This window comes from Sulfitobacter pacificus (genome assembly GCF_030159975.1).
In the GTDB taxonomy this organism is placed as follows: Bacteria; Pseudomonadota; Alphaproteobacteria; order Rhodobacterales; family Rhodobacteraceae; genus Sulfitobacter; species Sulfitobacter pacificus.
Genome location: NZ_BSNL01000003.1, coordinates 1 through 56,684 on the forward strand (window position 1 = coordinate 1; position 56,684 = coordinate 56,684).

Genomic DNA, 56,684 nt, shown 5'->3' on the forward strand with positions numbered 1-56,684 from the left:
TGTCGTTGTGCCCTAATTAAAGAGAATAGAGGCTAATTTTTCCCTGACTTTTCAATGGCTGCTTGTACCTCTATTTGTGGCATTGTACCTTTAATTAGGATACTGTACCCTAATTTAGGATACAAGATTATCTGTGGATAACTTTCGGCGATTTGTGATGAAGACGCGCTGTGAAATCTGAAGCCGTTGCGAAACATCGTGCTGCTATTCTGCGGCCGCTTCTTGAGCTTGAAAAAAAGGGCGACCCAATTGGTCGTGCCATTGGCGACGCGGCATGGGAGTTGGGTCTTTCCAAAAGCTATACTTGGAAGCTTTACCGTCGTCTCAAAGAGAACGATGCTCGATCCGTTGCGCTGCAACCGGGTCGGCGCGGGCCTAAACCTGGAAAAGGGCGTCTTGCTCCGGATGTGGAGCGCATCATCAGCACCACCCTTAGCCGCTACTATCTGGTTCGAGAACGTTTGGACCTGTCACGGTTTGATGCCGCTCCTTTGATAGCATTTATTGCAACAAAGGAGATGAACTATGGGAACGAAACGAACGGATGAATTCCGGCAAGATGCGGTGCGGATTGCGCTCACCAGCGGGCTGACGCGGAAACAGGTTGCTGATGATCTGGGTGTTGGGCTGTCGACGCTGAACAAGTGGATCACGGCGCATCGAGATACTGATGTTGTGTCGAAAGAGGATCTAAGCCTCGCCCAGGAGAATGACCGACTTCGGCGCGAGAACCGCATTCTCAAGGAGGAGCGGGACATCCTAAAAAAAGCCACCCAGTTCTTCGCGGGCCTAAAGCAATGAGGTTTAGGTTCATCGAAGAACATCGAGATAACTTCCCGACCAATCGCCTGTGCCATGTTGTCGGTGTCAGCACGCGCGGTTTGCGGGCGTGGCGCACCCGTCCAGCCAGCCGCCGACAGCGGTCTGACTTGGTCACTCTGGCGCATATCAAAGAACAATCGCGTCTCAGTTTGGGCAGCTATGGTCGACCACGGATGACGGAAGAGCTGAAAGAGATTGGCCTGGATATTGGTCATCGCCGTGTTGGCAGATTGATGCGCCAGAACGGCATATCAGTGGTGAGAACCCGCAAACACAAGGTCACGACCGATAGCGACCACAAGTTCAACATTGCGCCGAACCTGCTGGATCGTGACTTCGCAGCGGATCAACCAAACCAGAAATGGGCAGGCGACATCAGCTACGTCTGGACCCGTGAGGGCTGGTTGTATCTGGCTGTGATCCTGGACCTGCATTCAAGGCGCGTCATTGGCTGGGCGGTCAGCAATCGGATGAAGCGTGACCTGGCGATCCGGGCACTGAAGATGGCGATTGCGTTCCGGTCATCGCCGAAAGGTTGCATCCACCACACAGACCGCGGCAGCCAATATTGTTCTCACGATTACCAGAAGATTCTGCGCCAGCACGGCTTCAAGGTATCTATGAGCGGCAAGGGCAATTGTTATGACAATGCCGCCGTCGAGACGTTCTTCAAGACGATCAAGGCCGAGCTGATCTGGCGGCATTCATGGGACACACGACGGCAAGCTGAGATGGCGATCTTCGAATACATAAACGGGTTCTATAATCCACGACGACGCCACTCAGCACTGGGCTGGAAAAGCCCTGTCGCCTTCGAACGAAAGGTGGCTTAAACGAGCACTAGGAGCGGCACAAAAGCGTGACAGGTCCAGTTCAAGTTTTTTGCGCATTTGGCGTGAGATACGCTCAGAGTGTGATGCAAAGGGCTTCCAGCCTCCGACCCGTCGAACAGTTAAGCGGCGGCTAGATGCGATGGACCAGCGTAAGGTCATCTCAAAGCGACATGGCGCGGACGTAGCTGGACAATTGTTCGCAGCGCGTCCTGGCAAACTCGACGTTCCCGACCCACTCGACGTCGTGCAAATCGATCATACCAAGGCCGATGTATTTTTGGTCGATCACATCGATCGACAGCCTCTTGCGCGGCCGAACCTGACGATGGCGATCGATGTCACCACGCGTGTGGTGTTGGGCGTATACGTGAGTTTCGATGCACCGTCCGTTCTGTCGGTTGCGCTTTGTCTCGACCATTGCGTGCGCCGAAAGACAGTGCATGTGCCCGGCACCCTTGAAGAGCTTACCTGGCCTACGGCTGGTATTCCGAAGGCTGTTCATGTGGACAATGCCCAGGAGTTCCGCAGCAGAGCGTTCAAGTCCGCGTGCGAGGATTGGGGCATTGATGTTTCCTATCGTCCCAAGGGCGGCAAGCATTACGGAGGTCACATTGAGCGCTTGATCGGTACAACTATGGGTTCGGTTCACGTATTGCCTGGAACCACGCACTCGTCACCCAAAGACAAGGGTGACTATAACAGCGAACAAAACGCGACTTTGACGCTTGCTGAGTTTGAAGACTGGCTTCATCTTGAAATCTGTCGGTATCACAACACCCCGCATCGGGCTCTTGGCCGGACACCTCTTGCTGCCTGGAGCGATTTGGGTGGCGATACAGCAGGGCGGCAAGTTGTCGATGTGGACGCGTTTCGATCGAGCTTCATGCCTTTTGAATGGCGCAAGCTTGGCCGCACAGGGATCACGCTTTTTGAAGTGCGCTACTGGAATGATGCGTTTGCGTCCTTGATCGGGCGGGGCAAAGAGAAGGCGCAAGTCAGATTTGATCCGCGGAACCTATCGAAGATTTGGGTGCAGGTAGACGATGGTCGCATGATCGAAGCGCGCTACCGAAATCTCAGTCATCCCGAAATCTCTCTTTGGGAAAGTCGCCGCGCCCGCAAAGAATGGAAAGAAAAGCACGGTGGGCGGATCCACGAAAAGGCGCTGTTTGATATGGTAGACGCGCAAAGGCGTCTGGCCGAGGCAGCGCGCCAGAAAACCAAGGCAGCCAGGCTGGGTAAAGAGCGGGATGCGCGCCTGTCAAAGGCCCCAAAGCAGCGCGACCCTTCTCGTGAAATGTTCGCGATTGATACCGGCAACCCTGATCTTCCAACCTATCCCATAGATGAATTTCATGACCCAAAACGAAAGAATTGACCGCATTCGCAGCGACCATTGGATCGCTTTTGATCGTGCAACGATTGTCCTCAATCGATTGACATCATTGATGGAAACACCGCGACAAAGTCGCATGCCAGGTTTGATGGTCTATGGGAGCTCTGGCATCGGGAAGACGATGATCGCCAAACGTATGGCGAGCAAGTATCCCACTCAATACAAGAGTGATCTCGGGATCACCAAGACACCTGTATTGCTGCTTCAGGCACCACCCGCGCCGGATGAGAGAAGGTTCTACCAACACTTACTATCTACGATTGGCGCGCCCATGTGGGGGCGTCGCACAGTCTCGGAACTGGAGGTTCGGGCGCTGAACCATCTCAGAGACATGGACCTGAAAATGCTCATGATTGACGAGGTGCACAATCTGCTTGCCGGCAGTTACAGGGAGCAACGTCGGTTCCTCAACATGCTACGGTTCCTCGCAAATGAGCTTAGCGTATCGCTCGTGGTCTTTGGCGTTAACGAAGCGCTTGATGCCGTCCGTGGCGATGACCAGCTTGCGCGCCGGTTGGATGAACATTTTTTGCCGCTTTGGGAAGACGATGTAGAGTTCTCACGTCTGATCCAAACACTGATCGCGGCCATGGCGCTGGAAAAACCTTCGGGCCTGACCGTTGCTTCGCTCCGAACCATCCTGAAGGTGACCGGCGGGGTCACGTCCCGCGTCTTTATCATGATTAAGTCTCTGGCCATCGATGCGATTCATTCTGGGGAAGAGAGGATTACGGATGAGGCTGTCGCGACATGGCGGCCGACCTGGAACAAACATGCGTGGACGGTTCCGCTTGAGACGGCCGTTGAGGCCGAGTGACCATCAAGCTTCTGCCCCGCCGACCACCACCCCTATGCGATGAACTGCTTTCGAGCTGGCTTACCCGGCTGGCACAAGCCAATCACTGTTCAACCGAAGAACTGTGCGGCTATCTTGGCTTGCAAAGGGGCAGGGTGCCCGACCGCTCGAGCGACCTTGTGTCACTGTACCCTAATTAATCAGAATTGGGTCTGAAATTATCCCGTATTATCAATGGCCGCATGTACCCTTAATTTTCATATTGTACCGTTAATTACCATACTGTACCCTTAATTGCAGTACGGTCGGAGCTGTGGATAAATGTCGGACTATTGGGCGGGGGAGTGTGTGGTAAACGAGCGTCTTGCGAAACACCGAGCAGCGGTTCTTCGGCCGATCTTGGAGCTTGAGAAGAGAGGTGAGCCGATCAGCACTGCTATCGGAGATGCAGCTTGGGAACTGGGCTTGGCGAAAAGCCACACATGGTCGCTCTACCGGCGTCTGAGAGAGAACGATGCACGCGCCACGGCGTTGGAGTTGGACCGTCGCGGGCCGAAACGTGGTTCGAAACGGATTGCCCAAGACGTCGAAATCATCATCGATGAGAGTCTGCGAAAATACTATCTGGTCCGCGAGCGTTCGAGCTTTCTTCGCATCTGGCGTGAGATCCGTGCCGAGTGCGAGGCGAAGGGGTTTCAGCGGCCGACCCGGAGAACGGTGAAAGCCCGTCTAGACGCTATGGATCAGCGAGAGGTCTTCCGGAAACGGCGTGGGGCAGAGGAGGCTGACAAGGTCTTTGCTGCGCGTCCTGGCCGCCTTGAAGTTTCAGTCCCGCTGGAAGTCGTTCAGATCGATCATACAACTTCGGACATCACGTTGGTCGACCACGTCAATAGACGGCCGCTTGCGCGCCCCTATCTGACGGTTGCCATTGATGTCGCGACCCGGATCGTTCTCGGGGCCTATGTCACTTTCGACGAGCCATCTGTCTTGTCGATCGCCCTATGTCTTGATCACTGCGTGCGCCGGAAATCGGTGCACCTCCCAGAAACACTAGAAGAGGTGGTTTGGCCAACGGCCGGCATCCCGAAGGCGATCCACGTCGACAATGCGCAGGAGTTCCACAGCGATGCCTTCAGCATGGCCTGCGAAGATTGGGGCATTGCTGTCGAGTATCGTCCGCTTGGCGGCAAACACTATGGCGGCCATGTCGAACGGCTGATCGGAACGACCATGGGGGCCGTTCATGTGCTGCCGGGGACTACGCAGTCTTCAATCGTCGAGAAGGGCGACTATGACAGTGAGAAGCATGCAGCCTTGACCCTGGTCGAGTTTGAGGACTGGCTTCACCTGGAAATATGCCGCTACCACAACACAGTTCACGAAGCCCTCGGGCGAACGCCGCTTGCAGCATGGGCGGACATGGGCGGCGATACTGCGGGACGGCAGGTTGTCGATGTCGATGCCTTTCGGACAAGCTTCCTGCCATTTGAGTGGCGTCAGCTCGGGCGCACCGGGATCACGCTCTTCGGGGTCCATTACTGGAGTGATGTCTTTGCGTCGTTGGTCGGGCGCAGGCATGGCAAGGTACAGGTGAAATACGATCCGCGAGACTTGTCGCAGGTCTGGGTCATCACCGGTGATGGCCGCGTGATCCCGGCACGCTACCGGGATCTCAGCCACCCGCGGATATCGCTTTGGGAAAGTCGGCGGGCCAGGAAAGAATGGCAGGATAAACATGGTGGCCGGATCAACGAGCGGGTCCTATTCCAATTGATTGACGCGCAACGGCGGCTAGCCGAAGCGGCGCGTCAAAAGACAAAGACTGCCCGGTTGGAAAACGAAAGAGACGCGCGACTTCCCCGCCAAAAAGCGCGCCGCGATCCGTCGCGCGAGATGTTCGCGATCGACACGGGGAATCCTGATCTGCCAACCTATGAGATTGATGAGTTTAATGACCCCAGACGAAAGAATTGACCGTATCCGTGGCGACCATTGGATCGCGTTTGACCGTGCCACCATCGTACTCAACCGATTGACATCCCTGATGGAAATGCCACAGCAAAGCCGGATGCCAGGGCTGATGGTCTATGGCAGCTCTGGCATCGGAAAGACGATGATCGCCAAGCGCATGGCGAGCAAATATCCAACGCAGTACAACGCCCAGCTGGGTGCCACGAAGACACCCATACTACTGGTTCAGGCTCCGCCCGCGCCGGACGAAAGACGGTTCTATCAGCACATCCTGGCGACGATCGGGGCGCCGATGTGGGGCCGGCATACCGTGTCCGAGCTCGAGGTCCGCGCGCTTAGTCATCTTCGGGACATGGACCTTAGGATGTTGATGATCGACGAGGTGCACAATCTGCTTGCTGGCAGCTATCGGGAGCAACGCCGGTTCCTGAACATGCTCCGGTTCCTTGCCAACGATCTCCGTGCCTCGCTCGTCGTCTTCGGAGTGAACGAAGCTCTGGAGGCCGTTCGTGGAGACGACCAACTGGCCCGACGTCTGGACGAACACTACCTGCCGCTTTGGGAAGATGACGTAGAGTTCTCCCGGCTAATCCAAACGTTAATCGCCGCGATGGCGCTCGAACAGCGTTCAGGCCTGACGGTCGCGTCGCTTCGGACGATCCTGAAGGTTACCGGGGGAGTGACTTCGCGTGTGTTCATCATGATCAAGTCTCTGGCTATCGATGCGATCGAAACCGGAGAAGAGCGGGTCACGGACGAAGCAGTTCAGGCCTGGCAACCGGTTTGGACGAAGCACGCCTGGAACATTCCTCGCCAGCCCGCCGCTGCATTCGGATGACGGTCAGACCACTACCGTTTCGACCTCCACCCATTCATGATGAGCTTTTGTCTAGCTGGATCAGTCGATTGGCGAACGCCAACCATTGTTCAGTTGAAGAGTTTTGTGGCTATCTGGGTTTGGGGCAGGGCAGGGTGCCGGAATGTACGAGCGACCTAGGGGCCGTGAACTGGTCGCGGACTTGTGCGGCACTTCAGCGACCCCAGATTGAGATCGCTGCCATGACTTTTCCTAGTACGATGTATCATTCCGCGCGATACATGTCGCTGCATGACTTCCAGTATTGCTTGGGGTGTGTTGAGAAAACGCCAAATCTGGTTCTTCGCCATTGGCGCTTTGTCTGGTCGCTGACATGCGAAGCCTGCGGTCGGACCCTCGCAGCCAAAAAACCAACCAAATACGTATCAGGCAGACTTCGTGCTCAAGCTGTACGCGGCTCGGCAACTCTAAAAGCAGCTGTGGCGAGCAACGATTACAGACGATTGCGTCGGATAGATTTGACCCTGCATCTCATGACAGTGCTGGGGACCGGGCATTTGGGTTCACTCACCTCCAGGAACGGGCACGAAAGGCTACTTGCTCTTGCCGCAGTCAATGTCGGCACGACCCGTCCCTTGTTAGGTGCCGCCGTCGTCCTGCGAGGAAACGACCGGGCGGCTCGGGAGTTGCGCCGCGTCTTTCCTCAGCATCGTCGGGTGATCGAGAGGATCCGTGGATTGTCGCAGGACCTCGATCGACGGCTTCCTAGACTGAGTGAAACAGGGCATCCGACCAGGCAGGAAACGCATGGATCGTGTCGCCCAAATGCATCGGAGAGCGCTTTGCAGGCAGCTCGTAAGGCCATCTCCGAGCTCGGACACGACGCAAATCGTCAAGCGCTTCTGATGCGCGCCGATGAAATCTGGAAACGCTCAAAAGGGGTCAAATCCTGAAGCGAGCAGCCTGTGGATATATTGCAATTAAGGGTACAGAATTGCTCCAAAATGCCCTGAAACCGCAGAATCTGATTAATTAGGGTACAGTGACAGTAAGATCTGAGTCTTTCGACACCATTTCTTTCTTCGCGCCAGCTTTCCGGATAACCTTCAAGCTCTCCATTGAACTGGAGCTCACTGTCATCGGGACAAAGGTAGCCGGCGACGTTGTCTTCATCCTCCGTTTCAAGTGGCGTATCGTCAATGTTTCTGGGTATGAACCGGATGTCGCCGTCATAGTCAATTTTGGTTGCGACATGGAATTCTTGCCCACAATTTCTGCAAAATCGTGTCGGGTACAACCTGTTTCCAGGTGCGTCTGGATCTTCAAGCTGGCCTTCGAGAAGCACGCGACGAGGTTTGTTCGTCAATGTTGTGAAGACATCTCCTGCGCCTGAGATAAATCGGTGCAGTTTGAAGGCCAAAAATGCTCCATCTCCTTCCCCACCGCGTTCATGCTCGGGTAAGCTCACACGCGTAAGAAATGCTTCGAGAGCTGCCTTGCAAACTTCAGTTGCCACACCGCTAGCTTCCGCCAATTTGCCAACCGCCTCTTCAAAAGGCATTGGCTTCTTGCGACGAAGCTCCAAACCATCATCGAGGCCTAGTTCCAATTCCGCCCAAATAGAGAGTGGGTACTGTTGCAGAGCGTCATCATCAAGAATCTCTGGGAGCGGGTTTGAAACGCACATCGCTAATTTTGGTAGAATATCCTCAAGACGAACACTGTCATCGGTTGCGCGCTGTGGGGATTCATCAATGACAGCGTCTGGACCAATGTCTGTGCCGAAAAGGCGCGAAGCAACCTTGGATACAGCGAGTGCTCGCCCTTCATCTGTTCCTTCAGATGCCATGGTCGCGGATGTGCCGATACAAATAGGAGCTTTGCCTGGCGAACATCGATCGCGTAATCGACGCACCAGAACAGCAACGTCAGCACCTTGGCGTCCTCGGTAGGTATGGAGTTCGTCCAAAATTATGAACTCTAAGCCCGATGCATTCTCGATGACCTTGGTGTCAAGGTCATCCTGGCGAGTCAGTAAAAGTTCGGCCATCATATAGTTAGTTAGCAAGATATCTGGCGGATTGGCGGCGATCTGTTGGCGCTCTTCCTGACTTTCTTGACCTGTGTACCGCCGCACGACTGGCTTCAGGTCATTCGGCAACCCTGACTGGCTCACAAATTTGTCGATCTCTTTCATCTGGCTATTTGCGAGAGCGTTCATCGGATAAACGATAATTGCCATGGTGCGACGCGGTTTTCCGGCACGGCGCGCTTTGATGATTGCATCGACAACCGGAACAAAAAAGCAAAGGGACTTACCTGAACCCGTACCAGTCGTCACCACGTAGCTTTTGCCCGACTTTGCCTTCGCAATGGCTTCGGCTTGATGGCGGTGGAAGCGAAGCCCTGTCGGCCCAAAACGAAACACTTGCCCCGTACCGCTATCAAGGTCCCCAGACGTAACCAGTTCGTCGACACTTGGCCCTGCCAAAAAACGCGGGTTGAGCGACAGAAGTGCGTCCGGCCAAAACTTTCCAGCATCGTACTGAGCGTCAATCTCCGCCTTAAGATCTGGCGCGCGAATTGCACTAAACGATCGAGAAAAACGCTCGTAAGCATCAATTAGGTAATGATCAAAATCAAAGGCCTTCATGCGGATCGGTCGCTTTCAAGTGAGCTGGAGAATTCTTCTGCACTGCATTTTGATCCTGCAGTATCGCCTAAATACCCAAATTTAATACAAAGTTATACAGTTTCATTTGTGGGTAATGGCCGCCACAACTTCAAGCTGAAAATGCATTTTCAAACGACACCGCATCGCGCATTTAGGAACTGCGACATCAACAATGCAAAGGGTTTCTTGTTCACCAGACATCGCGTTGACCATTGAATTCTTTCCAACCCCTGCGCCGTCAGTTGCCGGACAGGACGCTTGCGCTTTCAATTGCTGATGCCGTTCCCACGGCAATACCAGCGTTCGCCAAGTATTGCTTGAAATGAATCGGATGAGCATCACGCTTTGTCAGCACGCTCCATACGACAAACCCGGATGTCACAAACGCTGATGTCAGGATCCCGTCGTTAACATCTTCGAGCAAGTCATCTCCTTGAAGCTCCTGCATGCGCTCCGAGACATCGCGGGCCAAAACGGCATTACTCAGACCGGAACTCCCAATACCATCCAGAATTGAGGCGGTTTCTTCCGTGACCAATATCTCAATGTCAGGGTAGCGCTGCAGATGTTCGTAAACCAACGTTGGCGCGCTCACCGCTTTAAGCTGTACTTCCCGCACGACCTCACCATCCAAAAAGAACTGCACGTCCGCGCCGGGGAAGTTGGTAGCCTTCATGATTTCAGCGGATTCAGCGTCGCCACTGGCTTTGTGCATCTCCACGAATAGCATTTCGTGATAGATGCCTTTGGTGTTTGAAACCACACCGTTCAATTGCGCAGGCGACAGGCTTTGAACGTAGTCTGACAGCTCTTGGACGGACGCATCTTCAAGGTTGTTGGTTGATCGCCGCAACGCGTCCAAGACAAGATCGCTCTCGAGACTCAGCGCTGACAGCTTGTCTTCCAGCAGGCGTTGGAATGTGACGGCGAGCAAAACCGAGGCCAGATGCGAGATTTGACGCCGTGGGGTAGGTTTGCGTCGGAGGGGGCGTGTCAGGCGTGCCAACCAAAGACCAAACCGCTCTGAACGTGATTTTCGTCTTGGTCGAGACAGGACATTGGCATGTTTTCGAAGGGCACGGCAGTGCTGTTGAAGCTGCTTTTGGTACTTTGGCTTCAGTGTGTTGCCAAAATGGACAGGTCCATCTGATGCCTCAGTAGGCGCATCTTGTTGAATCAGATATTGGTCGATTTCGGCAAGGAATGTTTTGAGGCCGTCATGTGCGTAGATGCGAAGCTCATCCGCTGTGAGATCCGGCTGATCTTCCTTTAAAATTGAATCCAAGGGTCGGATCAGCGTGTCCGCACTGAACAGAACCTTGTCTTCAAAAGGGTGCAGTTCTTCCAGTTTTCGCGGTCGCCCATGCAGCTTTCGGCGCAGGTACATCGTTGCTGTTGCACCGGCTGCGATCCCGGTCAGGGGCAGCACAATGGCACCCGCGGCCATGCCGCCACCGACAAGGCCGCCAATCCAAGCAAGTGTTGCACTTGTTGATGCCGCACCACTCAGTGTGCCGATTGCCGTGCCGGTGCCGGCCGTGCCCAACGTCGATACCAATCCAAAGAGGCCTGCGGTGGTCGCGACACCCGTCACCTTGGCTGTCGCAATGGACGACGCCAAACGCGCACGCTGCACGTTCTTACTCGGGGTTTGCGTGATGGCGGACATAATACCGAGGAGGGATGTCTCAATTTGCCTAAGCTGGGTGCTGTAATCCATAGTTTCCTGATGCCAAACTTGTGCCAACTTTGTAAGGGATGTTGTGAAGTAACTGATGAGCGAATTGACGGTCTCTTGGGCCGCCTAACAGAGTTATTTTCGGAGTCTAAAGCAATTTGCCCCCATCCAAATCCAACATTGCTACCACCTATTTCCTTGATGATGTCGCAGGCGCGCACATCCCTGCCAGTCGGCTGCGTGGTATACTCGAAAATGTGCAGGCAGACCGACCTCTGACCTCGCTGCAAGAGGCCTTTCTGCGCCAGCAAGGCTACAACGCACTCGCGCAATTGATGTGTGGCGCATTGGATTGGGCGACCTTTGTTGAGCGTTCTGCAAAAGAACGACAGCTTCGGTGTGACGCGGCTGCTTCCACCAAAGCGAGAGATGCAATAGAACGTGCCCGTCAGGCGGAGGTTACTGATCGGAAGAACGCGATCCTCTTTGCTGAGGAGGCACGAAAGCAGGACAGGCGGCGCAAACTGCGGGAGCTCCCAGACCGTTTTGATCTGCCTTTTGTTGAGCGCGAAGATCTTGGGCGGATCAATCACATCCTGCGGTCTGTCGTCGCTGGACGACCCGTTGAAAAAGATGACCTTGTTTGGCTTGGCGGTGATGGTACGGACTATTGGACTGATGCGTTGCGCCGCGCGCATCATGCGAACATGGCGACAATCCTTAGCGCGGCATGGCACCAAACAGGTGATCCTTGGAAGGCTGTCAACGCGTGCGGCCATTGGCGTAAAGGCGGGTTGTCCCAGAAGGGCCTGATGCTCGTGGAAGCAGCGCTCGAGCGCAAAGAGGCAAGCGGAAAGACCCGATCAGCCCTTTTGACAACAGCGGGTGGTGCCCTGCGAGATATTGGGCGTCGCGAAGATGCTGTGGCGTTTGGAACTGAGGCCCACGCTTTGACAGAAACGGATTTCCGCCCATGCACGCTGCTTGGGGCCGTCCACATCGAAATGGGAGATTACGGGACGGGTGCAGTCTGGTATGAGAAAGCGGAGGCGCGCGGCGCTAGCCAAAATGTAATCGATCGAGAGCTGCAATCGATCCTTCAAGCAGCCTCGCAACATGAGCGCAATCAGATCAGGAACGCTCTCAAAGCCTATAACACTGCCCGGTATGGGCGACTGTAGATGATGCAAGGTCCAGCTGTCGCAGTATGAGAGCTGTCTTTCGAGCCCAGCTTGCGCTGTCATGATACTTCCTAGTTATCGTTACCGATAGACTGCTGGGCTGTCGTCTGATGAGTTTCGATTAAGTAATAACCCTTACGCTCCGTCAGTAATTGACCTGTTCGAAGCCGTAGTTTCCTTCATAGTCGCGCCAATCAACGAAGACTGATCGATGGTAAATACTCGGGCAATTGTACCCCCATCTTTCAAGGCCAATATGTGCCTCGGGTAGATCTGCTGGAGCAGACCGAGCCCATGAAAAATCACCTTGGGTTCCATAGGTGCCAAGGTAAATGGTTGCGGATCGGTTGCAATCTCCGTCACGGCCAGACTCGTTTTGGCGTGCGTATCTGACATCGTAGACGCGGATTGAGCGTACAAAGTTGAATTCGGGCCCACTGATGTCGATGTCAGCGCGGTCTTGGACCAACTGGAGCGCAAATCCTTCCGGAAGCAGGTGAGACTTTGGTCCGGCAAGATTCAAAATGGCATTTTCAGAAGACAGAGGTTCGGTTGCAGGCGACAAAAGCGGTCGCGGTCGATCCTGACTAGTGAACAAAATATTGTAAAAACGACCTCGATTATCCGACGGGGTAACCGGATCATAGGATGCGCCCATCGGGCACCGCCAAATCTGCAATGGCGGTTCAACGGGCCAAGGCGTGATCCGGCGGATGAATTCGGCGCGTGCACGGGCACATGGAACTGATGCTGGCCAGCCGCCAGAGAGGCACAGTAAAATTGCGCAGTCGATCTGATACGTTTGAGCCTGAACACGATTGGCAAGGCCCACGGACGAACCAACAAGTGCAAGTACGGCGACAATTGAGTATTTTCGAAATGTGCGAAGCATGTGAAGCATGTGAAGCATCCTATCGAATAGGGTGTAAGCAGCATGACTCCGTTAGTATATTATTGCAACTCTAAATATATTTTTGATAAAATACGCATAATGCGTCTTATGTTAACTGTCCGTCGTCAGAGTTTTTGGTACCAATAGCGTCTTAAACTAAGAGAGAGTTTGGCTCATCTGGTTGGTTTCATTATGCGGCACGTTGTCTGTGATGCAAGCGCCGGGCTTCAAGTGTTTTGCGTTTGATCCTTTCTCTTTTGTTTAGAATGGCTTGTGCGCGACCAAAGTAAGCGTCGGCCGGTGTGACGTTGCTCAAGCTCTCGTGGTATCGCTGATGATTGTAGTAATCGACAAAGGCTTCGATCTGCGCTTCAAGATCACCAGGCAAGAAGTAATTTTCTAACAGAATGCGGTTCTTCAGAGTCTGATGCCAACGTTCGATCTTGCCTTGGGTCTGCGGGTGATATGGCGCACCGCGAGTGTGTTTCATGCCTTTGTCGTTCAGCCATTCGGCCAATTCCCCAGAGACGTAGCTGGAGCCGTTGTCGCTCAACAAGCGCGGCTTGTGAAGGACGTGAACTTGATCGCAACGTGACACCTGCAGAGCCAAATCCAGTGTGTCGGTTACATCTTCAGTTCGCATGTTAGTGCATAGTTTCCACGCAATGATATAGCGGCTGTAATCGTCCAGGATTGTACTGAGATAGAACCAACCCCAGCCCAAAACCTTTAGGTAGGTAAAATCAGTCTGCCAAAGCTGATTGATGGCCGTGGTCTTGTCCTTGAACTCGCTGGCGGCTTTAATCACGATGAAAGCCGGGCTGGTGACCAGGTCGTGCGCCTTCAGCACACGATACACTGAAGCCTCTGAAATAAAGTACTTTTTAGTATCGGTGAAGGTCACCGCAAGTTCCCGCGGCGACAGTTCTGTTTCTTTCAAGGCCAATTTGACGACTTTGCGTCGCACCTCGTCAGGGATGCGGTTCCAGACATGCTTGGGCTTTGGGGATTGATCCTTCAGCCCTGCTTCACCACGCTGCAGATAACGATCATACCAACGGTAGAACGTTGTGCGGGGAATGCCCAACTTGGCCAGCGTTTGTCGGGCGGACAGGTGGCTCTCTTCGACCAAACGAATAATCTCAAGCTTCTCGGTTGCAGGGTACCTCATTCTTGGTCGCCCCCATCCCCTGTCATGCTTTTTTTGAGCAGGCGGTTCTCAAGGGTGAGATCGGCCACGCATTCTTTCAAAGCCAAGGACTCTGAACGCAGCTCCTTCACCTCTGGTGACGTCGCCTGGCGCGCTGTGTCGCCAGACAGCCGTTGCTTTCCAGCTTCCATGAAGTCCTTCGACCATTTGTAGTAAATGCCTTGGGAGATGCCTTCACGACGGCAAAGCTCAGCAATGCTGTCTTCGCCCCGCAAACCGTCCAAGACGATGCGGATCTTCTCTTCTGATGAATAATGTTTGCGCGTGGCCCGCTTGATATCTTTGACAATCTTCTCGCCAGGACTTTTGCGTGTTCCAGGTGTCTGTCTCATCTTCCACTCCTCAGTGGTTACGATGAGCCAAGAACACTCTCTTATCAAATGTCGCTAAATGGACCCATAAGCGCTGACGTCAGACACTTTTGCGATGCCCTCATGAACCAACACCCGGCTTATTGCCGTGCACATTTGCCCAGACAGAACCAACGCCGAACGGCTAATTTCAGCGATTGCCTTGTCTAGATCAGCATCGTCGAAAAGAATCGCCGGAGCCTTGCCGCCTAGCTCAAGCGATAGATGTTTCATTGTGTTTGAGGCACTGGCCATCACCAGCTTACCCGTATTGGTTGCCCCGGTGAATGACACCACATCAATATCAGGATGCTGCGACAAGACCTGCCCCACTTCGATCCCGTTTTCGTTGACAGAATTCACCACACCGACGGGCAGGTCAGCGAGGCTTTCAAAGCATGCGACGATCTCAGCATTAATCAGCGGTGTTTGCGGCGCCGGTTTGATGACAATGGTACAGCCCGCCGCCAGCGCCGGCGCAACCGAACGCACAAGAAGAGTTACGGGGGCATTCCACGGCACGATCACAGCGGCAACGCCGGATGGCTCTTGCGTCAGCAGTGATATCTTGCCCGCACCTGTCTCAGTTGTTCTGCCGAAAATGTTGCGGGCAAGGCCTGCGTAATAGCGCGCCTCGTCGATACCAAACGCAATCTCCATCTGCGCTTGTGCCAAAACCTTGCCATTCTCCAGCGTTAAAAGTTGCGCGAGCGCGTCGCTATTGGCTTGCATCTGGTCTGCCCAGTCGTTCAAAATTTTAGCACGCAATCTGGGATTTTCGCTCCAGCCGGATGTTTCAAAGGCTTCCCGTGCGGCTCCAATTGCCTGTTCGGCGATAGCCCGACTTCCAAGCGCAGCAGCGCCTATCACTTCGCCTGTGGCCGGGTCAGTGACCTCAGTGCTTTCCCCATTCTCCCCGGCAATCCACTTGCCAGCGATATAGTGATTGGCAAATTTGCTCATAGTCATTCCTTAGTCTGGCCGCATTGTCAGATAACCAGTAACCTATTTTTGCCTTGCAATTCCAAGATAATGAACTTCAGTTAGACTACGGAAAATCCTATCGCGTCTCGCCTAATACGTGATACCCAAACACAGTGGTATGACAATTCTCGTAGGGGTAAAAAAATGGACCTTCGCCAGCTAAGATATTTTCTGAAAGTTTCCGAGCTCTCCAACTTTCGAGCAGCGGCGGAAGCACTGAACATCTCGCAACCCGCTCTAGGCGCGCAAGTGAAAAATCTGGAGGCGGAACTAGACGTTCTTCTTTTTACACGTCATTCCAGAGGTGTTGAAATTACAAATGCTGGGAAACTGCTTACAGAGCATGCCCGTGTTCTTCTGGAACGAACGGAGCTGGCCATTCGAGATGTCCGCCGATTTTCGGGAGCCCCCGGTGGCATCGTTAAAATCGGCGTGACTCCCTCCATCGGTCGGGTACTCGCACCTGAGCTATTGGAAGTCTGTGCGGACCGCCACCCAGATATCGAAGTCAACTTGACGCAAGCTTTCAGTCATGAACTTGATCGTTCGTTGCTCGGATCTCGTTTGGACATGGTGTTTTCAACCAGCGTAATTAACGACGAGAAATTTGAGTCCCTTCCGCTCCTCCTACAAAAAACTTTTGTGGTTGGGACCGCCGATGCACTCAAGGGATTACAATCGCCAGTATCCATCGGTGAATTGGAGAACCTACCGCTGGCCATGGACGCGCGCGATGAGGAACGCACTCACTATCTTCAAGACATGGCGGCGCGAAAAGGGGTCAAGCTGCGAAACGTTCGTGCACCAATTCACTCCATGAGCATCAGACGAGAAATTGTTCTATCAGGAAATTGCAGTACCATCGTTCCTTATGCTCTTTTCGCACAAGAGATTTCGCAAGGGCTTTTTAAAGCACTGGAAATTGACGAAGTGGATCTCAACAGGGTTTTGAATCTTAACACTCGCACCGTCGAAACCATGATGCCAGCTGAACATGTCATTAGACAACTTATCGTCGAGTTGATCGACAAGCACATCTCGCAAGATGACTATGAGTGGACGTTTCCTGAGTCGCCCTCAGATTAGCCTTCTCACTGCTGTTTGAATCTGTCTTTAAAATTAGCTCAGCGTCAATTCACGAAAGGTAATTTGATTCCCAGCGGGATCTGAAATGCTAAAGGTCCTTTGCTCAAAATTACATGAATCTGGAATGACGTGGCCAGCTTCACCTAATTCTTTTAGCGCAGCTTCAAGGTTAGTCACATGGAACTCAAATCCTGTTCGTTGCTGCGTCAGTTCATGGTCAACAGCATACAAGTGAAGGCCTGGCGTGTTTGGCGATGGCCCCGAAAATATGGCCTCTTCTGAAGTGACTGAAATCAACTCGAACCCAAGTTCATCGCGATAGAACGCTATAACAGTAGCCATACATCCACGAGGTGAATACAGTTTGAGTGTTAAATCAGGCAACTTGCTCTCCGATCACGATCTGCGGTCTCACCTCGCGGTTTGGCAATCCGACATATGCACCACCACTCAAGGATGCAGAGGAGAGAGACTGCTAGGCGCATTGGCTTCGAGCTTTGGCTAGATCGAGCGCAACATCGACGATCATATCTTCCTGACCACCAACCATATGCCGTTTACCCAACTCGATTAAGATAGCCCGTGTATCGAGACCGTGCTCATCCGCTGCTTTTTCGGCATGACGGAGGAAACTGGAATAGACACCCGCATAGCCAAGACTCAACGTCTCTCTATCAACGCGCACGGGACGATCTTGCAGTGGCCGAACGAGATCTTCGGCCGCATCCATAAGTTTGAACAAGTCTGTCCCGTGATTCCAACCATAGGTGTCTGCGACTGCGATAAAGACCTCAAGCGGGGCATTGCCAGCACCAGCACCCATCCCTGCCAGAGACGCGTCGACGCGAATTGCACCATTCTGAACCGCAGCTACAGAATTCGCGACACCCAGACTGAGATTGTGGTGGGCATGAATGCCGCGCTGCGTTTCAGGCTGCAATACCTGGTCATAGGCCTGCAGGCGCGCGGTCACATCATCCATAACCATCGCGCCACCAGAATCGGTCACGTAGACACAATGTGCGCCATAGCTCTCCATCAGCTTGGCTTGTTCGGCCAATCCTTCAGGTGTGTTCATGTGGCTCATCATCAGGAAGCCGGACACATCCATGCCCAGTTGACGTGCGTACGCGATATGTTGTTTCGAAACGTCGGCCTCAGTGCAATGGGTTGCAACGCGGACCGAGCGCACGCCAATTTCGTAGGCATGCTTCAGGTCATCGATTGTCCCGATCCCAGGTAGCAAAAGAGTTGTCAGTTTGGCGTGGCTGACAACATCCGCGACCGCCTCAATCCACTTCCAGTCGGTCGTCGCGCCAAAGCCATAGTTGAAGCTGGACCCCGCCAGCCCGTCACCATGCGCAACCTCGATCGCGTCAACCTTGGCGTCATCCAGTGCCTTGGCAATCGCGCGCACTTGATCAAGGCTGTAGCGATGGCGAACCGCATGCATGCCGTCGCGTAGCGTGACATCCTGAATATAGAGTTTGTCTTTCGTCTGAAGTGTACTCATGTCGTCGCCTCCAGTTTGTGTGATTCCACAATGCGCTCCGCCGTCTTCAGCGCGGCGGATGTCATGATGTCCAGATTTCCGGCATAAGCGGGCAGATAGTGGGCCGCGCCTTCAACTTCGAGGAACGTTGTGACTTTCAAACCGGTGTAGTTTTGATCCAAATCGGGGATAAACAGTGGGTCGTTGTCGCCGATGGCCTCGAACTGCACCTCTTGTTTCAGTCTATAGCCGGGCACATAGCTTTGCACCTCGGCGACCATGTCCTTGATCGAAGCGCGGATAGCATCCTTGTCTGCCGCGTCGCATAGGCAATAGACGGTATCGCGCATGATCATCGGTGGTTCTGCAGGGTTCAGGACAATGATCGCCTTGCCCTTCTCGGCCCCGCCGACAACCTCAATCGCGCGCGACGTGGTTTCGGTGAATTCGTCGATATTCGCACGCGTGCCTGGGCCCGCAGATTTTGAAGCGATCGATGCCACGATCTCGGCATAGCGCACCGGGCTGACGCGATTGACCGCCGCCACAATCGGGATTGTCGCCTGCCCACCACAGGTTACCATGTTGACATTGCCCGCCTCCAGATTCGCCTCCAAATTCACCGGCGGGATCGTGTACGGCCCGATGGCCGCAGGGGTTAGGTCGATAACCGTCTTTCCCAACGCGCGCAGTTTTTCGTCATGCACCTTGTGTGCGCCCGCCGACGTTGCATCGAATACGATTTTGATCTCATCGAAATTCGGCAAGGCAATCAGACCATCGATGCCATCTGCCGTGATCGGCACGCCCATCCTTGTGGCTCGTTTAAGCCCATCTGATTCAGGGTCAATCCCGACAAATGCGCCCATTTCGAGCACCTTCGATTTTCTCGCAATCTTAATCATTAGATCCGAGCCAATATTTCCCGACCCAATAATCGCGACCTTAGTTTTGCCTGTCATGCGTTTTCTCCATCGAATGTGAAATTGACCGTTCCGAGACCTTCGACTGATGCTGTGACAGCCGCGCCCGGTTTCAGCGCGACCATTGGGCCAAGTGCGCCGGTCAGAATGAGATCGCCCGCCCGGAGCGGCTCACCGCGCGCGGCAAGGGTCCGCGCCAACCAGGCGGCCGCGTTCAACGGATGGCCAAGACAGGCAGCCCCGGTGCCGCTTGAGGCGAGTTCGCCATTTACCGTGAGTTGCATTTTGCAGTTCAAAAGATCCAGCCCATCCAGCGGGTGCTCGTCTTTACCCAGAACGAAGAAAGCAGAAGATCCATTGTCTGCCACCGTATCAGCAAAGGTGATCTTCCAGTCTTGGATCCGACTGTCGACAATTTCGATTGCAACAAAAGCGCCTCGTGTAGCGTCGGCCACGTCTTCTGGCGTGGCCGCGATCATATCTAGGTCCTTCGCAAGAAGCAGCGCCACTTCAGCCTCAGCCTTGGGCTGAATCACACGGTCACGCGCCAAAACACCCCCATCTGAAAGCTGCATGTCTTCAAACAGGACACCAAAATCAGGGCGGTCGACGCCGAGCTGTTTTTGAACGGCTGTCGAGGTCAGGCCAACCTTACGGCCGACGATTTTCCGTCCGCTATCCTGCCAAAAACGCGTGTTGATCTCCTGAATTGCATAGGCAGCATCAATATCAGTCGGCTGCAATGTCTCACGCAAAGGGAGAATAGGGTCGCTCGTGTAGGCCTTCCGCAGGCGCCGCGCAGCATTATCAAGCAAGTCAGACATCGGGAGGCTCCGTAAATAATTAAGTATGTGCCCTACCCAAACTGGTTTTGGGCGTAGTTTTGACGAATTGGCGTGGGCGGCGCATGATTGCATTGCGCCAGAGTTCGCCAGTTTAAGGTCCTTTGACCCCAACATTGGTATCAATAAAATGCCGAGGCACAAAAATACGTGAGTGACGACCTTTTCTGCCGCCGGAATTCCATATAGATAGCAAGAGTTCAGCAGTTTCGTGTTTGCCCGTCTCTTGATGGCCATTGAACCACAATCGGAAACCACTGAACCTGAGCTTAGACTCATAAATGCTGAGTTAACAATTATATACCAAGCCACTTGTTCTGAACCTCATTCGCGGCCCGGATTTCTGCCGCATTTCCAGTCCACACAACTTGCCCTTTACTCACCACTGCCACATTGTCTGCTAGCGAGGTTGCAAAACCAAAGTTCTGTTCTACGATAATCATCGACAAACCTGCAGTCTTTAGCTCTTGAAGCTTGTCATGAATGAGCTTCACAATAATCGGAGCCAGCCCTTCCGTTGGTTCGTCAAGGATCAGCAGGCGCGGGTTCATCAACAAGCTGCGCCCGATAGCCAGCATTTGCTGTTCCCCGCCAGAAAGCTGAGAACCACTATTGCTCATTCGCTCATCTAGGCGCGGGAAAAGTTCAAGAACTCTATCCATGTTCCATTCCGATCCGGAACGACCAAAATTCTTTGCCGAAATTTCGAGGTTTTCACGCACTGTCAGTGACGGGAAAATATCCCTTGTTTCGGGCACGTAAGCAATTCCGCCATTTGCTACATTAAAGGTCTTGGCCCCGATCGGTTTGCCATCAAATTCAATCTCTCCAGCTTTAAGAGGCAAAAGCCCCATGATTGTTTTTAGTGTCGTAGATTTGCCCGCTCCATTCCGACCGAGAACCGCCAAGACTTTCCCTTTTTGCGAGACAAGAGACAAGCCATGGAGAATTTGAGTCTCTCCATACCCTGACTCAACAGCTTTCAATTCAAGCATCTTCCCAACTTCCTAGATATATTTCTTTGAGCAAACTTGAGCCACGTGCCTCTTCCGGCAATCCATCAAAAACAATTTCACCAAAATTTAGCACAGTAATCGTGTCAGCGACATCGAAGGCGAGGTCCATATCATGTTCAATTATGACTATTGACAGATCACGTGGAAGATTGTTCAGCAGGTCATGAAACCCCTTAGACATTTCCGGTCCGACACCGCTTGTTGGTTCATCCATAAGCAAAACAAGCGGTCGAGTGGCAAGGGCAACACCGATTTCGAGCTGGCGGCGAACACCGTAGCTAACTTCGGAAACCTTCGCGTGGAGATAAGGCATCAAGTTTACTTGTTCTGCCACTTCAGAAGTAATTTCGCGGACCTCGGGCTTTGACAGGCTGTCTCCCCTCAGCATCGTCGCATTTCCAGTATGTACCGCAGCAGCAAGACCAAGATTTTCCTCAACTGTCAGCCCATCGAAAAGAGTATTTTTTTGATAACTGCGCGATAGTCCACGCCGGGCGCGCGCTGCAACAGGGAGTGCGGTGATATCTTCGCCTGCTAGATGAACCGAACCTTTGTCCGGTATCAGTTCACCAACAAGTTGATTGAATAGTGTGGTTTTGCCTGCCCCATTGGGCCCAAGAATTACACGACGCTCGCCACGCTCCAGTTTCAACGACACGTTGCGCGTCACGTGAATCGCACCAAAACTCTTGTCTAGATTGCGCGTCTCAAGCATCGCTTTTGGCCTCCTCAAGCTCTTGTTTACGCGTAGCATCGGCAAGTCGGCGTTCAACCCATGCGCCCCAATGCGTCTCTGCCCAGCCGAAAATGCCGTTGGCCCGACTCATTACAACAGCGATCAGGATACCGCCAACGAAGAGGTGCCAATAACTTGTAACCGAACTGACTTCATGCTTGATCACCACGAAAATGACGGCGCCAACAAGTGGCCCGACAAGAGTGCCTAGCCCCCCTAGAATCACAACGACTAAAGCCTCTCCGGAGACAGTCCAACCGAGAAGGTCCGGGGAAATATACATAATATGCTGTGCTGCCAGAACTCCAGCCAGTCCAGCAATCACACCAGATAGGCCAAAAACATCCGCCTTAACACGCCAAACCGTAAGCCCGAGCGCACGCATGCGCTGTTCATTGTGCATGACGCCGACCAGGGATCGACCGAGTCCGGAACGTAAGATCAAAACCGACGCTCCATAGACAGAAACTAAAATGGACATACAAAACAGCGCAAAGTTGCGGTTACTGTTCATATCAACCCCAATGAAACTCAAGTCCAATCGGGGAATACCGCCCAATCCGTCATCACCGCCAAAGATTGGAGCTTCGAACACATAGGCATATGCCATTTGTCCAAAGGCGAGTGTCGCCATGATGAAATAGATACCATGGCTGCGAGACGAAATTGCTCCAATCACCCAAGCGACTGCACCTGTCAACGCAATCGAACCCGCCATCGCAGCCGGGGGCGCGATGCCTACTCTTATTGAAAACATGGCATAGGCATAGGCCCCAATACCCATAATTGCTCCATGGCAAAGAGAGACCATGCCACCAAATCCTGCAACTATGTCGAGCGATAGCACCAGTATCGCGAGGATCAGAATTTCCGTTAACATCTCTAACCCAAAATATTTTGCGGTTAGAGCCTGAAAGAGAGAACCAATCGCCAGAATAACAAGTATGCCGTAGCGAAGTATGTTGTGGCGAAACACGCGTTTATCCTTTCACCGGAAATAGACCATTCGGCTTAATCACCAATACCATTGCAAGGAGAGCGTAGATCAAGACTGAAGAAAGTTGCGGTGCTAATACCGCACCGAATGTCTGTACAAAACCATAAAGCAACGACCCCGCGATCGCCCCCCTCAATGATCCCAACCCGCCAATAACAATTACTATTAGCGTAGGTATTAGGATTTGCAGACCCATCCCGGGCATGACGCTCAGGAGAGGTGCCGCAATGGCTCCGGCCAAGCCCGCGAAAGCACAACCAACGCAGAAGACAAGAAAAAAGAGGCGTTCTACATTTATCCCGAGACATGCTGCCATAGCATCATTGTCTACACTTGCACGAATCTTAGCACCTACTTGAGTGCCAGAAAGTACCAACGCCAGCATAACAAACGACAATAAGCCGATGGCAATTATGAACAGACGATAGACTGGATAAGTTACTCCAAAAATTCCAATCTGACCTGATAGGACAGCGGGTGTGGCCATGGCGAGAGCAAGATCACCCCAAATGATGCGAGTTAGATCTAGCAGTACGAAGATCAAACCGAACGTAACCAGAACTTGTGCGGTTGGGCCGGACTTTCTCATTCGCTGGACGAATAAGAAATAGAGAACTACGCCTATGATCGCGACTCCTACCGGCGCAGCGAAGATAGCAACCCAGAACCCAAATTTGTTGGCGACCGATGCGGCAATATACGCTCCAAAGGTGTACAATGCACCGTGTGCGAGGTTTACAAAATGCATCAACCCAAAAATTACAGTCAGGCCAAGCGATAATAGAAAGAGGAGCATAGATAGTTGCAAAGCATTTAGCGTTTGCAAAACCCAAAAGCCGGAATCAACTGTCATGGAAAATCCTAGTCAACACTTTGGTGAAAGCCGCCTACCCATGCTTGGCAGGCGGCCCAAGACGTCGTGAGCCTAAATTTACGTTATTGCGTAGGCATGACACAGCCGTTTGCAGGCTCCGGTTCGGCCGGAAGCGATGCCAATACTTCTTGAGTGCTGCCATTCTCTCCGACCACCGTTCTATATACATAAATCGGCTGAACAACGTTGTTGGTTGCCGAGTCGATCGACAATTCGCCACGCGGGCTATCGAAACTAATGCTCTTAAGTGCACGGGCAATGCTCTCGCGGTCGTTCGCACCTGCCCGGATCACCTCAGCGAGTGCATGGGCAGCATCATAACCGTGGACAGCGAACTCTGAAGGCAGGCGACCATTGGCCTCCACGAACGCTTCAACGAAAGCAGCGTTTTCGTGATTGTTGATGGTCGGTACATAGTGCAGTGCTGTGATGACGCCGTCAGCCGCCTGGCCCTGGGCATTTACGTAGAGCTGAGACGTTAGAAAGCCAGAACCGTAGAGAGGTAGGTCCTGGTCGACACCGAAGCTGTCGAATTGCTTAACAAATGAAATAGCCTCGCCACCCGCGTAAAAGACGTAAAGAGCGTCGGCTCCTGAAGCCTTGGCCTGAGCAATGTAGGGGCCAAAATCCTGGGTTTGCTGGAAAGGCGTGAATTCTCCGCCGACGACTGTGCCCCCCGCGCTAGCATACGCTTCGGAAAACGCCTCAATCATCTGCCGACCAGCGGCATAGTCCGGGGCAAGGGTATAGACCGTGCCGATACCTTCGTTGGCCATCCAAGTTCCCATCGGACGATTAATCTGACTGTTGGAGAACGACAACCGCGTTATGTAGGGGCTGCAATCCGCTCCTGTAGCGGCATCATTCCCTGCATTGGCGACAATCAAAGGTACCCCGGCACCGTCAACAATATCCCGAACGGCGCCAAGAACCCCTGAGGAAACTACCCCGACTATGACATCTACTTCTTCTTGTAGAATTAGGCGTCGCGCCTTGCCAAGTCCGGTTGCAGGATTGACCTCGGTGTCTTCTCTATGCAGATTAATACTGCTTTCCAGATCGCTTGCAAATGTTGAGAGCCCTAGGCTAAAGCCCGCTTCAATCTCGTTCCCGACTGATGCATAAACTCCCGAAAATGGGAGCAAAACTCCAACTTCAATCTCATCGGCCGCTGCTTGTTGGCCGCAAAGGGCACAGGTTAGCCCAGTAAGGGCCGCAAAAAAGGTAGTTTTCATTTCAGTTCTCCTCCTATTGATGGTTGTTTTTTTCGGCAATTGTCATCCCAAATCGCCTCCACTCACCGGAACGGTAACTCCGGTGATGTACGAAGCTTCGTCAGACGCCAGAAACAAAATTGGACTTGCTTGCTCATCCAGTGTTCCGTAGCGTGTCATAAATGAGGAGCGGATTGTTTGATCGACGATGGTCTTGTACCAAGCTTCGGGTTGTTCCTCTTCTGCATTGAGATTGCGCGGCACAATGCGAGGGGGCGCTTCCGTACCGCCCGGAGCTGTGCCGACAACGCGAATACCTCGTTCTGCGACCTCCCAAGCTAAACTTGCAGTAAGTGCATTCACGCCACCCTTGGACGCCGCATATGGCACCCTATTTAGGCCTCGCGTCGCAACGGAAGAGACGTTGACTATGACACCTTGATTTACTGGTAACATTCGCTCAATGGCGGCGCGGCAACAATAAAGTGTCGGGAAAAGCGACCTTCGGACTTCCGCGTCTATTTGTTTAGGCTCATAGTGCTCGTAGGGTTTGGCCCAAATAGTGCCACCAACGTTATTAATTAGGATATCGATACGACCCCAAATGTCTACGGACTTTTGTATGGCTTTTTCACATCCCGCCCATGTTTCGAGATTGACTGAAATCGCTTCAGCCTGCCCCCCTGCATTGCGAATTTCCGCAACCACATCTTTGCGTGCAGACGAGCGGTCAACGATCAAAACGCGTGCACCTTCGTTGGCGGCGCGTAAAGCAACGCACCGACCAATACCTTGCGCGGCTCCAGTCACGACCATGACCTTATCTTCAAAGCGGCGGCTCATGCTGCCTCCGCTTCTGTCGGGTTGAATTTTTCGTAGTAGAAATTTTCAGGCTCCACTCCGAGCACCTCGAAGTGTTTGCGGACTGCGTCCACCATCGGTGGAGGCCCACAAAGATAAACGTCGCATTCGCCACCATTCAGATCATCTACAGTCACATGATCGGTCACAAATCCTTTTCGTTCGTGTGTATCTTCGTCAGCTGCGAGTACTGTAATTACAGTTACGCTACCAATCTTCGCAACCAAATCGTTGATGCGGTCCAACTCGACTAGGTCGGCTCGTCGAGTCACTGCATAGTAAAGCACGATAGGGTGTTCTGTACCTTGCAGTGCTACCAGTTCAAGCATCGACAAAAAGGGGGCCAACCCAGTACCCCCAGCGAGCCATAGCTGCGGCCTTTCAATCGGGCGCAAATAAAAAGTACCCATTGGACCATTGAGTTCAACGAGATCCCCAGTCTTGCCTCCGTCCCTCAAATAGCCACTCATCACACCCCCAGGCAAATTACGGATCAGAAACGATGCCTCTTCAACACCAGGCACAGAAGAAAAGGAGTATGAACGACGTTTCCCCGTACCTGGAACCGAGATATTCACATACTGCCCAGGTAGAAAACGGATTGGTTTCGCGAGCTTCACATGCAAGCGAAACGAAGTTTCAGACAGTGTATCAACAGCTGAGACAAGGCCCTCCACCTCCTCTGGCGCAGTTTTACAAGCGGCAGAGGGGGCCGGCACCTTAAGAACGCAATCACTTTTGGGGATCATCTGGCAAGTGAGAACGTAACCTTGACTGACCTCTTCATCACTCATGGACTCATCCATGTAGAATTCTATTTCGTACTTACCTTTTTCGGCAAAACACTTGCAGGTTCCGCAGACTCCATCACGACAGTCCATCGGCAAATTTATCTTCTGACGGAAGGCCGCGTCGGTTACCATTTCGTCGTCAGCACATTGAATAATGCGCGTGACGCCATCTTCGAAATTCAAAGCAATTTCATAGGTTGTCAAAGCGCTGCCCTCCTATAGCCACGCGAATACATTCACGGGGGCCAAGGCCACCCATCCTCAAGTTTGACAGATCAAATATGATATACGTCTATGACTTGGTGTATGCGGTCGTTCTTAAGAACGATCTTTTTGTCGGTTATTAATGGCTTTTTCCCGCCAATCCGGATCGTGTAAAATGAAGTGCCCCAATGCTGATCCGTTATCCCATAGCGATAAGTCAAAGTATGCCAATTGAAACGCACACTAATCTCATTACGATCTGCATCTACAACTTCAATATTTGCCAAATTGTGGTTCGTACGCGGCTCGGGCAAAGACGTCGCAGCGGAACGGTCAGTCTTAATCCGAAATACCCGATCTTCGATGCCTTGCTTGTTTGGATAATACATCAACGACATTTCGTTTTGTGGATCTTCTGTGAGCGCGTCGTAGTCGTCCCATGTAGGCATCCAAAACGGGCAGTCATCGTGGTAAAATGCTAACCAAGTATCCCAATCGCGGTCATCCAGTGCCCGTGCCTCCGCATAGAGAAAGGCCTGAATTTCGCTGAGATTCATACCTATAGTTGCTGCTTCACGTTCTCGTGTTGCGATACTCATCCGATTTGCCCCTTACTCTGCTGCCGACCGAGTTTTGAACGCATTTTCACGCTCCTTGGTAATTGCATCCGCCATACGCTCAGACCAATTGGTATGCTGGACTACGAACAAGCCTTCGTCCTCCGTACGTGCTCCGCACAGTATTGGGTTAATGCCCAGTTTTTTGGCATCTTCATCTGGGCCCTCAATCCACTGGGTAGCGCCACGCGTTAAGTCATTCCAAGGGGCGTGCGCTGCACCAGCGTACGCACGTTGGGTAGCGCGAAACTCTTCCGTGTCATCTGGAGTTGCCATACCTGAAGCATTAAAAAAGTCTTCGTATTGTCGGATACGATGAGAACGAGCCTCCTGACTCTCACCTTTGGGCGCGATACAATAAATAGTGACCTCAGTTTTATCGACGCTGACAGGGCGGATTACTCGAATTTGCGAACTCATCTGATCCATCAAGAATACGTTCGGATATACACAGAGGTTACGCATTACCCCCACCATCCATTCCGCTTTCGTCTCTCCATATTCTTCAACCCACTCTGTGAGACGAGGATAGTTTGGACGGTTGGTAGGGTCGGCCAGTTCAGTCCACAGCAGAATGTGACCATTTTCATAGGCATGGAAACCCCCGCGCTGTTTTGACCACTTCGATGCATCGTTCGCTTTGATATTGTCTTGCTTGCCGTCGTCAGTGCGGTGCGCTGTTGTAGCAACATAGTTCCAATGCACAGCCGAAACGTGATAACCATCAGCGCCGTTCTCGGCCTGAAGCTTCCAGTTCCCGTCATATGTGTATGTTGAAGACCCCCGCAAAACCTCCAACCCTTCATCTGCCTGATCAAGGATCATGTCGATCATCTTACACGCTTCACCAAGATACTCTCTAAGTGGCCCCACCTCAGCGTTGAGCGAGCCGAATAGGAAGCCACGATAATTTTCAAATCGAGCGACCTTGGTTAAATCGTGGCTGCCTGCCTTGTTGAACTGCTCCGGATAACCAGCATCTTTCGGATCTTTAACTTTGAGAAGCTTACCAGTGTTTGAGAAGGTCCATCCATGGAATGGGCATGTGAAAGTACTTTGGTTTCGCCGTTTGAAACGGCAGAGCTGGGCACCTCTATGAGAACAGGCGTTGACGAGCGCATGTAATTCACCCGACTTGTCCCGCGTAATAACGACAGGAGTACGACCCATAGTGAGCGTAAAATAATCTCCAGGTTCAGAGATTTGGCTCTCGTGCGCCATGTATATCCAGTTGCCCTCGAACACATGCTTCATCTCAAGCTCAAAAAGCGCGTCGTCTGAGAAAACATCTCTGCGACATCGAAAAACGCCATTTTTGGGGTCGTCTTCAACCGCACCAGAAATCTGATGTGCGAGATCATCAAGATTAGAATTAGCAAACATTGGCACTCCTCCACTTTTCCGCGGCATTTTCCTGCCTACTGCGGTCTTCCACTTACGAGATGTTAAACACACCCGCACACCCGCCCTATTTGTCAACGCGACGCCAGGACCTGACAAAACCTCCCAGCAAGATGCAACGAGCCAGCCTACATGCTCCCGATCCGAAACACTGACCATGGAAACGCCTGTAACTACCTACGCAATTCGCCGTTCGGTCCTTCAAACCTGCACATTCTAGATCACGAGCATGCCCGTGGCTTTCATCTTTCTATATTATCGTTTTTTTACCGTGTCCACGTTTTTTTTAATTTTATTGGTTTATTCTTGCTGCTTGGCATCAACCTCAAAACATGTCATTTGTGGGCGAAAATCCTATGATGGACGCACAAATTGACCATGACAACAAAGACAGAGCCAAAAACTGCCTTCGTTTTGATCGAAGAGAAACTTAGAAACCGGATTATCTCGGGCGACCTGCCCGGCGGAACGAGGCTGCAGGTCGATGCGCTACGAAGAGAGTTTGACGTAAGCACCTCAACGGTTCGCGAAGCACTTTCGCGGCTTCTGGCATGTTCGTTGGTCGTCTCTCAGCCAAACATCGGTTTCCGTGTTGCGCCGCTAAGTCGCAGTGACTTCATTTCCGTCGCCCGAGTTCGCAAACTGCTTGAAATAGAAGCACTAAGTGAATCACTAGAAAACCGAAATGATGAATGGGAGGCAACCTTAGCAGGTGCTTATCATTTACTGGAAAGAGCCGATAGGGCTTTCGTTCTCGAAGGAAATCTCGACCAAGAACATGAATGGCGCCAACGTAATCAAGCTTTTCACGAAGCAATGGTGGCGGCATGCAAGAACCGCTACCTGCTCGATTTTCGTCGAAGCATAAACTACAATGCAGAGCGATACAGAGCACTGATCCCAGACATTAGCCGAAATGCACTTCACGTGCCTGATCAACATCGAGCCCTGTTTGAAAGTGCTGTAAGTGGTAGGCGAGAAGATTGCATTTCTTTGATGTGCGATCATATTTCAACAACCGTTGACCTATTGATTGATCACTTGCCCCAATCCTGAGTAATGCGCTGCCCAGTGATCAAGTAGGCGGTCCTCGATGGTTCGGTTGGTTCAACATCAGGCGCCTGTTTGGCCCCATTGGAGAGCCCCCGACAGCAGAGGCCGATGAGGGCCTCTATACACAGCGCGACGTGCTCGATGCGATCGCGTGAAATGAAGCTAAAGGTCACCGGTGAACCCGGAGCAATTCGCTTGGGGCTTATCAGAATGGTGTCACGGTCAACCTCTCGCACTCCAGCAAACCAACCGATATTACCCACACCGAAGTCTTCAACTTCAGGTTTCGAGTAGAACGCCTGATCGCCGACTGATTCAGTCGCGGTCAGATGCCACCAAAAAGATGAAGGCCTTGCATCGAATCTACGCCGAGTAGCTACCACACAGCCTGTGTACGGAAATCCCTTGATCGATATGGCAATAACAACAAGCGATACAGGCCCACTACACTGACAGGAGGTGGAAGACTCAGGCCTATGCCAACGAAAGATTGGGTTGCAGAGCAGAATCTGGAAAGATCTCGCCATCTGCACTGAAGGTTCCGGGGCAGACCAGATTGGAGTGAGCGCCACTCAATCTGGAGGAGGACGCAGGGTTCGGGCAAAAGGACCAACTTAGCTAGGATCAATGCGACAATTTGGAATCATGACATGTAGTGTTTCGTTGCAACCAAGGGCTTTGCCACTCACTGCAATTTTGACAATGGTCAATCTGGCTCGCCCCGGCAGACTTCCGAGTATTCGAAAACCTATCCCTCTATCAAAGGGCATCGGCCCGCAGAAACTCAAACTAACAAGTTGATTTTTAAGCAATAATTTGCGTCACCGCCAAGCTTACACGTTGTTTGCCCCCAAAGTCACAAAAGCAGGATTTAGTGTGATAAACTCCTCACAATCGGTTTTTCTTAAATAAACGTTTTTTATCTTGCAAACCGTTTTATGAGAGGCCAATGTACCTAGATGAAACGCTTAGCAAACAGCATGGGGAATCAAGCCCTTCCAGCCCAATCGGCGAAATGGTCCAAAGAGGCGGAGACGGGCCAGCATATCCATTCCAAAATTCGGGGGTCAATTATGGAAATCGCTACGATCGAGCCGTTCTTCTCAAGGCTTGGCATCGTTCAAGCAGGCCGCCCTATATTCCGCCGATTGATCAAGATCAGCATGAGATTGGTCCGTAGGCAGGAGCCGAGTTAGCAAGACTTTCAATTCAGGGCTGGACAGATTCCAAACCTGGTAAACATCTACAAAACTGCAGGGGAGGACCTGAAATGACAGACAACGAACCAATTTTTGACGTGGCGCAATTGAGCCATGTTGAACTCTTTACGCCGAAAATGGATGAAAGCCTTTGGTTTTTCAAAGAGCTTTTGGGACTCCAAGAATCATCGAGGGACGGAAAATCCGTATATCTCAGGGGTTATGAGGAGTCCTACCACCATTCACTGAAGCTTACAGAACGGGACCAACCAGGAATGGCCCAAATGGGTTGGCGAGCTTCTTCGAAGTTAGCCCTCGATCGTCGCGTCTCCCAGATTGAAAAATTGGGTGCCGGTATCGGATGGGTCGACACCGAAGCTGGCTACGGACCGGCATATGAGTATCGAACACCCGACGGGCACATTCAAAGAATTTTTTGGGAAGTAGAGCGCGCGACGATTCCTGATAGCTTGAAAACACCGTTGATCAACCGGCCACAAAAACGACCGCTTTCTGGCGTTCCGGTTCGTCGTTTGGATCACGTCAATCTAATGTGTTCAGACGTGGGCCCCATGCGGCGATTCTACCAAGAAGCCATGGGTACACGGCTCCGCGAAACTATTATAGCAGGTGGCGGTGAGGTCGAGGTAGCAGCATGGATGAGCCACAACAACTTAGTCCATGACGTAGCTATGATGCGAGATGAGAGTGGGGTCAAAGGCCGGTTGCACCATGTCGCATTCTGGTACGGATATCCACAACATCTTTCGGACGCTGCCGACGTATTTCGCGAACACAACATCCAGATCGAAGCAGGCCCCGGCAAGCACGGCATCACGCAGGCCGCCTTTTTGTACTGCTTTGAGCCGGGCGGCAACCGAGTCGAACTCTTTGGAGATGCAGGGTACTTGATTTTCGAACCCGACTGGAAACCTGTCGTGTGGGAAGAAAAAGACCTCGAAGCTGGAATAATTTGGCACGGATCGCAACTGCCACAAGAGTTCTTCATGGTTGGGACACCGCCTGTACCGGCAAACGAATAGATCACAACTGTCAGATTTTTAAACTGGCCCGACAAATACCAGTCAAGCCACCAATCGGACCGAGGCCATCTGCTTCGGTCCGTCTCAGATTTCTGGAGAATTCGAATGTCCGATGGATCGCAAATTTCAGATGATGGAAAAATCATCACTATCGATGGAATCGATACTTATTATCAAGACGTAGGTGAAGGAGAGCCAGTACTGTTTATCCATGGATCCGGACCTGGAGTATCTGCTTGGGCAAACTGGCGCTTAAACTTGGGACCCATCAGCCAAAAATCACGTTGCATAGCGCCGGATATGGTTGGTTTTGGTAAGACCGTGGCCCCTGAAAACTATGAATACTCAATGACAAATTGGGTCAAACATCTTTATGGCTTGACCCAAGAATTGGGCCTCGGCCAAACGACCATTGTAGGCAACTCATTTGGCGGGGGGCTCGCCATTGCGTTCGCTATCGCGCACCCTGAGTTGGTTTCACGAATTGTATTAATGGGTGCCGTTGGTGTTGAATTTGAACTGACTTATGGACTCAATGAGGTTTGGGGTTACGAGCCATCCGTTGAGAATATGAAAGAGTTGCTTGATATTTTTTCTCATGACAAAACTCTTGTCAACGACGATCTTGCATCATTACGCTATTCCGCCTCGGTGGCACCGGGAATCCATGAAAGCTACTCAGCGATGTTTCCTGCTCCACGGCAAAAATGGATTCACGCAATGGCATCAGAAACATCAGATATCTCGAAAATAAAGGTTCCAGTGTTAATCGTTCACGGGAAGAATGATCGAGTTATTCCAATTGGAAACTCTCACAAGTTTTTTGAGCTTCTTCCGAATGCGGAATTACACCTATTTTCAAATTGCGGCCATTGGACTCAGATCGAAAAAAGAGATAGATTCAACGCGCTGGTTCTTGACTTTATTGCAGGTGGTTCCAACACCTCCTAATTTATATCATTCTATGAGACTGTAACGCTGTGGTCTTTCGGGATCCGAGGCACCAGAGGCAAATGTAGCCACTGGCGCAATTCGAGATATGGCGTCACTCTTAGAAGACATCGTTGGTGAAAATTCGAACAATCAACTGCGAGGAGGTCAAACGTGGATCCATCAAGCTCGCTGCCTGTTGGAGATAGCCTTAGCATCGTTCCCTACGAAGGAAGGACGGAAATTTTCTTCTTTGTTGAGTTCAATGTTTCTTATCACTTGGCTGAAAGTGGCATGGAAACCGTCACGATTACACTCTGTAGATGGGTACGGAGAATTGGAACTAGTGAATTTCGGAAAAAAAGAAGCAACGCCGATCGCGAGGTTGCGAGATGCAAACGACCGAACCACCGGTTGGGTTTACCATTGGAATACGTCGGAACTGGCGATCCTTTGGATTTACAAAGACCGTATGGCGAAACGCATTGACCCGCCGCTCAGTCCGGAAACGCTGGCCAAGGCAAAAGCCGTGACCGCTGACTCCGCCATAGACCTGCTTGAGGCACTATCGGCCGGTGGCCAAAAAAAGCTGGAGTGACGCTAAAAACCGGAACACTACCGCCCTATCGATCCTATATTATGAGTGACATTAGTATATTTTCAGTGCATGATGCGCTGGATTCTCTAGACCAATGGATATCCATTCATGCTCCAACAACTTGCTCGCCTTGCAATCGTTGCCCTCGTTGGAAGTATGGGTAGCGTCATAGCACCGCAAAAATCATCCGCCCAAGCCTACCAGATCGACTGTGCCATTCTGCTCTGTCTTTCAGGTGGATGGCCAGACTCGGTGCCCTGCGCGCGTGCCCGCGGCGAGTTCATACGACGAATCACGCCTTGGCCAGTAGAACCGCCGCTACAGATATGGCGCTGCCCGATGGGTGCGGCTTATCAACCCAGCGGTAATACGAACTCGACCGCGCGCATCTACGACGTTCTACTCGATGATGCCGGGTCCCTACCCCAGAGTTTCCTGGCAAGTCCGAAAGAGCCCATGCCCGCCGTTCTCCGTACGACAGACCCCAGGGACGGACAGCCGCCCAATGGCCTCGCCCTGCGCCTGATCCAGGACCGCGCCGATATCGACATCAGCGGCCCAGAATTCAACTTCGTGCGTTCAATCCGGGTCTTTGATGTGCGCTACGCGCGTCAGCACGAGTCTGGCCGTGACGGTGATTGCAATCGGAACGCGACGGTCGTTCTTGGAACCTATGGGACGCAAGGTGATTTCTCTTGGGTGCGCTCTGGATTAAACGCCCTGCCCGAGGCACATGTCGGCCTCGAACGCTGGGGGCAAAACTGCCCCAGCATCTACCTCCGCTCTGTCTTCGTCGATTGGCGTGACTATGAGGGTAACTACGGGTTCGAACAGGTGGACTATTGATTGGCGGCGGCGATACTTGACCCAAATCTGAAAGCGAAAACGCATTTGGTGGAAGAAACCTACCGAACCGTTCCAATAGTCGCACCCTTTCAGCGACCAATAGTATATCATTGATATCTTTCAGGAGTACGAATTTGCTCTCTTTTTGGCGAATCACCTCCTAAGATCGAAGACAGATACCTTCATGACCATCGAATGACCCTTTGGGCTTCAAAATTCAAAGTTGCGCTCAAATCCGATGATCGGCATCCGTCTCGCGTTCGGCCACCGCTAAGAGTTTAGCAGTTTCGACTTCCATAGCCCGCGCGAGAACAACCAGTTCAATGACATCGATCCTGCGCTCACCACTTTCAACGCGGGCCACAAAGGACTGATGGCATTTCAGCCGCGTGGCCAATTGTTCCTGTGTGAGACCAGCATTTTTGCGCGCCGCGATAAGTGCATCGCGGAGCGCCTCATGCCCTGAACTTCTGATTGTCTTTGCCACGTGTCACAAACCCCTTGTGACCGGGCTAATCTACTTTATAGATTATCTAAAAAGTGGATAAATGATGTTTTCCATAGACTTGTTCGAACACTACGTTGCCTCGCGAACTAGCCTGTTGTCCGGTCTAGAGCGCCGCACCGAACAAGTGTGCCATCTATCATTCATCAACTGTCTGCAGGAACCGGCCATATTCCTGGCTCACCTCACGCGCCTCCTCAAAAGCACGCGCCCGCTCTTCTTCCAGACATCTGAAGTAGCTTTGTATGTCCCGGATGTAGAGCTCGAAGTCGCTTCGGATGAGATCAGCGTACTCCCTGACGGCTTGCGGATCACTCGGAACGAAGGGCTTCGTAGGCGGATAGCAGGATGCCGCCGCGGCAATCTCCGGCAAAACCATCAGCAAAAATATAGCAGGTGCGCTTCTGGCTCCTTGCAACCAGAGGGTGCTGAGACCCCAACAAAACTTGATCAAATCCAACGGTCATGCCTAACTTTCGTGTAACCGTCATACAGCCGCACAAACGTAAATATATACTTGCGGTCGATAATATAGCATCGTATGTTTGGACTTCAAGCAATGAAGTCCGGACCTGCGCCTTTGAACAGAAAGCGTAATCCGGGTGATAGACCTAAGTAACGAAGCACCGAATGTGGTCACTGAACCGAGATTTCGCGATCTTGTCGCGAGCGGCTACCGTGTGGAAGTCGTCTGCAAGGAAGACGCCTACAAGAAAGGCCCCAACTGGCATGGGGCCTGGATCATGCGCGCTGTCAGTGATGAGGGCGTCGAAAAGCTTCTGGTCACCGCCCGCACACGCACCTCACGCAACGACATCAAGATCCGCGAGATCAAGACCGTCACAGGCGTGCTCTCCTTCCTGCAAGGTGTCGGCTTCTCACACGCGGACATTCCACTCTTGGAAGGCAAGCGGACAGTGCACAAGCTTTCGAGCGAAGAGATTACGGCCAGCCGGGCTTAGCGCCCTTTTCCTCTGCCTTCTGACGCACCCTGCATCGGCACAGATGGTGCTGGTAATGGAGAGCGATGGCTCGCTCTCACCGTCTCAATCCCAACAAAGCTTTTCTCGCAACTACAATGATGGGATCGGCCAAGGCTCTGCATCTGATGGCTTGCGAGTCTTCGGCGAAACTGCGGAACCTGATCCGGTCGAAGAGGTACGTATCGCCGCACTTGCACCACGTGCGCCTGTGCCCCGCCCTGACATTCTCGGCGCGATCCAAGAGGTCGGTCTGCGCTATGCAAGCCACCGTGGACTGCGTGCCGCCGACATTACCGTCACGGATTGGCTGAACCTTTATCGCGCCAATATCGAGATCGAGAGCGCTTACAATCCGCGCGCCGTCTCCCACGCCGGGGCCATCGGTCTTGGGCAACTGATGCCGGATACCGCCCGCGCACTTGGCGTTGACCCCAATAACTGGCGACAGAACCTGGACGGATCGGCACGCTATCTCACGATGATGCTGGCCGAGTTCGGCGACACACGCTTGGCGCTTGCCGCCTACAACGCCGGACCCGATGCCGTGCGCGAGTATTCCGGCATTCCCCCCTATCGAGAGACCCAAAATCACGTCCAGCGGGTGCTGGCCGTCTTCAACCGGCTAGAAGGAGAGACCCCATGAAGCCAAGAAGTAATAAGTTATTGGCCATCGCCACTTTGCTGGTATTTGCAGCGCAGCCTGCACTGGCTCAGAGTATCGACCTCTCCCCTATTCAGGACCTTCTGCAGGGCATCGTTGATGCCCTGACCGGTCCTCTCGGCGTGGTCATCGCGACGCTGGCCGTATTGGGCGTGTTCCTAAGCTGGTTCTTCAACATCATCGATCTGCGCCAGGCCCTTTGGGTTCTGGTCGGCATTGCCGGTGTCGCAGCTGCTCCCACAATCGTTGCCGCCGTATTTGGTGGTGGTACCCCGTAAAAGGGGTCTGATCCGTGGCTGAACGATCGCCGCTCTTCCTGGGCCTTGTGCGCCCGCCGAAGCTTCTCGGCCTGCCGATCATGTATGCCATGGTCTGGCTCTTTGGGTCGGTGCTGCTCTTCGTGTGGGTGCAGCACATCCTGGTCCTCGGCGTGGCGGCGATCCTCTACCCGGTGCTTTGGAAAGCGGCGGATTGGGACCCGCGCTTCATCGACGTGATGATGACGGCGCTGCAGGAAACCCCACCGACGCGCAACCGTGCCATTCACAGGGGCGACAGCTATGCGCCATAGTGAAGCCCGTGACGAGGTCGAGGATACCCGCACCCTCATGCCGGATTGGTATGCCCGCGAGAAACATCTCGCGCATATGCTGCCCTATGTCAGCCTGGTCGACGACCAGACCGTGCGCACGCGTGTCAACGAGCTTTTCCAGTGCATCCGCCTCAGCGGTGTGAACAGCTACACGACGGATGATGCCTATCTCGACAAGGTGACGGCGCTCTTTGCCCGGATCATCGCGCAGCTCGGGCCAGAGTTCAGCTATTACGTACACAAAGTGTCAAAGTCGATCACCCCGGACCTGCTCCCGGTTCAGGGTGACGACTTCGCGGCGGCGGTGGATGAAGCCTGGCGTTCAAAGCTGGGGAGTGCCGGGCTGCGGGACAAGACCCTGACGCTCACGATCATCCACCGCCCGCCACCCAAGAGCTTTCTGGGATTTGTGAACCGATCCGCGCCCGAGCGCTTCAAGGAGGAAACATCCAAGCGGATCAGACGCCTCAACGAAGCCGTCGGTGTGTTTATGTCCGGCCTCGCCGAACTGAAGCCACGTATTCTCTCAGCCGCATCCGGCGAACTTGTTGGGTTCCTCGGTGCTCTCAATACCGGGCGCGAGCTGCCGCTTTACCCGGCAAACCGCTACGGCTTTCTTTCCTACAACGTCGCCAATACCCGCGTGACGTTTCTGGAGGATCACTTCGAGCTGTCAGACGGCGTCGTGGGGCGTCGCTTCGGCAAGAGCTTTACCATCGGCGAATATTCCGAGGCCACCTCCTGCACCATGTTCGACATGCTCAACCTGCCTGTCGATATGATCGTCACGCACTCGTTCACACCGATCAATTCAAACCTGATGGCGGGCCGGATCAAACGCCAGAAACGTCAGATGCAGGCCTCACAAGATGCCGCTCTTTCACTCCTCGAAGCCCTCGACATCGCCCATGATGATCTCGAAGCCAAACGTCAAAGTTTTGGCGAGCACCACATGGTCGTGACCGTCTTTTACGACAGTCTCGATGAACTCCAAACCCTCGGGGCCGAGATCGTCAACGCCGCAGCGGCCGAGGGCGTGAAGATGATTGGCGAGCGGATGGCCGCCAAGACGCATTACTTCAGCCAGCATCCCGGCAATCAGCCCAAACGCGTTCGTGCCAGCGCCGTCACCAACCGCAATTTTGCGGATTTTGCAGCGCTCCATCGCACGCAGCTTGGCAAAGAAAAGCATCAACTGCCCTGGGGACAGGAAATCACCCTGCTCCCCACGCCCGAGCAAAGCGCGTACCGGTTTTCCTATCACGAGCAGGGATCGCCCGACAAAGAACCAACCGGTGGCCACACCCTGATCCTTGGGCGACCAGGGTCGGGAAAGTCCGTTCTTTCGGCCTTTCTGATGACGCAAGCGCGCCGCGTCGGGGCGCGCATATTCGTCTTCGACTATCGGCTCGGAATGGAAATGGCGGTTCGCGCCAATGGCGGGCGCTACGCCTCTATCAAGGCCGGACAGGCGACCGGCCTCAATCCGCTCTGGACCGAGGTGGACGGGCGCGGCACGGCATGGTTGTCGGATTGGCTCGCTTCCCTTCTCTACCGTTCTGACAAGCCCCTCACCCCAGCCCAGACCAATCGCATTCAAGAGGTGGTTCGCCAGAACGCCGGCGCTGCCAATCCGCAGCTTCGGAACTGGAAGGATTTCGCCTCACTCTTCGTCTCCACCGATGACAATGGTGATCTGCACCAGCGGCTCTTGGAGTGGACCGAAGACGGCCGTTACGGCTGGATATTTGGGCAGAGCTTAGAAGACACATTCTCGCTCGACGGCGATGTCGTGGGGTTTGACCTGACCGGCATTCTCGACAGCGAGAGCGAGAAAGAACGCATGGCGGTGCTCTCCTATCTCTTCCGCCGTATCGAACGGGAGATCGAGGACCGCCGCCCCACCATCATCGTCATCGACGAGGCCTGGAAGGCGCTGGACAATGCGTATTTCTCCGAGCGGCTCTCGAATTGGCTGGTGACCGCGCGCAAACAGAACACCGTTGCGGTGATGATGACGCAATATGCCAGCCAGCTTGAACGCACGCGAACCGGCAAAACCATTGTTGAGGCGGTGCCAACGCAGATCCTGCTTCCGAACATTCGCGCTCATGCCTCGGATTACGCGATGCTCAACCTCTACGAGAAAGAGCTCGATGTGCTCCTGAACACTGGCAGTGATAGCCGCCTCGCGCTCATCCGTGACGATAGCGGTTCGGTCGTTGTCGACGCCGATCTTTCCTCCCTAGGCCCCCTCCTCACCATCCTTGGCGGCATGGAAAAGGGTGAGGCGCTGGTGGGTGCCGATTACCGCGACCGACCTGATTTCTGGAGGCTTTCATGATCCGCTTTCTCGTATTGCTACTCGTCCTTGGGTCGCTCGCTGCCTGCGAGCAATATCGAGAGCCGCAGGCCAATTGCTTCAACCTCGTCTCCCGTGGACCTACATCGCTCGATTGCGACTTCGAGGCTTTGGATGGCGCGCTCGACATCACGGATGAGGTCCATGAATAAGGTCTGTGTTCTCACATCCTTCCTTTTGATTTGGGCGAGCCTCGCCGCTGCCCAAGGCGTGCCCGTTAATGATGCCGGGCTGACCGCACGGGATATCGTTGAAACAGGCGATCGTGAGGCCGATCTAGCCGTCCAACGGGAAACCCTGACGGTCGAGGAACTCCTCACCGAAATCGAGCAAGAACAACTCGCCGTGTTGCGCAACATCCTTGATGCGCAGACAAGCTTTGGCGGTCTGGGCCTGTCGAGCATGGTTTCAGGTCTTGAATCTGGCAGCGGCGATCCCGATCGGTCCGTTGCTGCGGTTTATGGCTCCGGCGACATCGACCCCAATCCCGGCGGCGCGGGCATGTTCGGGGATGCCGCGGAAAACATCGAGCAGTTGATTATTCGCGTCGCCCAAGAGACCCACGCACGGCCCGGGGTCGGGCGCGCCGGGCTGTCTGTCGTGCAATGGCGAGCGCTCCTTCAAGCCCTGATCTGGCAAGAGAGTCGGTTTACCATCGGTGCGCGGTCCCCTGTTGGTGCTTTCGGCCTGACCCAGATCATGCCCGGCACCGCCAGCGATCTCGGCATCAACCCGGAATATTACAACAGCCCCTATCTCCAGGTCGAAGGCGGTGCACGCTACCTCTCTAACCAGCTCAACACATTCGATGGCAACATCATCAACGCGCTTGCGGCTTATAACGCCGGGCCCGGCCGCGTGTTTGAATATAGCGGTGTGCCGCCCTTCAAAGAGACCCAACACTACGTGCAGGTCATCCCCGAACGCTACAATCTTTACCTCGCCCGTATCGGTGGCATCGAAGCACTCGGGACCATCGATCCTGCGCTCATGGCCAATGCCAATCTTTCACTCACCGGACACGGCGCGGCCTATTACGGGAACAATTCTCCGACCGCGATCCGCCAAGCCGCACTTCGCATCCAAGACATCGTCACCCGGATCGGCAGTACGGAGGACATCCAGGAAAGCATGGCGCTCAACACCTATGCCCGTGCCGAGCTGGTCCGTCTCATGGCCGCGCGCATACGCCTGAAGGCCGCACGGACCCAGCCGCTCACCGCCGCAGAGCTCGCTCAGGCCTACGCACGCATGGCCGAGGGAGAGTTTATGAATTTCACATTGGAGGATCTGGATTGATGCCCCGCAAATCAGTCACTGCAAAACCGCTTCGCGCATTGGCGCTCGTCAGCGCGCTGGCATTCGGCACTCCGTTCTTGACCGCTTTTCCGGCGCAGGCCCAGGGCGTGCCGGTTGTTGATACCCAGAACATCACCCAAAATATCCAACAGCTCCGGCAGATGATCGAAGACGAGATCCTGCAGAACGAGCAACTGGTGCAGCTCCGCGAACAACTCGCCACCCTCACGGATCAGCTCGCGGAGCTGCAAAGAACCTATGAGGCCCTGACCCGCCTCGCCGAACTTCCGGAAATCATCCGCACGCAGATGGAAGACGAGTTGAACGGTCTTCTCGATCAGGAGTTTGGCGACATCATTGCCACGATTGAGGCGATTAAAACGGGGGACTTCTCCGGGTTGGCAGGATCAGGCTCCAGTGAGATCGAAACCCAGATGGACCGGGTGCTGGCCGATCTTGGCTTTGATGAGGACACGCTTTCGGAAATGGCCACCAGCGGAAATGCCGGGGCTAACCGTGTGGCGACGCAAGCGACGACTGGAGCTTTGGTCTCGGCTGCGGCCCAAAACAGCTATGAAGATGCCGGCCAATCGCTGGAACGCGTCGACCGTCTCGTCGGGCTCATCGATGACATGGATGAGCTGAAAGAAAGCGTCGATCTCAACACCCGCGTCACGGCAGAACTGGCCATTGCCCTTGTCGCCATGTGGCAGCTTGAGGCCGTGCAGACGGTGGCGGATGGCACCGGCGGCGTCATTGATGCAGCCACCATAGCAGAAGAACAGCGGTTCATGGAGTTCACCCTCCCTGAGTTGAATGCAGACTAAGGATCACGGCCAGTGGATGACGAAACAGCAATCATTGAGGAGGAACTGGTCTACGGTGCTTTGCGGCGTGAGCGCCTTTGGCAACGCCTCGGGCTATTGGGGCTGATCTTTGGCATCCTTGGATGTCTCAGCGCAGCGGCCGTCGCCATCCTTGATGTCGATCCGCCACCCGTAGTTGTACCTTACGATCCGGCAACCGGCTTTGCCCTGCCTGAGGCCTCGGTCGGTGCCACCACCGTCACAGAAAACCGCGCGATCATTGAAGCGGAAGTCTTCCGCTATGTGACCGACCGCGAGGTCTATAACCAGCTCGACAATGATGTGCGTATTCGCAGCGTGTTACGCCGCTCGGACCGCGCGGCACAGGCCTCCTTGCGTCAGATCTGGAACTCAGCAAATGCGGATTATCCGCCGACCGTATACGGGCCCAATGCGCGGCTCGATGTCGAGATCCTCAGCATCAACCTGATCAGCAATAACCGCGCGACGGTACGGCTCAGAAAGCGCCTAACCTCGCTCCAAGGGGTTCAAGCGGGGCTGTTCACCGCCACGCTGCTCTTTGAGTTCCGCCCGGAAGAAAGCCGCTCGATCGATCAGGTCTGGACCAACCCCTTTGGATTTACGGTCGTCGAATATTCGATCCGCTCGGACAGATTGGAGAATTAATAAGTGCGTTTCTGGAATACATTCTCAAAAAGCTTGTTGCCAATGTCCCGAGAGCGCGAAGCGCGGCAGGGTATTGGCAACACAATAAATTCCAGAAACGCACAGGCGTTTCTCGTTGCCGCCTTCTGCTTCGCACTTCTCCCTACCCTTGCCACCGCAGAATCCATTCCGCGCAGCGGCCCCAATGATCGCCGGGTGCGGATCGCCATCTACCAGGAAAGCCAAGTCTACCGCCTGAACGTCTCGCTGACACATGTCACCACAATCGAGTTCGGCGAAGGTGAGAGCATTCGTTCGATCATCGCTGGCGACACCGAAGGCTTTGAGATCGACGGCGTGCCGGGCGGGCGCGCCTTTGCGATTAAACCAGTTGCGCGCGGTGTGCATACCAACGTCACGGTCTATACCAACCGGCGGAGTTACTACTTCAACGTCAACGAGGTCTCGAGCCCGACTTTTTATGTGGTTCAATTCCGATACCCAGAGGACAATCGGCGTCCGGCCAATGCCATCGCGCGCGCCGCTCCAAACTACAATTACGGGGCCAGCGGACGGAGCGAATTCACCCCGACGCGGGTCTGGGATGATGGGACTTTCACCTATTTTGCCTTCCCCAGAAACGCGCCGATCCCGGCCATCTTCCGCTACACAAATGGACATGAGCGCACGGTGAACACCGGCGCTGTCGAAGATGGTGTGATCCGGGTCTCCGGTGTGAACGGGCAATGGGTGTTGCGCCTTGGCGAAGAGGTGGTCTGCATTTCTGTGACACCGCAACCGGGAGCCGCGTCATGAGCGACGATCCCGATCTCGAAAAGCGTCTCGCCGCCCTCGAACAAGGCAGCCCCAAACTTGGACCAGGCGCAAAACGCCGCTCACCTTTCCTTGCATTGGCAACTGCGGGGCTCATCCTGGGTGGTGGCGCATTGCTTTACATGTTCTCGCAACCCGAAGAAGAAATCGCCCTGCCAACGGCCACGCCGGATGAATTCCAAAGCGAAGGCGACGGGTTTGGCGAGATCGAACCTTTTGTACCACCCCCTGCCCCAGAACCGGAAATCGTCCTCGTGACCCCTGAGCCGTCCGAGCCCAATGCGGAACTGCTTGCACAGTTGGAAGCCCTGCAGGCCCAGATCGAGGAGTTGAAGAACGCGCCGGAAACCGTCGTGGAAGAAGATACAGCCGCCGCTGAGGCCATCGATGCGCTCACCGCGCAGATCGCGGCCTTGCAGGCGGCCTCGGAGAATGCTCAGGAACAGTTTCGGGATGAACTTGTAGCCCGCGACCGCGAACTCCAGCAGTTGCGCATGGATTTGGAACTGGCCCAATTGGAGGCCAACACACCAACTCCCGCACCGCTCGGCCCTTCCGAGGAAGACCTGCGCGCGCGGGAGGCAGAACGGCTCGCCCGTGAAGAAGAGGCACGCAGATTGGCGGAACTCCAGCGCCGCGCAGCGGAAGAACGCGCGTTTCAGGAACGCCGGATCGCATCTCCAACAATTGCGTTTGGAGGCACAGGCGGCGCCAATGCGGGCGAAACCGAGCTCTCCAATCGCAGCTTTGGTGAGGTGACGGATTTTGTGCTGAACGGCGCGCATCCAAGTACCGTCACCCAGGCCGAAGTCATCGCCAATCCGTCGAACACCGTCGTCCAAGGCACAATGATCCAAGCGGTGATGGAGACCGCGCTCGACAGCTCCCTGCCGGGCCAAACCCGCGCCATCATTTCCGAAGATGTGTTCAGCTATGATGGCTCGCGGCTTCTTATCCCACGTGGCTCACGGCTGATCGGGCGGTATCGCTCCGGCATCGAGATCGCGCAGCGCCGGGTCACTATTGCCTGGGACCGGATCATCCTACCCGACAACCAGACCGTTCAGATCAGTTCCTTCGGAGGCGACGAGCTAGGTCGCTCCGGTGTTACCGGATTTGTCGATACCCGCTTTGACGAGCGCTTTGGGTCCGCCGCGCTGATCTCCTTGATTTCAGCCGCTCCAAGTGCCGCCGCCGCACAGGTCGAAGACGAAACCGCAGCAGAGATTCTCGAAGACATAGGTGATGATCTCGCCGACGCCACCGACTCTGTGATCGGCGAATACCTTTCCATCGGCCCGGTCATCTATATCGATCAGGGCGCACGGGTGACTGTCATGGTCGACCGTGATCTGGAGATCTTCTAAGGATGGCGCTTTCCTATCTTCAGACCTCGCTCGACAAGCTCGCGGATGCCGCCCGCGACGATGTGATCGAGATTTGCATTAATCCTGACGGCTCTTGCTGGGGTGAATTCCAGGGCGATCATTTCATGCGGAGGCTGGATCAGCGCCTGTCTGTCACGGAAGTTCGCGATCTGGGCAATCAGGTCGCCTCCAGCGCAAACACCACATTGAGCAAAGACAAACCCATCGTGTCCGTCTCGATTACCTATATGGGTCGTCCTATCCGTGCACAGGTCATCACGCCGCCAGCCGTCCTCGATGGCATGTCGATCAGCCTGCGATTCTTCTCCAGCTTGCCACTGGAAAAGATCGAGCTCGGTTTCCTCTATGGCAAAGAGCGCAAACTCGAAGAGTTGCGCCAGGAAAAGAACCGGGTCTTGCGCGACGTGGTCGCCGCCGGGGATATCTCTGATGCAATCCAATTCTGTGTTGAAAACAAGCTCAACATGATCGTCTCTGGTGGCACCTCCACCGGCAAGACTGTCGCCGCGCGCAAAATCCTCTCCTACGTGGCCGATGACGAGCGCATCGTCACCATCGAAGAAGCGGCAGAACTGCTCCCTACGCAGCCCAATTCGGTCACCCTAGTTGCCAATCGCGACGCCGAGTTCCAAACCGCCGATGTACTCCTGACCGCGACCCTGCGCATGCGGCCCGACCGGATTATCCTCGGTGAGGTACGCGGCAAAGAGGCCATGACCTTTCTTGAGGCCATCAACACAGGCCATGGCGGATCCATGACGACGCTCCATGCCGAGACGCCTCAGTTGGCGGTCCAGCGGCTCGCCATTGCCGCGCTCAAGACCGAGATTCCGATGACCTACCAGGACATGGTCCAATACATCGAAAGCTCGATCGACGTGATCATCCAGGCCGGCCGCGAAGATGGTGCCCGCGGCATCACCGAATTCTATCTCCCCGGAACCGCATTCAACGGAGGCAATACAGATGAAGCAATTTGAGTATGACATCCTGTTCTTTGAGGTGAAGAAGCAAAAAGACTACGCAGAGATACGCCGCATCCTGAACGAGCATGGCGCAAAGGGATGGGACGTGGTTTCGGCAGAGGCAGGTGACTACGGCTACACGGTGTTTTTGAAGCGCGAGACCGCATCGTGAAACACCTCACCTCACTTATTTGCGCGGCGCTTGTCGTATTGCCAGCCTCTGCCTCGGCAGAACGCAACCTAATCCCGACGCTTAACAATCAGCCCGATGTTTGTCTGGACCAACCAGCCGAGCCCGATTGGATGCAGAACATCGCGGTCCGCGAGTCCTACAAGCGGCTGTTGGTACAACAGATTTATCGGGCACAAAGCATGCAACGCATCGTCGCCGCCCAAAGCTGTGAATGCCGCACCCGCTACCCGTCATGGGATGCCGCAGAGGCGGTCTATTTAGAGGCCTATGCCGCGTCCGAATACTGGGACATGGTTGAGGCGACATCAGAGTTTCGACGCTTGGCGAACGAGCTTCGGCTACAAGCGATGCCGATCTGCGAAGCCGCCGGAAACTGGTAGCCAGAGATGAGCGTCGTCACCTATTTTGTCGAAACGGCCCAAGGTTATCTCGATACGGCGGCCGAAACGCAATTCGGGGCGGTGGCCGCAACTGTGGGTACGATGCTGATGCTCGGAACGACCCTCGTCGTCATCCTTGTCTGTATCAACATGATCACCCAATACCGTGCCATGGATGGGCGCACCGCCTTCTGGCTGGCGGTAAAAGTCGGCCTCATAGGGATTTTTGCGACGAACTGGGTGCAATTCAACACCTTCTCAACGGCTATTCTCAGCGGCATTGATAGCATTGCGGGATCACTCGTCGCCTCGGTTGGAGGTGGATCACCCGGACCTTCCGGAACCTTCGCAGAAGAATTTGATGATCTGATCGCGTCCTTCGGGGACTACCTCAACGCAGCCGGTTCTGAATTGAATTGGATGGCAGGCGCTCTCTTGGATACGCTTGGTGTTTTGATGCTGTCTATTCTTGGCGGACTAGCGGCCTTCATTGTGGTCGCTTCCCGGCTCATGATCGCGCTCCTGATCGGGATCGCGCCGGTCATGATATTCCTCACGCTTTTTGAGGTGACCAAGGACTACTTTGCGCGTTGGCTATCGGCGCTCGTCTCGTTTGCGATGTACCCGATTGTCGTTGCTGGCGTGTTCGCGACAATCACCGGGGTGTCACGCGCATTACTGGCTGAACTTGGAGATCCTGAAGGTGCATCGAACATTGGGGCGCTGATCCCGTTCTTTATGATGGTTCTCATGGCCAAGGGCTTCTTATTTGCAACGCCCTTCATTGTTCGCTCGATTTCCGGAAACATCATGATGCCCGCCTTGTCTGCTGGATTTGGTGGAAGCTATGCCTTCGCGCGCGGGCTCGCAGGCAGTCAACAGGTTTACAACCGCTATGCCATCGGCGGTGCAACTGGGGCAGAATACGCTGCGCTTAGGGCGCGGCAGTTCATTGGGGTTCAGTCGTTACCATCTCGGCCGAATTCTGGGGGAGGCGTGTCGCCTTTTCCTGCGAACACATCTGCAGGCACCGGTTCTCAAATGTTGGCGCAGCTTGCGCGGCTTAGTCGATTGGGAAGACGCTAATGCAAAAGCGAAGCCGTCCTTTGTTGTGACAAACGCGAATGGGAAAGGGGCAGGACGAAGCGCTCTTTCGCTGCGGCTGCCCGAAGGTCTAGTTCGTCGGCTGGCCGTTTATTCCACAATCACTACCTGCCCCGTCAGAGCGCCCTCAACACATTTTGCATATGCGAGGCCAACGTCATGTGATGGCACAGGTTTGTGACCGTGAAACCACTTGCCATAGCGCGGTGCGGAAATGTCCAGCATTCCAGGACTGACGACATTCACTCTCAAACCGCGCGGCATCTCTATTGCCGCACCTTTGACGAAGCCAGCTAACGCCCCGTTGGCGGTCGCAGCATTTGACCCCATGCGAATTGGATCGCGATCAAGGACGCCGCTTGTCAGTGTAAAGGAACCGCCATCCGAAATGACATTCCGCCCGGCGAGGACGAGGTTCACCTGCCCCATCACCTTTTGCCGCAGACCGACCATGAACTTCTCTTGATCCATCTCCGACAAGGGCGCGAAGGTTGCATCGCCTGCGCAAGATACGACAGCATCAATTGTGCCGACCTTGTCATAGAGTGACTTCACGGCATTCAGGTCGCCCACATCGACCTGAAAGTCTCCGGCGGAGCGGCCCACGGTGACGATTTCATGCCTTTGTTCAAGTTCTTTGCGGGCAGCTCGCCCAATATCGCCAGACGCACCTATGACAATTATCCTCATATCCGATCCTTTGTTATCTCATCATACTTTTGCAGTTTTTGGTCGAGGATTGTTCGGCAGCGTTCCAACTCAGCTTGTCGAGCCTCAAGGCTTTGCCGATGTGCCAATAACGCCGCCTTGCGCTTTGGGATTGTTGCATCGCCTGATGCATACAGATCGGCGAAGATGCGCATCTCCGACATGGGCATCCTGGTTGCGCGCAGCGATGCCAGCAGCTCCAGCCAGTCGGCATCCGTCTTTGAAAACCTACGCTTTCCGTCTGTGCCGCGTTGGATGAACGGACAGAGTCCGGATTTCTCATAATAGCGTATCGTTGAAACGCTGAGCCCAGTCAGCTCAGCTACTTCTGAAATCTTCATGCGGAGGCACCCTTTCACTAAGCCTCATAGCGACCTGAAGCTACTTTAGGTCAAGCGTCTTCATCAGACTTGATCGTGAAAACCGCCATTCTTTCACAGCGCAGCATTAGGTAAAATGGGCTTTATGGAGACCTTCGCCGCAAGTTCGCCGAGGTTGGCTGTGCGGACTTTGTGAACTTTCGCTGCGCTCGCACCAATGTCCGGTTGCCGTTTTAGGCTGACCGTTTCACTTGCTCGCGCCAGAAGATATAGATCGAAGACCCGATGATAATGCAGGCACCCAGGATCGTGTAGCCGTCGGGAAGTTCACTGAAGAGGAGGTATCCCAAGACAGTCGCGTAAATCAGTTTACTATATTCCATATTGCCAACCACACTTGCTTCGCCCATTCGCAGGGCGTGAACACCTACCCATTGACCCAGTGTCGCAAGAACACCCATGGCAACAAGGAAGAACCACCCGAAGATGTCTGGCGTGACCCATAGCCATATCAACGGGATGCCCGCCAATGCTCCAACAAATACAGATTGGTAAACCAACAGTGTCGCTGTGGTCTCAGTTTGCGATAGTTTTCGCACTGCCGTAACGGCGACCGCCGCACCCGCAGCACCAAGCAGTGGGATCAAAGCGTTAATGTCGATTAGACCGTCAACCCCGGGCCGCATCACTACAATCACACCGATGAATCCAACTACCACTGCTCCGATCCTGTGTGGCCCAACGGGTTCCTTTAGGATCACCAACGCCAATACTGCGACAAAGAACACCTGCGCAAAGGCAAGCGTTGTTGCTGTGGTGAGCGGAAGAACGGCAACGGCCCAGATGCCGCACGACAGCGCCGTAAACGCACCGATCAAACGCGCCGCGTGTATGCCCGGTCGTTGTGTCTTAAGGCTTTCCGGAAATGATTTTGTGATCTCAGGCAGCGAAGACAGAAAGACGACGATTTGCCGGAAAAAGAGAATTTGCAGAACGTGATATTGGACTACAGCCACTTTTGCCATCGCGATTACGACTGAGAAGAGTGCGGCGGCAAACAGTGCCCACAGGATTCCTTTGGTATTGTCAGACATGAAAACCAACCCTTGTTCCCAGCAAGGTAACTTGCTACCAAAGTACCACCGCTATGTAAAGCTCAGGAATTGGAGCCGCCAAATGACCGATGCCACGAAAAAAATCGTACGCGTTCAAACTGGAGTACGAATCGAAAAACGCGTTCTCAAAGTACTCAAGGCCATCGCCGCGCGGAGCGAGATGGGCCTCGGTGATCTCATCGAAGGAATTGTTCTGCATAGCTTTGAAGGCAAGCCGCCTTTTGGGGCGGACACGCTCGATTTCGTTTCACAGATGAAAGCGGCCTACGGATTGGACCTTACAGCAGAGGACAGCCATTTGCTGTCAGAGGAGGCGTAAAATGTTTGACTGGGACTTTGTCGTATTTGTCGGCGCGCTCAGCATTGCTGCTTTTTCTCCTGGCCCTGGTCTCGCCGCTCTCGTCGCAACTGTACTTGCGAACGGGGCACGCAGATCAATTTGGTTTTGCGTCGGTATCATCTGTGGTGATTTGGTTTGGCTCTCTATGTCACTCAGTGGGCTAGCCCTCATCGCGCAGCAAATTCCCGCCGTGTTTACAACCATCAAATGGGCTGGTGTGGCTTATCTGGTCTACTTGGCAGTGAAGTTATGGACGACCCCAGCAGATGCTGCTCAAGTCTCAACGGGATCAAAGGAGCGAGGCGCATTGGTGCGAATATTATCCGGATTTTCGATCACAATGGGCAATCCAAAGGCTATGTTGTTCTACTTGGCATTGCTGCCGAGCATCGTAACACCAGAAAGCTTGAACGCGTCGATGGTGATCTCACTCGCATTGGCTGTGATTATCGTCTTAGGCACGGTGTTCGCGGTTTACGTCTATGCAGCGGAAAAGGCGCGGAGCGCTCTGACCAGTGCTCAGTCAATTAGAACCTTCAACCGCATCACAGGCACTGCACTCGGAGGGGCCGCTGTTTGGATCGCCGCCAAATAATGGTCATTCCCAGAATAGCTACAACTTGGAAGAATAAACATGCCATCACTTGAACTCTTGATAGCTTTTCTTGTTGCAACAAGCATCTTTGCATACATGCCGGGCCCGTCGACCCTTTATGCAGCCGCCCAGACCATCGCAAGAGGTCGGCGTGCTGGTTGGTTTGCTGCTTTGGGCATTCATATCGGCGGGTACGTTCATGTTTTCGCGGCGGCAGTCGGACTTGCATTCCTGTTTGAGGCCGTCCCAGCAATGTATCTGGCTCTGAAACTGGCAGGGGCGGCATATCTTATCTGGCTTGGGGTGACGATGTTTAGGTCCAAGCAGGCGATACAGGACAAAGATGGTGATACAGATGCAAAAGCCAAGAAGAGCGCAAAGCGGGCGTTTTGGGAAAGTGTTTCTGTTGAAGTGCTCAACCCCAAAACTGCAATATTTTACCTCGCTTTCCTGCCTCAATTCGCTGACCCAAGCGCATCATTCGCAATCTGGCTCCAACTTCTGATCCTTGGGACGATTGTCAATTTCATGTTTTCTAGCGCAGATGCCTTGTGTGTCATTCTCGCGGACAAAGTAGCCGCATATTTCAAATCTTCCGGTTCGACAAATCACATAGTCCACAAAATTGGCGGGAGCGTCTTGGTCGGATTAGGTGTCAGGCTTGCGTTGGATAAATGAAGAAAACGGACATTCGCGCAGAGTGCAGAATCCGGCAAAGAGGGCTCCAAGCCGACATTAGCTGCGTGTGGTGCGAACGACCGCTTAGCTCGAAACAAGCCTCTCCACCGATTCCTCTTCAAACTACGGCACTTCGGTTATCTCCCCTTCCAAACGATCTAGATCTCCGAGAGCAAGCTTCACCTCTGTCGCGTCCTCTGCTGATGGGCGCTCGACAGCAAGATCGGTTTGTCGTGAGAAATCCATCTCGAACTGCCGCTGATCCTCTGCGAGGACAGCGGCTCGGGCAGGCCTGCCTTCAGCTGTGGAACTTGGGCTCGCTAGGGAATTTATACTAGCATCCGCAATTCCCATCCGCGCCTCAAAATCCCGTTCCGACAGCCCTGACCCCCTCGGTGCCGTCGGCATTGCCCGTACGCTCAAAGGCAATTCACCCATCGGCGCAGGTGGTTCGGTCGGAAACGGCAACTCCCCCTCCTGCGCCCCGTGAATGCCTTTGAAGAACGGATCCTCGTAATAGACCACGCGCTTGGCCCGGACCGGCATCTGCGCGTCCACGACAACGACGATCTCGTCGAGCGGCAGACGGCGCGCTTCGTCCTCAGGCAGGAGCGAGGTTTCCTCTGTCCGCTCTGACTGGCTCCGCCCTTCAAATGGGTTCTTGCCGATGGAACGGGATTTCGTGACGACCGTCTTGGTTGTCTTGCCAACAGCCTTGCTGAGTTCCTCGACGGTCTTCTCGTCTGAAGGCGTCAGGTAGAGCTTGATCCCCGCGTTCCCTTGCAGCGCCCGGCGCGTGTTCTCTCCGTAGATTTCGTCGATGGCAGGAATGGTCTGGGTAACGACTGCAAGATGCCCGCGATAATGGCGCAGAACCTCGATACTCTCGGCAACGATCGGCATTTTACCGAGGCGATTGAACTCGTCGAGCATGATCATCACTGGCCAGGGCTCGTCCGGGCCGGGGTCCTTGTCCTGCAACGCGGATAGCAAGTCGGAGAAAAACAGCCGGATCAGCGGTGCCAGTGGCTTCACCATGAGGGGCTGGACGACCAGATAGACGCTGAAGGGCTTCTTGCGGATTGTCCGGAAGTCAAAGTCAGACACCATGGTCGCCTCATCGATCGCCGGGTTCTGCCATTGATCGAGGCCCGAGGTCATTAGAAGCGATACATAGGACGTCAGCGTGTCGTTGTTGGTGGAGGCGAGCCGCGTGAATATCAGCTTGGCGGCCGCATTATCGACTTCGTGGGAGCGCGCGAGATATTCCTTCTGCTTGTTCCCCCCAGACGCCGAGATGCGATAGATTTCTCCCAAGGTGGGCCTGCGGCGTTGAAACGCTAAGAGCCCCGCCGCGACAAAGAGATCAATCCCACCCTTCAGGAGACCCTGAACCCGGTCATTGTCATTCTGCAGAAACAGCGTCGCCAAGAGCTGCAACTCCATCTGTTGGCGTGCCGGGTCTTCAAGCTCAAAGATGCGCAGAAGTGGATTGTAGCGATGGGTACGCTTGCTTTCCCAATCCGTTGGAGCGAAGCGGAACACCTTATCGCCCTGCGCCGCCCGATGCCGGGCCGTCGCCTCATAACATTCCCCTTTCACATCGAGCGTAACGGCAGATCCTTGCCAGGTCAGCAGGTTCGGAATGACAAAGCCGGTGGTCTTACCGCGCCCTGTCGGGGCGACGATCAGCGCGTGGGGAAAGGTCTTGGAGCAGAGAAACGGCGAGCGTGATTTTGGTTTGCCCAGCTTGCCGATCACAAAGCCCGTGCCGGGCTTTCCGAAGAACCCATTGCGCTTCATCTCCCGGCGTGTCTGCCAATGGGTGTAACCGAAGCGCGTTAGGGCAGAGCCGGACATGGCAAGGCTCATCATGAGACCCACCATCCCAGCCGCGCCCATGATCAGATTGATCAGTCGGAAATCATCGGGACGAACCGCGCCGATAGCCCGGTAGTTCTGTGCGATGTAGAAGAAGTCGATCTCCGCCTGGAAGCCCAGATCCCGGAAGGTCAGCACGGCAGAAGCAATGACATAGCCAATCGCGATGGCCACGAGCGTGACCAGCACCACCCCGAGAGCGAGACGCCCTTTTCCCATGGACCCCATCAGTGGGTTTCCCCACGTTCACTTTCCCCATCGACCAGATCGGCACGGTTGAGCTCGTATTCCCGATCGGCGATCTCCTCGACCACGGCACGCGTTGCCTCGCTGTTGGCCGTCGCGCCGTCGGATTGCAGGTAGTGTTTCGCCGCATAGAGCCGGTCAAGACGATCCTCGATCTGGTCTTTCAGGACATCCACATCCCCGCCCCGAAGGCGCTCGATTTGAGTTTCTTCCAACTCTCGCTCAACCGCTTCCCGATAGTTGAGACGCTGACCCTCATCTGGGAATGGTGAATGCAGATTTCCGGCCCGCTCGTGGTCGATAACCCTCCGCAGATCGGCATCGGCAGTTGGCCCGGTTTCAGCGGGTTTGGCGTCTCGCTCTTCGACCAAATGGTCGTTTCGCTCGCTCAGAACAGCGTCCCGCGCCTCATCAATCACCCCGTCCTGGCGCAGCACCTGGTGACGCTCGAGCGCGATCCCGAGCTGTACGTGAGCCCGGTTAAGGGTCTCGCGTGCGGTCTCCAGATCTGCCCGTCGCACCAGATTGAGACCGTCCTTCTCCGCCACCCGCGCAAGATCGTCTGCGATCCACTGACGCTCGAGGGCTGCATTCTGCGCCCCGCTCTCCATCCTTGCGACGACAACAGACGAACTGATCCCGGTTCCGCGCAGCGCGGTATCCACCTGCGCCCGAACCTCCGGGTCCTGTAGCCTTTCAAGCTGATCCCGGTCGATATTGACCTCGGAATAGACTCCACCATCGGAGGGCTTTTCTGTCAGCGTCACGGAGCGCAGCCCCAAAGGTTGCATATGTGCCAGCCGCGATTGGATCTCATTAAGGCTCTTCTCAAGCCGTGGCCGCTCAGTCTCGGGTTTTTCGGCGATCATCCCTTGAATGCGCTCGACCTGGTCGGCGTAGCGGGTTCTCAGATCCTCGAATGATTGGTCTTCCGCCATATAGACGCCTCCTTCAGAAGTAAGCTTACCGCCCTTCGCCAGAAGCTCTCCGGACCGGAAGAGCGCATTGGCGATGTCCTCGCGGTTGTCCGCAGAGGCCTCTGCAGCGAGCGAGTGATAGATGGTTCGCGTGTTTGCGATCTCTTCGAGCGCGCGGGTAAGGTCAGCCCCAACGCGAGCCCGCGGCTCCGGCACCCTGCCCTCTTCCTTCGCGGCATAGACCTCACGCGTTCTGGCTGGGTAATGTATAACGCCTCGATCCAGCCGTCGCGTGGCCTCCAGACGCACCCCAAACTTCTCGGCCTCCTCGACCATGGCGAGGCGGAAGTCGTCGTAGTTGAACCGATGATCCCGGGCCAAGAAGAAGAACTCACCCTCCTGAGAGCGACGGTTCAATACTATATGTGCGTGGGGGTGATCACGATCCTCATGGACGGCAATGATGAAGTCGAAATGCCCCTCGTCTGACTGAAAGAACCGCTGCGCGACATTGGCGGTAATGTCGCGCACATCCTCGCCCTTTGTGCCGATCGGATAGGACATGAGCATATGGGTGGTCTGTCCGAGCTTGGGCTTGAACCCGGCGCTCCAGCGCTTGGAAAATCGCTCGGTTAGGTCTTTGACTTCCTTCGCCTCGAGCTTCGACTTCCCGTCCAGGAACCCGCTGCTATCGACAATATGGGTCGACTTCGTGGTCAGATAATCGAGCTGGTTTGCGAGTTGTGATTTCGTATGCGTGCCGCCACTCCGGATCGCCTTGAAGACAGCAGCCCGATGCCCTGCAGCAGCCCGCACGAGCTGCTTCTGCCGCCCGGCCTGCAAGCCCTGCATCGAACCGCGCACACGGCTCCAGCCATCCCTAAAGACTTCCCCGGTAACATCATGGACCGCATCATTCAGCCGCATGGGCAAACTCCCTCAGAGCGGCGGTTGCAGTGAGCTGCATCGCATCCCGCCGTCGGCGCAAAAGCAGATCAATCTCATCAGCGGAATCAAGAATAAACCGCGCCAAACCACGCATCTGTGCAAGGCGCAATTCGGAGAACTCAACGACCGCGCCACTCTCATTACCCTGCCCTCCACGATTAGCTTGCATCATCTGTTTGGCAATCTGCGCGACACCATTGCCGACCTCGTGCAAAGAGGCCCGGTAGCGTGCCATCTCACCGGCCAATTGGGCATCCGGAACAAAGGTTCCACCTGCCGCCTGGATGAGCCGTCTCAGCCCCTCCGTGCGGTTTTCAACACCGGCCGAGGCCAGAACCGCATCCAGCGCTTCAAGCTCCTCAGGGGTTAGCTTCACCGTCACCGCAGCCGACGCGACGCCGGTATCCTTCTGACGTTCGCGATCAGCTTTCAGCGTATAGCGCACCGCGCGCGCAGTCACGCCAAACCGTTCCGCCAGCATCGCCGTCGAGACACCTTCCCCGGCCTCGCGGACAATCTCCATCTTCTCGGCATCAGTCAGTCTTTTCGCCTGGGACATGCGGAAGAAAGCCCCCCTATTTCCTGCCAACTTCATTCAAGGTCGCATTCAACATACGAAACTATAGCAAATGGTCAATGCTATATTTATGTTCATTCATCTGACGCGACCTTGAATTCCGTTTCAGGCCGAGTACCAAAGGTGCGAGGCCCGGCCCGAAGGGCCCCAAAAAAAAGAGCCCCCTCCACCAGCACCCACCCTTCCCCTTCTTCATGCCCGCACCTGAGATTCAGACCGAACACGCATGTGTTCGGACGGAAGCGAGGGGCGGCGCTCACCCTCACCGACAGGACTGACAGACAGGGTCAAGGGTGGTCAGATTTGGCCCGCCAAATCTCTGCCCCAAAAACTGACAGGCACCGCCTGACCGTTTTTGGGGATGACCCCCTTGAGGCTGGCTGGCAGGTCTGTCGCGGTCCTTCTTCCGATACATCTTCAGGGCCGTTTGCGGTCCTGGCCTTCGGCCTGTAGCCCGGTCAATTCGTTAGGGCAGCAGTTCTTCGCGAAGCGTTCCCTGGGACAGGGAAAGGGCCGCCTCACGGCGGCCCATCCTCATCAGAGGATTTACTCCTGTGGTTCCTTCGCGCTTGGTGGGAACATCACCAGCTCCTGGACTGCGACCGGGAAGTCGAGCTTGAGGCTGAAGAACTCGGTGCCGTCTCCGTTGCGGGTATTGCGGAACATGGCTCCGACGCGTTGGAAGCGGGTGCGCTCCTGGCCTTCGTTGTCAGTGAACTTGACGGGAACGGTTGCGACGTAGTGGTTGGTCATTTGGGTCTCTCCTTTTTGCGATGAGGATCTCCCAGCACGGGGGCACAAGGACCGGTCGCAAGCGCAAATGCGGAGGGTCCGCGCGCGCGCGCGTGGAAACCGTATTTGTGCTTGCCGGAGCGTCAGCGGAGGGAACGATCGGGCCGACCCCGTGCGATCCACATCAATAAGCAAAAAAGAGAGACCCAAATTTGCACCGCCACATTGAAGTCGTTGCCGATCCCGTAGATCCCGCTTGGCGAAGGCCTGGTTCGCCCAGCTCCTACGCATCTGCAAAATGATCCGTCGCGCTCAACAAATGGCGGATCAGTGTTCAGCCTCAAACGAAGATCGCTCGCCAGTGTCAGGATGGCGTCCTTGTTACCGGCACCAGGCTTGGGGACGTGGAGGACAACTGGTGCGGCCACATCGGTAAGGCACGGCTAATCCCTCGCCGATCAGGATATGTCCCACATCTTGACCGTCTACAAATAGCGAACCGCAGAACCGCCCGAAGTTGCATTGATCTGTGCCCTCCGTCCCTGGCCGACAGGAGCAC

61 protein-coding genes (1 of these 61 running past the window's edge) are annotated in these 56,684 nt (G+C 54.4%); 33 read left to right on the forward strand and 28 right to left on the reverse strand.

All coding sequences use genetic code 11. The annotated features are described in order from the left end of the window. Nucleotides 1-170 precede the first annotated feature (170 nt). From QQL78_RS18065 to QQL78_RS21700, 8 genes are all read left to right on the forward strand, one after another. A complete protein-coding gene (locus tag QQL78_RS18065; RefSeq protein ID WP_284375783.1) occupies nt 171-548 on the forward strand; it encodes a hypothetical protein in 378 nt (125 codons plus the stop codon). After that, a protein-coding gene (locus tag QQL78_RS18070; protein WP_284375785.1) for an IS3 family transposase occupies nt 526-1,655 on the forward strand; the annotation gives its coding sequence in 2 pieces (ribosomal slippage) (nt 526-760 and nt 760-1,655; 1,131 coding nt in all). Before QQL78_RS18065 ends, QQL78_RS18070 begins: the two co-directional genes overlap by 23 nt. A 139-nt stretch (nt 1,656-1,794) precedes the next feature. Further along, entirely contained in the window at nt 1,795-3,033 is a 1,239-nt protein-coding gene (locus QQL78_RS18075; protein WP_064224072.1) for a Mu transposase C-terminal domain-containing protein, read from the forward strand. Continuing rightward, the gene (locus QQL78_RS18080) at nt 3,011-3,868 is read left to right on the forward strand and encodes a TniB family NTP-binding protein (RefSeq protein WP_229678661.1); all 858 of its coding nucleotides are present in this window, start codon (nt 3,011-3,013) and stop codon (nt 3,866-3,868) included. Before QQL78_RS18075 ends, QQL78_RS18080 begins: the two co-directional genes overlap by 23 nt. Next, a complete protein-coding gene (locus QQL78_RS21695) occupies nt 3,865-4,047 on the forward strand; it encodes a TniQ family protein (protein ID WP_386259512.1) in 183 nt (60 codons plus the stop codon). Before QQL78_RS18080 ends, QQL78_RS21695 begins: the two co-directional genes overlap by 4 nt. Before the next feature lie 121 nt (nt 4,048-4,168). Further along, a complete protein-coding gene (locus QQL78_RS18085) occupies nt 4,169-5,824 on the forward strand; it encodes a Mu transposase C-terminal domain-containing protein (protein ID WP_284375792.1) in 1,656 nt (551 codons plus the stop codon). Further along, nucleotides 5,802-6,659 (forward strand): TniB family NTP-binding protein, encoded by an 858-nt coding sequence (locus QQL78_RS18090; protein WP_276153154.1) that lies wholly within the window; start codon nt 5,802-5,804, stop codon nt 6,657-6,659. The genes QQL78_RS18085 and QQL78_RS18090 overlap by 23 nt, the downstream gene beginning before the upstream one ends. Beyond that, the gene (locus QQL78_RS21700) at nt 6,656-7,591 is read left to right on the forward strand and encodes a TniQ family protein (protein ID WP_386259511.1); all 936 of its coding nucleotides are present in this window, start codon (nt 6,656-6,658) and stop codon (nt 7,589-7,591) included. The genes QQL78_RS18090 and QQL78_RS21700 overlap by 4 nt, the downstream gene beginning before the upstream one ends. On the opposite strand, the gene QQL78_RS18095 is transcribed toward QQL78_RS21700, so the two are convergent. Together QQL78_RS18095 and QQL78_RS18100 are read right to left on the reverse strand one after the other, a co-directional pair. Then, on the reverse strand, nt 7,531-9,291 hold the full coding sequence (locus tag QQL78_RS18095; RefSeq protein WP_284375796.1) for a DEAD/DEAH box helicase: 1,761 nt from the start codon (nt 9,289-9,291) through the stop codon (nt 7,531-7,533). The genes QQL78_RS21700 and QQL78_RS18095 overlap by 61 nt on opposite strands. 259 nt (nt 9,292-9,550) lie before the next feature. Further along, nucleotides 9,551-11,032 carry an inorganic phosphate transporter gene (locus tag QQL78_RS18100; RefSeq protein WP_284375797.1) on the reverse strand — a complete coding sequence of 494 codons (1,482 nt, stop codon included), beginning with the start codon at nt 11,030-11,032 and terminating at the stop codon, nt 9,551-9,553. A gap of 116 nt (nt 11,033-11,148) precedes the next feature. On the opposite strand from QQL78_RS18100, the gene QQL78_RS18105 reads away from it, so the two are divergent. Further along, nucleotides 11,149-12,171, forward strand: coding sequence for a hypothetical protein (locus QQL78_RS18105; protein WP_284375799.1), 1,023 nt, complete (start codon nt 11,149-11,151; stop codon nt 12,169-12,171). Between the two features lie 145 nt (nt 12,172-12,316). On the opposite strand, the gene QQL78_RS18110 is transcribed toward QQL78_RS18105, so the two are convergent. From QQL78_RS18110 to QQL78_RS18120, 3 genes are all read right to left on the reverse strand, one after another. After that, entirely contained in the window at nt 12,317-13,072 is a 756-nt protein-coding gene (locus tag QQL78_RS18110; protein WP_284375801.1) for a hypothetical protein, read from the reverse strand. Between the two features lie 181 nt (nt 13,073-13,253). After that, a protein-coding gene (locus QQL78_RS18115; RefSeq protein WP_284375802.1) for an IS3 family transposase occupies nt 13,254-14,605 on the reverse strand; the annotation gives its coding sequence in 2 pieces (ribosomal slippage) (nt 13,254-14,269 and nt 14,269-14,605; 1,353 coding nt in all). Between the two features lie 54 nt (nt 14,606-14,659). Beyond that, complete coding sequence (locus QQL78_RS18120; protein ID WP_284375804.1) at nt 14,660-15,586, reverse strand: aldehyde dehydrogenase family protein; 927 nt, start codon at nt 15,584-15,586, stop codon at nt 14,660-14,662. Between the two features lie 165 nt (nt 15,587-15,751). On the opposite strand from QQL78_RS18120, the gene QQL78_RS18125 reads away from it, so the two are divergent. After that, on the forward strand, nt 15,752-16,693 hold the full coding sequence (locus QQL78_RS18125) for a LysR family transcriptional regulator (protein WP_284375806.1): 942 nt from the start codon (nt 15,752-15,754) through the stop codon (nt 16,691-16,693). A 33-nt stretch (nt 16,694-16,726) separates the two neighbouring features. Here QQL78_RS18125 and QQL78_RS18130 read toward each other — a convergent pair whose 3' ends face one another. From QQL78_RS18130 to QQL78_RS18190, 13 genes are all read right to left on the reverse strand, one after another. Then, complete coding sequence (locus QQL78_RS18130; RefSeq protein ID WP_284375808.1) at nt 16,727-17,077, reverse strand: VOC family protein; 351 nt, start codon at nt 17,075-17,077, stop codon at nt 16,727-16,729. A 91-nt stretch (nt 17,078-17,168) separates the two neighbouring features. Further along, the gene (gene dmpG / locus QQL78_RS18135) at nt 17,169-18,206 is read right to left on the reverse strand and encodes a 4-hydroxy-2-oxovalerate aldolase (RefSeq protein ID WP_284375809.1); all 1,038 of its coding nucleotides are present in this window, start codon (nt 18,204-18,206) and stop codon (nt 17,169-17,171) included. Continuing rightward, entirely contained in the window at nt 18,203-19,147 is a 945-nt protein-coding gene (locus QQL78_RS18140; RefSeq protein ID WP_284375811.1) for an acetaldehyde dehydrogenase (acetylating), read from the reverse strand. Before QQL78_RS18140 ends, dmpG begins: the two co-directional genes overlap by 4 nt. Further along, nucleotides 19,144-20,187 carry a 2-keto-4-pentenoate hydratase gene (locus QQL78_RS18145; protein ID WP_284375813.1) on the reverse strand — a complete coding sequence of 348 codons (1,044 nt, stop codon included), beginning with the start codon at nt 20,185-20,187 and terminating at the stop codon, nt 19,144-19,146. The genes QQL78_RS18140 and QQL78_RS18145 overlap by 4 nt, the downstream gene beginning before the upstream one ends. A 59-nt stretch (nt 20,188-20,246) precedes the next feature. Next, a complete protein-coding gene (locus tag QQL78_RS18150; RefSeq protein WP_284375815.1) occupies nt 20,247-20,945 on the reverse strand; it encodes an ABC transporter ATP-binding protein in 699 nt (232 codons plus the stop codon). Continuing rightward, nucleotides 20,938-21,681, reverse strand: a complete 744-nt coding sequence (locus QQL78_RS18155; RefSeq protein WP_284375816.1) for an ABC transporter ATP-binding protein — start codon at nt 21,679-21,681, stop codon at nt 20,938-20,940. The genes QQL78_RS18150 and QQL78_RS18155 overlap by 8 nt, the downstream gene beginning before the upstream one ends. Beyond that, the gene (locus QQL78_RS18160; RefSeq protein ID WP_284375817.1) at nt 21,674-22,678 is read right to left on the reverse strand and encodes a branched-chain amino acid ABC transporter permease; all 1,005 of its coding nucleotides are present in this window, start codon (nt 22,676-22,678) and stop codon (nt 21,674-21,676) included. Before QQL78_RS18160 ends, QQL78_RS18155 begins: the two co-directional genes overlap by 8 nt. Before the next feature lie 4 nt (nt 22,679-22,682). Further along, a complete protein-coding gene (locus QQL78_RS18165) occupies nt 22,683-23,552 on the reverse strand; it encodes a branched-chain amino acid ABC transporter permease (protein WP_284375819.1) in 870 nt (289 codons plus the stop codon). 83 nt (nt 23,553-23,635) lie between these two features. Then, on the reverse strand, nt 23,636-24,808 hold the full coding sequence (locus QQL78_RS18170) for an ABC transporter substrate-binding protein (protein WP_284375821.1): 1,173 nt from the start codon (nt 24,806-24,808) through the stop codon (nt 23,636-23,638). A 42-nt stretch (nt 24,809-24,850) separates the two neighbouring features. Beyond that, nucleotides 24,851-25,630 (reverse strand): benzoate diol dehydrogenase BenD, encoded by a 780-nt coding sequence (benD, locus tag QQL78_RS18175; RefSeq protein WP_284375822.1) that lies wholly within the window; start codon nt 25,628-25,630, stop codon nt 24,851-24,853. Beyond that, on the reverse strand, nt 25,627-26,643 hold the full coding sequence (gene benC / locus QQL78_RS18180; RefSeq protein WP_284375824.1) for a benzoate 1,2-dioxygenase electron transfer component BenC: 1,017 nt from the start codon (nt 26,641-26,643) through the stop codon (nt 25,627-25,629). The genes benD and benC overlap by 4 nt, the downstream gene beginning before the upstream one ends. 71 nt (nt 26,644-26,714) lie before the next feature. Beyond that, nucleotides 26,715-27,242, reverse strand: coding sequence for a benzoate 1,2-dioxygenase small subunit (benB, locus tag QQL78_RS18185; protein ID WP_284375826.1), 528 nt, complete (start codon nt 27,240-27,242; stop codon nt 26,715-26,717). A 12-nt stretch (nt 27,243-27,254) separates the two neighbouring features. Next, the gene (locus QQL78_RS18190) at nt 27,255-28,643 is read right to left on the reverse strand and encodes a Rieske 2Fe-2S domain-containing protein (RefSeq protein ID WP_284375828.1); all 1,389 of its coding nucleotides are present in this window, start codon (nt 28,641-28,643) and stop codon (nt 27,255-27,257) included. A 396-nt stretch (nt 28,644-29,039) separates the two neighbouring features. Between QQL78_RS18190 and QQL78_RS18195 the strand changes: the two genes are divergently transcribed. From QQL78_RS18195 to QQL78_RS21705, 5 genes are all read left to right on the forward strand, one after another. Next, complete coding sequence (locus QQL78_RS18195) at nt 29,040-29,717, forward strand: GntR family transcriptional regulator (protein ID WP_284375917.1); 678 nt, start codon at nt 29,040-29,042, stop codon at nt 29,715-29,717. 1,267 nt (nt 29,718-30,984) lie between these two features. Continuing rightward, entirely contained in the window at nt 30,985-31,956 is a 972-nt protein-coding gene (locus QQL78_RS18200; RefSeq protein WP_284375829.1) for a catechol 2,3-dioxygenase, read from the forward strand. Between the two features lie 105 nt (nt 31,957-32,061). Beyond that, nucleotides 32,062-32,907, forward strand: a complete 846-nt coding sequence (locus QQL78_RS18205; protein WP_284375831.1) for an alpha/beta fold hydrolase — start codon at nt 32,062-32,064, stop codon at nt 32,905-32,907. Between the two features lie 325 nt (nt 32,908-33,232). Then, complete coding sequence (locus QQL78_RS18210) at nt 33,233-33,484, forward strand: hypothetical protein (protein WP_284375833.1); 252 nt, start codon at nt 33,233-33,235, stop codon at nt 33,482-33,484. A gap of 156 nt (nt 33,485-33,640) precedes the next feature. Beyond that, nucleotides 33,641-34,330, forward strand: coding sequence for a hypothetical protein (locus QQL78_RS21705; protein WP_284375919.1), 690 nt, complete (start codon nt 33,641-33,643; stop codon nt 34,328-34,330). Nucleotides 34,331-34,559: 229 nt separating this feature from the next. On the opposite strand, the gene QQL78_RS18220 is transcribed toward QQL78_RS21705, so the two are convergent. Then, complete coding sequence (locus QQL78_RS18220; RefSeq protein ID WP_284375835.1) at nt 34,560-34,817, reverse strand: helix-turn-helix domain-containing protein; 258 nt, start codon at nt 34,815-34,817, stop codon at nt 34,560-34,562. Nucleotides 34,818-34,974: 157 nt separating this feature from the next. Next, a complete protein-coding gene (locus QQL78_RS18225; RefSeq protein ID WP_284375921.1) occupies nt 34,975-35,214 on the reverse strand; it encodes a hypothetical protein in 240 nt (79 codons plus the stop codon). 226 nt (nt 35,215-35,440) lie between these two features. On the opposite strand from QQL78_RS18225, the gene QQL78_RS18230 reads away from it, so the two are divergent. The 15 genes from QQL78_RS18230 to QQL78_RS18300 are packed head-to-tail and all read left to right on the forward strand — an operon-like array spanning nt 35,441 to nt 47,050. After that, nucleotides 35,441-35,797, forward strand: coding sequence for a hypothetical protein (locus QQL78_RS18230; protein ID WP_284375923.1), 357 nt, complete (start codon nt 35,441-35,443; stop codon nt 35,795-35,797). Between the two features lie 43 nt (nt 35,798-35,840). Beyond that, nucleotides 35,841-36,461 carry a lytic transglycosylase domain-containing protein gene (locus QQL78_RS18235; protein ID WP_284375837.1) on the forward strand — a complete coding sequence of 207 codons (621 nt, stop codon included), beginning with the start codon at nt 35,841-35,843 and terminating at the stop codon, nt 36,459-36,461. Next, nucleotides 36,458-36,757, forward strand: a complete 300-nt coding sequence (locus tag QQL78_RS18240) for a TrbC/VirB2 family protein (RefSeq protein WP_284375838.1) — start codon at nt 36,458-36,460, stop codon at nt 36,755-36,757. The genes QQL78_RS18235 and QQL78_RS18240 overlap by 4 nt, the downstream gene beginning before the upstream one ends. Nucleotides 36,758-36,771: 14 nt before the next feature. Beyond that, the gene (locus QQL78_RS18245) at nt 36,772-37,050 is read left to right on the forward strand and encodes a VirB3 family type IV secretion system protein (RefSeq protein WP_284375840.1); all 279 of its coding nucleotides are present in this window, start codon (nt 36,772-36,774) and stop codon (nt 37,048-37,050) included. Continuing rightward, nucleotides 37,040-39,415 (forward strand): VirB4 family type IV secretion/conjugal transfer ATPase, encoded by a 2,376-nt coding sequence (locus QQL78_RS18250; protein WP_284375841.1) that lies wholly within the window; start codon nt 37,040-37,042, stop codon nt 39,413-39,415. The genes QQL78_RS18245 and QQL78_RS18250 overlap by 11 nt, the downstream gene beginning before the upstream one ends. After that, nucleotides 39,412-39,585 carry a hypothetical protein gene (locus QQL78_RS18255; RefSeq protein WP_284375842.1) on the forward strand — a complete coding sequence of 58 codons (174 nt, stop codon included), beginning with the start codon at nt 39,412-39,414 and terminating at the stop codon, nt 39,583-39,585. The genes QQL78_RS18250 and QQL78_RS18255 overlap by 4 nt, the downstream gene beginning before the upstream one ends. A gap of 58 nt (nt 39,586-39,643) precedes the next feature. Then, entirely contained in the window at nt 39,644-40,732 is a 1,089-nt protein-coding gene (locus tag QQL78_RS18260) for a lytic transglycosylase domain-containing protein (RefSeq protein ID WP_348540770.1), read from the forward strand. Further along, nucleotides 40,732-41,559, forward strand: coding sequence for a type IV secretion system protein (locus QQL78_RS18265; protein ID WP_284375846.1), 828 nt, complete (start codon nt 40,732-40,734; stop codon nt 41,557-41,559). The genes QQL78_RS18260 and QQL78_RS18265 overlap by 1 nt, the downstream gene beginning before the upstream one ends. A 12-nt stretch (nt 41,560-41,571) precedes the next feature. After that, complete coding sequence (locus tag QQL78_RS18270) at nt 41,572-42,225, forward strand: VirB8 family type IV secretion system protein (protein WP_284375848.1); 654 nt, start codon at nt 41,572-41,574, stop codon at nt 42,223-42,225. 42 nt (nt 42,226-42,267) lie between these two features. Further along, entirely contained in the window at nt 42,268-43,020 is a 753-nt protein-coding gene (locus QQL78_RS18275; protein WP_284375850.1) for a TrbG/VirB9 family P-type conjugative transfer protein, read from the forward strand. Beyond that, nucleotides 43,017-44,405: a TraB/TrbI/VirB10 family type IV secretion system protein gene (locus QQL78_RS18280; protein ID WP_284375852.1), complete on the forward strand. Its 1,389-nt coding sequence runs from the start codon at nt 43,017-43,019 to the stop codon at nt 44,403-44,405. The genes QQL78_RS18275 and QQL78_RS18280 overlap by 4 nt, the downstream gene beginning before the upstream one ends. 2 nt (nt 44,406-44,407) lie before the next feature. Next, entirely contained in the window at nt 44,408-45,406 is a 999-nt protein-coding gene (locus tag QQL78_RS18285; RefSeq protein ID WP_284375854.1) for an ATPase, T2SS/T4P/T4SS family, read from the forward strand. Continuing rightward, nucleotides 45,393-45,563, forward strand: coding sequence for a DUF4177 domain-containing protein (locus tag QQL78_RS18290; RefSeq protein ID WP_284375856.1), 171 nt, complete (start codon nt 45,393-45,395; stop codon nt 45,561-45,563). The genes QQL78_RS18285 and QQL78_RS18290 overlap by 14 nt, the downstream gene beginning before the upstream one ends. Beyond that, complete coding sequence (locus QQL78_RS18295) at nt 45,560-45,964, forward strand: hypothetical protein (RefSeq protein ID WP_284375857.1); 405 nt, start codon at nt 45,560-45,562, stop codon at nt 45,962-45,964. Before QQL78_RS18290 ends, QQL78_RS18295 begins: the two co-directional genes overlap by 4 nt. Before the next feature lie 6 nt (nt 45,965-45,970). Next, nucleotides 45,971-47,050 carry a TrbL/VirB6 family protein gene (locus tag QQL78_RS18300; protein ID WP_284375859.1) on the forward strand — a complete coding sequence of 360 codons (1,080 nt, stop codon included), beginning with the start codon at nt 45,971-45,973 and terminating at the stop codon, nt 47,048-47,050. Nucleotides 47,051-47,158: 108 nt separating this feature from the next. Here the strand turns inward: QQL78_RS18300 and QQL78_RS18305 are convergent, their stop codons facing one another. The 3 genes from QQL78_RS18305 to QQL78_RS18315 form a co-directional block, all read right to left on the reverse strand. Beyond that, entirely contained in the window at nt 47,159-47,758 is a 600-nt protein-coding gene (locus QQL78_RS18305) for a short chain dehydrogenase (protein WP_284375861.1), read from the reverse strand. Further along, entirely contained in the window at nt 47,755-48,117 is a 363-nt protein-coding gene (locus QQL78_RS18310) for a MerR family transcriptional regulator (protein ID WP_284375863.1), read from the reverse strand. The genes QQL78_RS18305 and QQL78_RS18310 overlap by 4 nt, the downstream gene beginning before the upstream one ends. A 212-nt stretch (nt 48,118-48,329) precedes the next feature. Next, a complete protein-coding gene (locus QQL78_RS18315) occupies nt 48,330-49,190 on the reverse strand; it encodes a DMT family transporter (RefSeq protein WP_284375865.1) in 861 nt (286 codons plus the stop codon). An 82-nt stretch (nt 49,191-49,272) separates the two neighbouring features. Between QQL78_RS18315 and QQL78_RS18320 the strand changes: the two genes are divergently transcribed. From QQL78_RS18320 to QQL78_RS18330, 3 genes are read left to right on the forward strand one after another with little or no spacing between them, the layout of a single operon-like run. Beyond that, nucleotides 49,273-49,530: a hypothetical protein gene (locus tag QQL78_RS18320; protein ID WP_284375867.1), complete on the forward strand. Its 258-nt coding sequence runs from the start codon at nt 49,273-49,275 to the stop codon at nt 49,528-49,530. Between the two features lies 1 nt (nt 49,531). Further along, a complete protein-coding gene (locus tag QQL78_RS18325; protein WP_284375868.1) occupies nt 49,532-50,146 on the forward strand; it encodes a LysE family translocator in 615 nt (204 codons plus the stop codon). Nucleotides 50,147-50,185: 39 nt separating this feature from the next. Next, entirely contained in the window at nt 50,186-50,824 is a 639-nt protein-coding gene (locus QQL78_RS18330; RefSeq protein ID WP_284375870.1) for a LysE family translocator, read from the forward strand. Between the two features lie 123 nt (nt 50,825-50,947). On the opposite strand, the gene QQL78_RS18335 is transcribed toward QQL78_RS18330, so the two are convergent. From QQL78_RS18335 to QQL78_RS18355, 5 genes are all read right to left on the reverse strand, one after another. Next, nucleotides 50,948-52,924, reverse strand: a complete 1,977-nt coding sequence (locus QQL78_RS18335; RefSeq protein WP_284375871.1) for a type IV secretory system conjugative DNA transfer family protein — start codon at nt 52,922-52,924, stop codon at nt 50,948-50,950. Nucleotides 52,925-52,932: 8 nt separating this feature from the next. Beyond that, a complete protein-coding gene (locus tag QQL78_RS18340) occupies nt 52,933-54,795 on the reverse strand; it encodes a relaxase/mobilization nuclease domain-containing protein (RefSeq protein ID WP_284375873.1) in 1,863 nt (620 codons plus the stop codon). Next, nucleotides 54,782-55,375, reverse strand: coding sequence for a transposase (locus QQL78_RS18345; protein WP_284375875.1), 594 nt, complete (start codon nt 55,373-55,375; stop codon nt 54,782-54,784). The genes QQL78_RS18340 and QQL78_RS18345 overlap by 14 nt, the downstream gene beginning before the upstream one ends. Before the next feature lie 564 nt (nt 55,376-55,939). Continuing rightward, nucleotides 55,940-56,146, reverse strand: a complete 207-nt coding sequence (locus tag QQL78_RS18350) for a hypothetical protein (protein ID WP_284375877.1) — start codon at nt 56,144-56,146, stop codon at nt 55,940-55,942. Nucleotides 56,147-56,506: 360 nt separating this feature from the next. Next, a protein-coding gene (locus QQL78_RS18355; protein ID WP_284375879.1) for an SH3 domain-containing protein crosses the window boundary here: on the reverse strand, nt 56,507-56,684 show its 3' end. The gene runs 935 nt beyond the window's last position; only the last 178 of its 1,113 coding nucleotides appear in the window; the start codon falls outside the window, past its right edge — the gene reads right to left on this strand; it ends in the stop codon at nt 56,507-56,509.

Coding starts and splice junctions, on each gene's coding strand:
- QQL78_RS18075 (WP_064224072.1), top strand. CDS start 1,795: ATGGACCAGCGTAAGGTCATCTCAAAGCGACATGGCGCGGACGTAGCT.
- QQL78_RS18080 (WP_229678661.1), top strand. CDS start 3,011: ATGACCCAAAACGAAAGAATTGACCGCATTCGCAGCGACCATTGGATC.
- QQL78_RS18085 (WP_284375792.1), top strand. CDS start 4,169: ATGTCGGACTATTGGGCGGGGGAGTGTGTGGTAAACGAGCGTCTTGCG.
- QQL78_RS18090 (WP_276153154.1), top strand. CDS start 5,802: ATGACCCCAGACGAAAGAATTGACCGTATCCGTGGCGACCATTGGATC.
- QQL78_RS21700 (WP_386259511.1), top strand. CDS start 6,656: ATGACGGTCAGACCACTACCGTTTCGACCTCCACCCATTCATGATGAG.
- QQL78_RS18095 (WP_284375796.1), bottom strand. CDS start 9,291: ATGAAGGCCTTTGATTTTGATCATTACCTAATTGATGCTTACGAGCGT.
- QQL78_RS18100 (WP_284375797.1), bottom strand. CDS start 11,032: ATGGATTACAGCACCCAGCTTAGGCAAATTGAGACATCCCTCCTCGGT.
- QQL78_RS18110 (WP_284375801.1), bottom strand. CDS start 13,072: ATGCTTCACATGCTTCGCACATTTCGAAAATACTCAATTGTCGCCGTA.
- QQL78_RS18120 (WP_284375804.1), bottom strand. CDS start 15,586: ATGAGCAAATTTGCCAATCACTATATCGCTGGCAAGTGGATTGCCGGG.
- QQL78_RS18125 (WP_284375806.1), top strand. CDS start 15,752: ATGGACCTTCGCCAGCTAAGATATTTTCTGAAAGTTTCCGAGCTCTCC.
- dmpG (WP_284375809.1), bottom strand. CDS start 18,206: ATGAGTACACTTCAGACGAAAGACAAACTCTATATTCAGGATGTCACG.
- QQL78_RS18140 (WP_284375811.1), bottom strand. CDS start 19,147: ATGACAGGCAAAACTAAGGTCGCGATTATTGGGTCGGGAAATATTGGC.
- QQL78_RS18145 (WP_284375813.1), bottom strand. CDS start 20,187: ATGGCCATCAAGAGACGGGCAAACACGAAACTGCTGAACTCTTGCTAT.
- QQL78_RS18150 (WP_284375815.1), bottom strand. CDS start 20,945: ATGCTTGAATTGAAAGCTGTTGAGTCAGGGTATGGAGAGACTCAAATT.
- QQL78_RS18155 (WP_284375816.1), bottom strand. CDS start 21,681: ATGCTTGAGACGCGCAATCTAGACAAGAGTTTTGGTGCGATTCACGTG.
- QQL78_RS18165 (WP_284375819.1), bottom strand. CDS start 23,552: ATGACAGTTGATTCCGGCTTTTGGGTTTTGCAAACGCTAAATGCTTTG.
- QQL78_RS18170 (WP_284375821.1), bottom strand. CDS start 24,808: ATGAAAACTACCTTTTTTGCGGCCCTTACTGGGCTAACCTGTGCCCTT.
- benD (WP_284375822.1), bottom strand. CDS start 25,630: ATGAGCCGCCGCTTTGAAGATAAGGTCATGGTCGTGACTGGAGCCGCG.
- benB (WP_284375826.1), bottom strand. CDS start 27,242: ATGAGTATCGCAACACGAGAACGTGAAGCAGCAACTATAGGTATGAAT.
- QQL78_RS18190 (WP_284375828.1), bottom strand. CDS start 28,643: ATGTTTGCTAATTCTAATCTTGATGATCTCGCACATCAGATTTCTGGT.
- QQL78_RS18195 (WP_284375917.1), top strand. CDS start 29,040: ATGACAACAAAGACAGAGCCAAAAACTGCCTTCGTTTTGATCGAAGAG.
- QQL78_RS18200 (WP_284375829.1), top strand. CDS start 30,985: ATGACAGACAACGAACCAATTTTTGACGTGGCGCAATTGAGCCATGTT.
- QQL78_RS18205 (WP_284375831.1), top strand. CDS start 32,062: ATGTCCGATGGATCGCAAATTTCAGATGATGGAAAAATCATCACTATC.
- QQL78_RS21705 (WP_284375919.1), top strand. CDS start 33,641: ATGGGTAGCGTCATAGCACCGCAAAAATCATCCGCCCAAGCCTACCAG.
- QQL78_RS18225 (WP_284375921.1), bottom strand. CDS start 35,214: ATGGTTTTGCCGGAGATTGCCGCGGCGGCATCCTGCTATCCGCCTACG.
- QQL78_RS18235 (WP_284375837.1), top strand. CDS start 35,841: ATGGTGCTGGTAATGGAGAGCGATGGCTCGCTCTCACCGTCTCAATCC.
- QQL78_RS18240 (WP_284375838.1), top strand. CDS start 36,458: ATGAAGCCAAGAAGTAATAAGTTATTGGCCATCGCCACTTTGCTGGTA.
- QQL78_RS18250 (WP_284375841.1), top strand. CDS start 37,040: ATGCGCCATAGTGAAGCCCGTGACGAGGTCGAGGATACCCGCACCCTC.
- QQL78_RS18255 (WP_284375842.1), top strand. CDS start 39,412: ATGATCCGCTTTCTCGTATTGCTACTCGTCCTTGGGTCGCTCGCTGCC.
- QQL78_RS18265 (WP_284375846.1), top strand. CDS start 40,732: ATGCCCCGCAAATCAGTCACTGCAAAACCGCTTCGCGCATTGGCGCTC.
- QQL78_RS18275 (WP_284375850.1), top strand. CDS start 42,268: ATGTCCCGAGAGCGCGAAGCGCGGCAGGGTATTGGCAACACAATAAAT.
- QQL78_RS18280 (WP_284375852.1), top strand. CDS start 43,017: ATGAGCGACGATCCCGATCTCGAAAAGCGTCTCGCCGCCCTCGAACAA.
- QQL78_RS18285 (WP_284375854.1), top strand. CDS start 44,408: ATGGCGCTTTCCTATCTTCAGACCTCGCTCGACAAGCTCGCGGATGCC.
- QQL78_RS18290 (WP_284375856.1), top strand. CDS start 45,393: ATGAAGCAATTTGAGTATGACATCCTGTTCTTTGAGGTGAAGAAGCAA.
- QQL78_RS18300 (WP_284375859.1), top strand. CDS start 45,971: ATGAGCGTCGTCACCTATTTTGTCGAAACGGCCCAAGGTTATCTCGAT.
- QQL78_RS18305 (WP_284375861.1), bottom strand. CDS start 47,758: ATGAGGATAATTGTCATAGGTGCGTCTGGCGATATTGGGCGAGCTGCC.
- QQL78_RS18310 (WP_284375863.1), bottom strand. CDS start 48,117: ATGAAGATTTCAGAAGTAGCTGAGCTGACTGGGCTCAGCGTTTCAACG.
- QQL78_RS18315 (WP_284375865.1), bottom strand. CDS start 49,190: ATGTCTGACAATACCAAAGGAATCCTGTGGGCACTGTTTGCCGCCGCA.
- QQL78_RS18320 (WP_284375867.1), top strand. CDS start 49,273: ATGACCGATGCCACGAAAAAAATCGTACGCGTTCAAACTGGAGTACGA.
- QQL78_RS18325 (WP_284375868.1), top strand. CDS start 49,532: ATGTTTGACTGGGACTTTGTCGTATTTGTCGGCGCGCTCAGCATTGCT.
- QQL78_RS18330 (WP_284375870.1), top strand. CDS start 50,186: ATGCCATCACTTGAACTCTTGATAGCTTTTCTTGTTGCAACAAGCATC.
- QQL78_RS18335 (WP_284375871.1), bottom strand. CDS start 52,924: ATGGGAAAAGGGCGTCTCGCTCTCGGGGTGGTGCTGGTCACGCTCGTG.
- QQL78_RS18340 (WP_284375873.1), bottom strand. CDS start 54,795: ATGCGGCTGAATGATGCGGTCCATGATGTTACCGGGGAAGTCTTTAGG.
- QQL78_RS18345 (WP_284375875.1), bottom strand. CDS start 55,375: ATGTCCCAGGCGAAAAGACTGACTGATGCCGAGAAGATGGAGATTGTC.
- QQL78_RS18350 (WP_284375877.1), bottom strand. CDS start 56,146: ATGACCAACCACTACGTCGCAACCGTTCCCGTCAAGTTCACTGACAAC.